49 protein-coding genes, 1 tRNA gene and 1 pseudogene (2 of these 51 cut by a window edge) are annotated in these 57,671 nt (G+C 63.0%); 34 read left to right on the plus strand and 17 right to left on the minus strand.

Going from position 1 to position 57,671, the window contains the following annotated elements; all coding sequences use genetic code 11:
• From frc (C266_RS11305) to C266_RS11320, 4 genes are all read left to right on the plus strand, one after another.
• Positions 1-241 carry the 3' end of a formyl-CoA transferase gene (gene frc / locus C266_RS11305; protein ID WP_010806388.1) on the plus strand. The gene continues 1,010 nt to the left of window position 1, outside the view, so 241 of the gene's 1,251 nt are visible here — the last part of the coding sequence; the start codon falls outside the window, past its left edge; the stop codon is at positions 239-241.
• Between the two features lie 213 nt (positions 242-454).
• Positions 455-895 carry a PAS domain S-box protein gene (locus C266_RS11310; RefSeq protein WP_010806389.1) on the plus strand — a complete coding sequence of 147 codons (441 nt, stop codon included), beginning with the start codon at positions 455-457 and terminating at the stop codon, positions 893-895.
• 663 nt (positions 896-1,558) lie between these two features.
• A complete protein-coding gene (frc, locus tag C266_RS11315; RefSeq protein WP_010806390.1) occupies positions 1,559-2,806 on the plus strand; it encodes a formyl-CoA transferase in 1,248 nt (415 codons plus the stop codon).
• A 121-nt stretch (positions 2,807-2,927) separates the two neighbouring features.
• A complete protein-coding gene (locus C266_RS11320) occupies positions 2,928-3,701 on the plus strand; it encodes a fumarylacetoacetate hydrolase family protein (protein ID WP_010806391.1) in 774 nt (257 codons plus the stop codon).
• A gap of 62 nt (positions 3,702-3,763) precedes the next feature.
• Here the strand turns inward: C266_RS11320 and C266_RS11325 are convergent, their stop codons facing one another.
• The gene (locus C266_RS11325; RefSeq protein WP_010806392.1) at positions 3,764-4,789 is read right to left on the minus strand and encodes a LysR family transcriptional regulator; all 1,026 of its coding nucleotides are present in this window, start codon (positions 4,787-4,789) and stop codon (positions 3,764-3,766) included.
• A 252-nt stretch (positions 4,790-5,041) separates the two neighbouring features.
• Here C266_RS11325 and C266_RS11330 point away from each other — a divergent pair, with 252 nt between their 5' ends.
• From C266_RS11330 to C266_RS11350, 5 genes are all read left to right on the plus strand, one after another.
• Entirely contained in the window at positions 5,042-5,416 is a 375-nt protein-coding gene (locus C266_RS11330; RefSeq protein ID WP_010806393.1) for a hypothetical protein, read from the plus strand.
• Between the two features lie 42 nt (positions 5,417-5,458).
• Positions 5,459-6,589 (plus strand): Re/Si-specific NAD(P)(+) transhydrogenase subunit alpha, encoded by a 1,131-nt coding sequence (locus tag C266_RS11335; protein ID WP_010806394.1) that lies wholly within the window; start codon positions 5,459-5,461, stop codon positions 6,587-6,589.
• 16 nt (positions 6,590-6,605) lie between these two features.
• Positions 6,606-6,944, plus strand: coding sequence for an NAD(P) transhydrogenase subunit alpha (locus C266_RS11340; RefSeq protein ID WP_010806395.1), 339 nt, complete (start codon positions 6,606-6,608; stop codon positions 6,942-6,944).
• 1 nt (position 6,945) lies between these two features.
• Positions 6,946-8,385: an NAD(P)(+) transhydrogenase (Re/Si-specific) subunit beta gene (locus C266_RS11345; RefSeq protein ID WP_010806396.1), complete on the plus strand. Its 1,440-nt coding sequence runs from the start codon at positions 6,946-6,948 to the stop codon at positions 8,383-8,385.
• Between the two features lie 108 nt (positions 8,386-8,493).
• Positions 8,494-9,444 (plus strand): LysR family transcriptional regulator, encoded by a 951-nt coding sequence (locus C266_RS11350; protein ID WP_010806397.1) that lies wholly within the window; start codon positions 8,494-8,496, stop codon positions 9,442-9,444.
• 35 nt (positions 9,445-9,479) lie between these two features.
• Here C266_RS11350 and C266_RS27435 read toward each other — a convergent pair whose 3' ends face one another.
• Complete coding sequence (locus C266_RS27435; protein ID WP_144265790.1) at positions 9,480-9,893, minus strand: hypothetical protein; 414 nt, start codon at positions 9,891-9,893, stop codon at positions 9,480-9,482.
• Here C266_RS27435 and C266_RS11355 point away from each other — a divergent pair.
• Entirely contained in the window at positions 9,892-10,092 is a 201-nt protein-coding gene (locus tag C266_RS11355; RefSeq protein WP_144265791.1) for a hypothetical protein, read from the plus strand. The two genes, C266_RS27435 and C266_RS11355, sit on opposite strands and share 2 nt — an antisense overlap.
• A gap of 25 nt (positions 10,093-10,117) precedes the next feature.
• Here the strand turns inward: C266_RS11355 and C266_RS11360 are convergent, their stop codons facing one another.
• Positions 10,118-10,876, minus strand: a complete 759-nt coding sequence (locus tag C266_RS11360; protein WP_010806399.1) for a 2-keto-4-pentenoate hydratase — start codon at positions 10,874-10,876, stop codon at positions 10,118-10,120.
• Between the two features lie 287 nt (positions 10,877-11,163).
• Between C266_RS11360 and C266_RS11365 the strand changes: the two genes are divergently transcribed.
• Entirely contained in the window at positions 11,164-11,883 is a 720-nt protein-coding gene (locus C266_RS11365) for a GntR family transcriptional regulator (RefSeq protein WP_010806400.1), read from the plus strand.
• A gap of 68 nt (positions 11,884-11,951) precedes the next feature.
• On the opposite strand, the gene C266_RS11370 is transcribed toward C266_RS11365, so the two are convergent.
• Positions 11,952-12,626: a GntR family transcriptional regulator gene (locus C266_RS11370; protein WP_010806401.1), complete on the minus strand. Its 675-nt coding sequence runs from the start codon at positions 12,624-12,626 to the stop codon at positions 11,952-11,954.
• 210 nt (positions 12,627-12,836) lie between these two features.
• Between C266_RS11370 and C266_RS11375 the strand changes: the two genes are divergently transcribed.
• The 5 genes from C266_RS11375 (at position 12,837) to mdtD (ending at position 18,746) form a co-directional block, all read left to right on the plus strand.
• Positions 12,837-13,616: an enoyl-CoA hydratase/isomerase family protein gene (locus C266_RS11375; protein WP_036662718.1), complete on the plus strand. Its 780-nt coding sequence runs from the start codon at positions 12,837-12,839 to the stop codon at positions 13,614-13,616.
• A 1-nt stretch (position 13,617) separates the two neighbouring features.
• The gene (locus C266_RS11380) at positions 13,618-14,856 is read left to right on the plus strand and encodes a CaiB/BaiF CoA-transferase family protein (RefSeq protein WP_010806403.1); all 1,239 of its coding nucleotides are present in this window, start codon (positions 13,618-13,620) and stop codon (positions 14,854-14,856) included.
• 166 nt (positions 14,857-15,022) lie between these two features.
• Complete coding sequence (locus C266_RS11385) at positions 15,023-16,894, plus strand: glycoside hydrolase family 15 protein (RefSeq protein WP_036662660.1); 1,872 nt, start codon at positions 15,023-15,025, stop codon at positions 16,892-16,894.
• Between the two features lie 35 nt (positions 16,895-16,929).
• The gene (locus C266_RS11390; protein WP_010806405.1) at positions 16,930-17,181 is read left to right on the plus strand and encodes a FlxA-like family protein; all 252 of its coding nucleotides are present in this window, start codon (positions 16,930-16,932) and stop codon (positions 17,179-17,181) included.
• Positions 17,182-17,306: 125 nt separating this feature from the next.
• Entirely contained in the window at positions 17,307-18,746 is a 1,440-nt protein-coding gene (mdtD, locus tag C266_RS11395; RefSeq protein WP_010806406.1) for a multidrug transporter subunit MdtD, read from the plus strand.
• A 9-nt stretch (positions 18,747-18,755) separates the two neighbouring features.
• Here the strand turns inward: mdtD and C266_RS11400 are convergent, their stop codons facing one another.
• On the minus strand, positions 18,756-20,015 hold the full coding sequence (locus C266_RS11400) for an ABC transporter substrate-binding protein (RefSeq protein ID WP_010806407.1): 1,260 nt from the start codon (positions 20,013-20,015) through the stop codon (positions 18,756-18,758).
• A gap of 413 nt (positions 20,016-20,428) precedes the next feature.
• Positions 20,429-23,977, minus strand: coding sequence for an autotransporter domain-containing protein (locus C266_RS11405; RefSeq protein WP_036662661.1), 3,549 nt, complete (start codon positions 23,975-23,977; stop codon positions 20,429-20,431).
• Positions 23,978-24,146: 169 nt separating this feature from the next.
• Here C266_RS11405 and C266_RS11410 point away from each other — a divergent pair, with 169 nt between their 5' ends.
• Positions 24,147-24,980 (plus strand): helix-turn-helix transcriptional regulator, encoded by an 834-nt coding sequence (locus tag C266_RS11410; RefSeq protein ID WP_010806409.1) that lies wholly within the window; start codon positions 24,147-24,149, stop codon positions 24,978-24,980.
• A 245-nt stretch (positions 24,981-25,225) separates the two neighbouring features.
• Here C266_RS11410 and C266_RS11415 read toward each other — a convergent pair whose 3' ends face one another.
• From C266_RS11415 to C266_RS11430, 4 genes are read right to left on the minus strand one after another with little or no spacing between them, the layout of a single operon-like run.
• Positions 25,226-25,879, minus strand: a complete 654-nt coding sequence (locus tag C266_RS11415) for a membrane integrity-associated transporter subunit PqiC (protein WP_010806410.1) — start codon at positions 25,877-25,879, stop codon at positions 25,226-25,228.
• Positions 25,876-27,540, minus strand: coding sequence for an intermembrane transport protein PqiB (locus C266_RS11420; RefSeq protein ID WP_010806411.1), 1,665 nt, complete (start codon positions 27,538-27,540; stop codon positions 25,876-25,878). Before C266_RS11420 ends, C266_RS11415 begins: the two co-directional genes overlap by 4 nt.
• Positions 27,533-28,177, minus strand: coding sequence for a paraquat-inducible protein A (locus C266_RS11425; RefSeq protein ID WP_010806412.1), 645 nt, complete (start codon positions 28,175-28,177; stop codon positions 27,533-27,535). The genes C266_RS11420 and C266_RS11425 overlap by 8 nt, the downstream gene beginning before the upstream one ends.
• The gene (locus C266_RS11430; RefSeq protein ID WP_010806413.1) at positions 28,174-28,818 is read right to left on the minus strand and encodes a paraquat-inducible protein A; all 645 of its coding nucleotides are present in this window, start codon (positions 28,816-28,818) and stop codon (positions 28,174-28,176) included. Before C266_RS11430 ends, C266_RS11425 begins: the two co-directional genes overlap by 4 nt.
• Positions 28,819-29,023: 205 nt before the next feature.
• Between C266_RS11430 and fdnG the strand changes: the two genes are divergently transcribed.
• The 7 genes from fdnG to C266_RS11470 all read left to right on the plus strand — a co-directional run bounded on the left by fdnG (position 29,024) and on the right by C266_RS11470 (position 38,311).
• The gene (fdnG, locus tag C266_RS11440; RefSeq protein WP_144265792.1) at positions 29,024-32,092 is read left to right on the plus strand and encodes a formate dehydrogenase-N subunit alpha; all 3,069 of its coding nucleotides are present in this window, start codon (positions 29,024-29,026) and stop codon (positions 32,090-32,092) included.
• A 9-nt stretch (positions 32,093-32,101) separates the two neighbouring features.
• Positions 32,102-33,052 (plus strand): formate dehydrogenase subunit beta, encoded by a 951-nt coding sequence (gene fdxH / locus C266_RS11445; RefSeq protein ID WP_010806416.1) that lies wholly within the window; start codon positions 32,102-32,104, stop codon positions 33,050-33,052.
• A gap of 2 nt (positions 33,053-33,054) precedes the next feature.
• Complete coding sequence (locus C266_RS11450; protein ID WP_010806417.1) at positions 33,055-33,693, plus strand: formate dehydrogenase subunit gamma; 639 nt, start codon at positions 33,055-33,057, stop codon at positions 33,691-33,693.
• Between the two features lie 51 nt (positions 33,694-33,744).
• Positions 33,745-34,776 (plus strand): formate dehydrogenase accessory protein FdhE, encoded by a 1,032-nt coding sequence (fdhE, locus tag C266_RS11455; RefSeq protein ID WP_144265805.1) that lies wholly within the window; start codon positions 33,745-33,747, stop codon positions 34,774-34,776.
• A 10-nt stretch (positions 34,777-34,786) separates the two neighbouring features.
• Complete coding sequence (selA, locus tag C266_RS11460; protein ID WP_010806419.1) at positions 34,787-36,217, plus strand: L-seryl-tRNA(Sec) selenium transferase; 1,431 nt, start codon at positions 34,787-34,789, stop codon at positions 36,215-36,217.
• Positions 36,214-38,124 (plus strand): selenocysteine-specific translation elongation factor, encoded by a 1,911-nt coding sequence (gene selB, locus C266_RS11465; protein ID WP_010806420.1) that lies wholly within the window; start codon positions 36,214-36,216, stop codon positions 38,122-38,124. Before selA ends, selB begins: the two co-directional genes overlap by 4 nt.
• Positions 38,125-38,215: 91 nt before the next feature.
• A tRNA-Sec gene (locus tag C266_RS11470) sits at positions 38,216-38,311 on the plus strand.
• Positions 38,312-39,125: 814 nt separating this feature from the next.
• On the opposite strand, the pseudogene C266_RS28055 reads toward C266_RS11470, so the two are convergent.
• A pseudogene (locus C266_RS28055) lies at positions 39,126-39,339 on the minus strand (carboxymuconolactone decarboxylase family protein); the annotation flags it as partial.
• A gap of 151 nt (positions 39,340-39,490) precedes the next feature.
• On the opposite strand from C266_RS28055, the gene C266_RS11475 reads away from it, so the two are divergent.
• Positions 39,491-40,372 carry a MurR/RpiR family transcriptional regulator gene (locus C266_RS11475; RefSeq protein WP_010806421.1) on the plus strand — a complete coding sequence of 294 codons (882 nt, stop codon included), beginning with the start codon at positions 39,491-39,493 and terminating at the stop codon, positions 40,370-40,372.
• A gap of 121 nt (positions 40,373-40,493) precedes the next feature.
• Here the strand turns inward: C266_RS11475 and C266_RS11480 are convergent, their stop codons facing one another.
• The 5 genes from C266_RS11480 to C266_RS11500 all read right to left on the minus strand — a co-directional run bounded on the left by C266_RS11480 (position 40,494) and on the right by C266_RS11500 (position 46,085).
• Positions 40,494-41,885: an amino acid permease gene (locus C266_RS11480; RefSeq protein ID WP_010806422.1), complete on the minus strand. Its 1,392-nt coding sequence runs from the start codon at positions 41,883-41,885 to the stop codon at positions 40,494-40,496.
• A 100-nt stretch (positions 41,886-41,985) separates the two neighbouring features.
• Positions 41,986-43,341 carry an aspartate aminotransferase family protein gene (locus C266_RS11485; RefSeq protein ID WP_010806423.1) on the minus strand — a complete coding sequence of 452 codons (1,356 nt, stop codon included), beginning with the start codon at positions 43,339-43,341 and terminating at the stop codon, positions 41,986-41,988.
• Between the two features lie 222 nt (positions 43,342-43,563).
• Entirely contained in the window at positions 43,564-44,205 is a 642-nt protein-coding gene (locus C266_RS11490) for a LysE family translocator (protein ID WP_010806424.1), read from the minus strand.
• 96 nt (positions 44,206-44,301) lie between these two features.
• On the minus strand, positions 44,302-45,030 hold the full coding sequence (locus C266_RS11495) for a site-2 protease family protein (RefSeq protein WP_010806425.1): 729 nt from the start codon (positions 45,028-45,030) through the stop codon (positions 44,302-44,304).
• 8 nt (positions 45,031-45,038) lie between these two features.
• Positions 45,039-46,085, minus strand: a complete 1,047-nt coding sequence (locus C266_RS11500) for a DUF2167 domain-containing protein (protein WP_010806426.1) — start codon at positions 46,083-46,085, stop codon at positions 45,039-45,041.
• 436 nt (positions 46,086-46,521) lie between these two features.
• On the opposite strand from C266_RS11500, the gene C266_RS11505 reads away from it, so the two are divergent.
• The 8 genes from C266_RS11505 (at position 46,522) to C266_RS11540 (ending at position 55,959) form a co-directional block, all read left to right on the plus strand.
• On the plus strand, positions 46,522-47,214 hold the full coding sequence (locus C266_RS11505; protein ID WP_010806427.1) for a GntR family transcriptional regulator: 693 nt from the start codon (positions 46,522-46,524) through the stop codon (positions 47,212-47,214).
• Between the two features lie 54 nt (positions 47,215-47,268).
• Entirely contained in the window at positions 47,269-48,570 is a 1,302-nt protein-coding gene (locus tag C266_RS11510; RefSeq protein WP_010806428.1) for a dicarboxylate/amino acid:cation symporter, read from the plus strand.
• Positions 48,567-49,658: a low specificity L-threonine aldolase gene (locus C266_RS11515; protein WP_010806429.1), complete on the plus strand. Its 1,092-nt coding sequence runs from the start codon at positions 48,567-48,569 to the stop codon at positions 49,656-49,658. Before C266_RS11510 ends, C266_RS11515 begins: the two co-directional genes overlap by 4 nt.
• Positions 49,659-49,830: 172 nt before the next feature.
• Positions 49,831-50,478 carry a GTP cyclohydrolase II gene (gene ribA / locus C266_RS11520; RefSeq protein ID WP_010806430.1) on the plus strand — a complete coding sequence of 216 codons (648 nt, stop codon included), beginning with the start codon at positions 49,831-49,833 and terminating at the stop codon, positions 50,476-50,478.
• Between the two features lie 505 nt (positions 50,479-50,983).
• On the plus strand, positions 50,984-51,331 hold the full coding sequence (locus tag C266_RS11525; protein WP_010806431.1) for a hypothetical protein: 348 nt from the start codon (positions 50,984-50,986) through the stop codon (positions 51,329-51,331).
• A gap of 318 nt (positions 51,332-51,649) precedes the next feature.
• Positions 51,650-54,403 (plus strand): magnesium-translocating P-type ATPase, encoded by a 2,754-nt coding sequence (gene mgtA, locus C266_RS11530; RefSeq protein ID WP_010806432.1) that lies wholly within the window; start codon positions 51,650-51,652, stop codon positions 54,401-54,403.
• Between the two features lie 133 nt (positions 54,404-54,536).
• Positions 54,537-55,271 carry a transporter gene (locus C266_RS11535; RefSeq protein WP_010806433.1) on the plus strand — a complete coding sequence of 245 codons (735 nt, stop codon included), beginning with the start codon at positions 54,537-54,539 and terminating at the stop codon, positions 55,269-55,271.
• A 145-nt stretch (positions 55,272-55,416) separates the two neighbouring features.
• Positions 55,417-55,959: a MarR family winged helix-turn-helix transcriptional regulator gene (locus C266_RS11540; protein WP_010806434.1), complete on the plus strand. Its 543-nt coding sequence runs from the start codon at positions 55,417-55,419 to the stop codon at positions 55,957-55,959.
• Between the two features lie 33 nt (positions 55,960-55,992).
• Here C266_RS11540 and C266_RS11545 read toward each other — a convergent pair whose 3' ends face one another.
• Positions 55,993-57,225: an IscS subfamily cysteine desulfurase gene (locus C266_RS11545; RefSeq protein WP_010806435.1), complete on the minus strand. Its 1,233-nt coding sequence runs from the start codon at positions 57,223-57,225 to the stop codon at positions 55,993-55,995.
• Positions 57,226-57,639: 414 nt separating this feature from the next.
• Between C266_RS11545 and C266_RS11550 the strand changes: the two genes are divergently transcribed.
• Positions 57,640-57,671, plus strand: the beginning of a protein-coding gene (locus C266_RS11550) for a flavin reductase family protein (protein ID WP_010806436.1). Its footprint extends 487 nt past the window's final position; the window shows 32 of its 519 coding nt (coding positions 1-32); its start codon is at positions 57,640-57,642; its stop codon lies beyond the right edge, outside the window.

The raw sequence follows: 57,671 nt of genomic DNA on the forward strand, positions 1-57,671 counted from the left end.
GGTGCTGTCGATGAAGGAAATCGCGAACGACCCGTCGCTGCGCGCCTCGGGCACGATCGTGGAAGTGCCGCACAAGGAACGTGGTACGTACCTGACCGTTGGCAGCCCGATCAAGTTCTCGGGCCTGAAGCCGGAAATCACGGGCTCGCCGCTGCTGGGTGAACACACCGACGAGATCCTGTCCGAGCTGGGTTACAGCAAGGATCAGATCGCGAACCTGCATACGTCGCGCTCGGTGTAAATTCCGCTCGCAGACGGTGCGTCGCATGCGCCAAAGCCGCCCTCGGGCGGTGGCGGTGCCTGCGCGCCCGCGAAGGGGTTCATGGGTGCGGCTCTGCTCGGAGCGGGCACCCATTTTTATTTTCGGGACGGTGCTGTCCTCTAATTGATGTAATTTATTGGCATGTTTGGCAGCCATGTCAGGCGCATTCCCCACAAGAGCATTGGAGACATCATGAGTGCATCCGTCGACGTCAGTCAGTTGGTACAGGTGGTGGGCGACGCCATCGTCGTGGCCGACCCGCAGAACATCATCACGCTCTGGAATTCCGGTGCACAGAAGATGTTCGGCTTCTCGGCGGCCGAGGCGGTAGGGCAGCCGCTGGACATCATCATTCCCGAGCGGCTGCGCGCACGTCACAACGAAGGCTATGCCAAGACGATGGACACGGGCCAGACCAAGTACGGCAGCGACCTGTTGAAAGTGCCCGCTGCGCATAAGGACGGCCGTGCCATGTCGATTGCGTTCACGGTGGCGCTGCTGCATGGCGCCGGCGGCGAAGTGACCGGCATCGTCGCTGTGATTCGCGACGAGACGGCGCGCTTCCAGGAGGACCGGCAATTGCGCAAGCGCGTGGCGGAACTGGAGGCGAAGTTGGCGGCAACGGCAGGCTGATCGCCCGGACGCACCCGGCAGCGACCGAGCGTCACCCGGAAGTCAATGAAGCACCGATTTGCGACCCTCCATGGAGAGGCGAGCGAATCGGTGCTTTTTTGTTTCTCGGGCGATGACAGTGCGCTGGTCAGGACTTTTTGAGTATTTTGTATTCAATATATTAAAAGTAGCTTTAGTGAATACTTCCCGCCGACGGTTGAATCTGGGGGCCGCGGCGCATGCCTGTAAACCCGTAGGCGGGGTGCTTCACGCATGCGGTGTTGCACCGCATTTTCCCTTTATTCATGCGGGTTTTGACCATTTCTGACGCCTCGACATCGCGAAACGGCCAATGGCATAGGCAACAAAAAGCCGTTGATAAAATATCGTGTATGAAATACCGTATATCACAATAATGGATCAGCGACAGGCGGGGCGCCCGAAGCGGCGACGGCCTTCGTGAGATCCCGCGAGGCCCGCGTACCGATTCGTTTCGCATACCAATTACATAAACGCCGTCGCATCAGGAGGAGACAAACCATGTTCACCGTCGCCAGCTTCCGGCACGAAGCCAGCCCCACGTGTGGCGCACACGCACAGCAGACACCGGCGTGTGCCGCGAGCCAATTTTCGGTGTACGTCCCGGGCGCAAGTGCCCAGGCTGCCTGCTGAACGGAGACGACCATGGGCAAGGCACTCGAAGGTGTGCGCATTCTCGACTTCACGCACGTGCAGTCCGGTCCGACCTGCACGCAGTTGCTGGCTTGGTTCGGCGCCGACGTGATCAAGATCGAACGCGCCGGACATGGCGACGTCACGCGCGATCAACTGCGTGACATTCCCGACGCGGACAGCCTCTACTTCACGATGCTCAACAGCAACAAGCGTTCGATCACGCTCGATACCAAGCACCCCGAAGGCAAGGCGGTGCTCGAGCGCATGATTCGCGACTGCGACGTGCTCGTGGAGAACTTCGCACCCGGTGCGCTCGATCGCATGGGCTTCACGTGGGAGCACATCCACGCGCTGAACCCGCGCATGATCGTGGCGTCGGTCAAGGGCTTCGGCCCCGGTCCGTATCAGGACTGCAAGGTCTACGAAAACGTGGCGCAGTGCGTGGGCGGTGCGGCATCGACGACCGGCTTCGACGATGGCCCGCCCATGGTGACGGGAGCGCAGATCGGCGACTCCGGCACGGGCTTGCACCTGGCGCTGGGTATCGTCACGGCGCTGTATCAGCGCACGATGACGGGGCAGGGGCAGCGCGTGCTGACCGCGATGCAGGACGGCGTGCTGAATCTGTGTCGTGTGAAGCTGCGCGATCAACAGCGTTTGGAGCGTGCGCGAGTGATGGAAGAGTATCCGCAGTTCCCGAACGGTCAGTTCGGCGATGCGGTGCCGCGTGCCGGCAACGCGTCGGGCGGTGGTCAGCCGGGTTGGATTCTCAAGTGCCAGGGCTGGGAGACGGACCCGAACGCGTACATCTACTTCATCACGCAGGCGCCCGTGTGGGGTTCGATCTGCAAGGTGATCGGCAAGCCCGAATGGGTCGAGCATCCGGAGTACGCCACACCTCGTGCGCGTCTGCCGCGGCTGCGCGAAATCTTCGACACGATCGAGCAGTGGACCATGACGAAGACGAAGTTCGAAGTCATGGCCATTCTCAACGAGTACGACATTCCGTGTGGCCCGATTCTCTCGATGAAGGAAATCGCAGAAGACATGTCGCTGCGCGAGACCGGGACCATTGTCGAAGTCGATCACCCGAAGCGCGGCAAGTACCTCACCGTCGGCAACCCGATCAAGCTCTCGGACAGTCCCACGCATGTGGAGCGTTCGCCGTTGCTCGGCGAGCACACGGACGACGTGCTCTCCGAATTCGGCTTCAGCGCGCAACAGATCGCCGCCTTGCGCGAAGTCGGCGCAGTGTAAGCGGCGCCGGACGGGCGCAAGTGTCTGCACGAGGCAGATGTGAACGACTCAAGACATCGAGCCCGGCGCGCGCGCGGCGAATCCTGCCGTGCTGCCGGGCCGTTACAGGAATGGCAAACGCATGAAGCTCTGGACCCGTTTCAAGACCGCACATGGCCGCATCGGCTTCGGCCTGCTGCAGGGCGATCACATTCTCGAACATCGCGGCAGTCTTTTCGATCAGCCGATTGCCACGGGCGCGACGATTGCCCGCGACGCCGTCGATCTGCTGTGCCCCTGCGAGCCCTCGAAAATCGTGGCGCTGTGGAACAACTTTCACGCGCTCGGCGCGAAGCTCGGCAAGGCCGCGCCGTCGCATCCGCTCTTCCTCATCAAACCTGCGACGTCGCTCTCCGGACCCGACGCCGTGATTCGTCGTCCGGCGTCGTATGCCGGCAAGATCGTTTTCGAGGGCGAGCTTGGCGTGGTGATCGGCAAGCGCGCGAGCAACGTGAGCGAGGAAGCCGCCCGCGATTACATCCTCGGCTACACGTTGGTCAACGACGTCACCGCCGCTGAAATCATCGAGCAAGACGGCAACTTCGCACAGTGGACGCGGGCCAAGGGCTTCGACACGTTCGGCTGTATCGGCCCGGTCATTGCGCAGGATTTCGACTGGCGCGAGGCGGAACTGGTCACGCGCCTCGACGGCACGGAGCGTCAGCGCTACGCGCTCGCCGACATGATCTTCAACCCGTGGCAACTCGTCGCGCGTCTCTCACAGGACATGACGCTGCTGCCGGGCGACGTGATCGCGGTGGGCACATCGCTCGGCGTCGGCTCGATGAAAGAGGGCGCGCTGGTGGAAGTGAGCATCGACGGACTGGGGACGTTGGCCAATCGTATGGGCGGCTGACGAAGCAACCGATTTCACGGTGGTCGGCCGGGGTGGCAATGGCCTGAGTCGATCGCCCTTTTTCATTCGGCAGATTCGGCACGCCCCGGATCTGCCCGGCGCGGGGCGGCCCGATCGGCACCGGAGGCAGCGTGGCTTTTCCCCCTGCCTTCGGGCGGCGGCACGGGGCTCTTGTACGCCATCATGCCGTCGATGCGTTCGGCGCCTTCGGCCAGCAGGAATTCCCGGAAGGCCTGCGCAACCGGTGGCAGCCGCTTGCTGCGGCGATGCACGACGTACCAGCTTTGCCACGCGGGAAAGCCCTGCACGTCGAGCACCGTCAACTGGCCGGTCTGCAGTTCCATGCCGACGGTATGCGCCGACAGGAAGCTGATGCCCATACCTGCCACGACCGCTTGCTTGATGGTTTCCGTGCTGGCGATTTCCATCGTGATCTTCAGTTGCTGGGTGCGATGACCGAACGCGTCTTGCAGGGAATTCCAGGTGTCGGATCCGCGCTCGCGGCTGATGAACGGTTCTTGCGCGAGTCGCGAAAACGGAATCTGGCGTTCACCGGCGAGCGGATGATCGGGCGGCGCCACGATGACATAGGGGTGGGGCGCGAAGGCTTCGTTGATCGTGTCGATCTCGTGGGGCGGACGTACCATCACGGCCAGATCCGTGAGGTTTTCGCTGAGCTGGTGCAACAGTTCCTCGCGGTTGTGCACCGTAAGACCCAACGTCACGCCGGGATATCGCACGGTAAACGCGGCGAGCAGCCGAGGGAAGAAATAGTCGCCCGCGCTGATGACGGCCACGTTGAGTTTGCCGCCCGTAATGCCCTTGAGGTGATCCATTGCCTCTTCGGTTTCGCGAAAGAGCGCAATGATCGCGCGGCTGTAGTGAAGCATTTCGCTGCCCGCCGGGGTCAGGAAGATTTTCTTGCCCAGTTGCTCGAAGAGCGGGAGTCCGGCGTGTGTCTCAAGTTGCTTGACCTGTGTCGAGACGGCCGGTTGTGTGAGGTGCAATTCTTCGGCGGCGCGCGAAAAGCTCAGATGGCGCGCGACGGCTTCGAAGACCTTCAACTGACGGAGCGTGGCGTGTTTCATGCGGCGGGCTTTCGGAGTTCGAGGCGTGCGGCGGAACGGTTTCCGCTCGCGAAGTGCGATTGAGGAAGTATAAGTAATCGTTGATGGTTTGCATAATTAACTTTAACTGTCTTTTATGGGTTGGGCTGCGTAATCTGCAATGGCAGGCCCGCATGAAAGTGATGTGACAGCAAAGCGCCGGTGACATGTCGCGTCAGGCGAGAGCGGGTTCGCGTGTTCTGGAGACGATCACTGTTTTGGGAGAGCGCCATCATGTCTGTCATCGAAACGCATATCAAACCCGCCGCCCTGGCACCGGTTGCCAACGCCCATCTGCATGCGTTCAACAACGCATTCGTCGAGTTGGGGCTGGACTGGTATTGGGATCACCACACGTACACCCGTTTGTTGCATACGACCGGGAATCAAGATTTGCCGCTGGCGTACCTTGAAGGCGCTTCGGCGCAGGCGTTGCGCATGGCTGAACTGGTGCTGATCGGGGCCTATCTCGACGGACACCAGCCGCATCTGCTGCGCGCCTACGAGCCGGAGTTCCTGTGCGACCTGATTCATTGCACGAAGGTGCGTTGCTTCGAAGCGGCCAATGACGGGCGTTCGATGCAGCCCGCGCGAGCCGCAGTGGCCTGAGTTTCACAACACGACAGGGGCTCAGACCCCGAGACAATAACTATGCATATTGGCATTCCAAAGGAGACGGCCGGCGGCGAATCCCGCGTCGCGGCCACACCGGAAACGGTGAAGAAGCTGGTGAGCGCAGGGCATCGCGTCACCGTGGAGCGTGGCGCCGGCGATGCCGCGAGCGTGCCCGATGCGGCGTATGTCGCCGCGGGCGCGTCGAGCGGCAGCGCGGCCGAGACGCTTGGCGCCGAACTGGTGCTCAAGGTCCGCGCGCCGTCGGTTGCGGAAGTTGCCCAGATCCCGCGCGGCAGCGTGGTCGTCGGCATGCTCAATCCGTTCGATGCCGAGAACAACGCTCGCATGGCGGCGGCCGGCATCGTCGGCTTCGCTTTGGAAGCCGCGCCGCGGACCACGCGTGCGCAAAGCATGGACGTGCTGTCCTCACAGGCCAACATCGCCGGCTACAAAGCCGTGATGCTCGCCGCCAATCTCTATCAACGCTTCATGCCCATGCTCATGACGGCGGCCGGCACGGTCAAGGCCGCACGGCTGGTCGTGCTGGGCGCGGGTGTTGCGGGCTTGCAGGCCATTGCCACGGCCAAGCGTCTGGGTGCGGTGATCGAAGCGTCGGACGTGCGTCCCGCCGTGCGCGAGCAGATCGAATCGCTCGGCGCCAAGTTCATCGACGTCCCCTTTGAAACCGACGAAGAACGCGAGATCGCCAAGGGCGTGGGCGGCTATGCCCGCCCGATGCCCGCCGCGTGGCTCGCGCGTCAGGCGCAACTGGTGCACACCCGTCTCACGCAGGCCGACATCGTGATCTCCACCGCGCTGATTCCGGGGCGCGCCGCGCCAACGCTCATCAGTGAAGACACCGTCAAGGCGATGAAGCCGGGCTCGGTCATCATCGATCTGGCGGCCGGACGCGGCGCGAACGGGGGCGGCAACTGCCCGCTGTCGGTCGCCGACGAGGTCGTCAAAGTCCACGGCGTGACGATTGCCGGGTACACCAACCTCGCTGGCATGGTCGCGGCAGACGCTTCTGCACTGTACGCACGTAACGTGCTCGACTTCCTGAAGCTGGTGATCGACAAGGAAGGCAAGCTCGTCATCGATACCAACGACGACATCGTTGCCGCGTGCCTGATGTGCCGCGACGGTGAAGTGCTGCGTGCAGCTTAAGGGGGGAGTCACAACCATGGAAATGATCAATCACACGGTGATCAATCTGATCATCTTCGTGCTGGCGGTGTACGTCGGCTATCACGTGGTGTGGAACGTCACGCCTGCGCTGCACACGCCGCTCATGGCGGTGACGAACGCGATCTCGGCCATCGTGATCGTGGGGGCGATGCTCGCGGCGGGCCTGACCGAAGGCAGTCTCGGCAAGACGATGGGGGTGGTTGCGGTGGCACTTGCTGCGGTGAACGTGTTCGGGGGCTTCCTCGTCACGCAGCGCATGCTCGAAATGTTCAAGAAGAAAGACAAGCCGGCAAAGGCTGCGGCTAATGACGAAGCAGCAAAGGGAGCGCACTGACATGAGCATGAATCTTGTGACGCTGTTGTATCTGGTCGCGTCGATCTGTTTCATTCAGGCGCTCAAGGGCTTGTCGAATCCGAAAATGGCGCGTCGCGGCAACGCGTTCGGCATGATCGGCATGACGATTGCCGCGCTCACGACCCTCGCGCTGATCTTCGAACTGCGCAAGCTCTCGAACGGCAATTTTTCGGGCCTCGGGCTGATTCTCGCGGGCCTCGTCGTCGGCGGCGGTATTGGCGCGTATGTCGCGCGCAAGGTCGAGATGACCAAGATGCCGGAGCTGGTCGCGGCGATGCACTCGCTGATCGGTCTGGCGGCCGTGTGTATCGCGGTGGCCGCCGTCGCCGAACCGGCTGCGTTCGGCATCGTTGCGGCGGGTCAACCGCTGCCGCCGGGCAACCGCATCGAGCTGTTCATCGGCACGTTCGTCGGCGCGATCACGTTCTCGGGCTCGGTCATTGCCTTCGGCAAACTCTCGGGCAAGTACAAGTTCCGCCTGTTCCAGGGCGCACCGGTGGTCTTCAAAGGCCAGCATATGGTGAACCTGGCGCTCGCGATTGCGATGCTCGGCTTCGGCGGCGCGTTCTTCGTCTCGCAGAGCTGGACGCCGTTCGTCATCATGACGGCCATTGCTTTCGTGCTGGGTGTGCTCATCATCATCCCGATTGGCGGGGCCGACATGCCGGTCGTGGTGTCGATGCTGAACTCGTACTCCGGCTGGGCCGCCGCAGGCATCGGCTTCTCGCTGAACAACCCGATGCTCATCATCGCGGGTTCGCTGGTTGGCTCGTCAGGCGCGATTCTCTCGTACATCATGTGCCGCGCCATGAATCGCTCGTTCTTCAACGTGATTCTCGGCGGCTTCGGGGCAACGCCCGGCGCAAGCGCAGCGGGCGGCGAGCAACAGCAGCGCCCGGTGAAATCGGGCTCGCCGGATGACGCCGCGTTCCTCATGAGCAACGCCGAATCGCTGGTGATCGTGCCGGGTTACGGTCTGGCGGTGGCTCGTGCGCAGCACGCGCTCAAGGAACTGACCGACAAGCTGATCGAGAAGGGCGTGAGCGTGCGTTATGCGATCCACCCGGTGGCGGGCCGTATGCCGGGCCACATGAACGTGCTGCTCGCCGAAGCCGAAGTGCCATACGATCAAGTGCTGGAAATGGACGAGATCAACGGCGAATTCGGCCAGACGGACGTGGTGCTGGTGCTCGGTGCGAACGACGTGGTGAACCCGGCGGCAAAGAACGATCCGCAATCGCCGATTGCCGGGATGCCGATTCTTGAGGCGTACAAGGCCAAGACGATCATCGTCAACAAGCGTTCGATGGCGGCGGGTTACGCCGGGCTGGATAACGACCTGTTCTATCTCGACAAGACCATGATGGTCTTCGGCGATGCGAAGAAGGTGGTGGAGGAGATGGTCAAAGCGGCGGCTTGACCCGATCGATCGGCTTGATCGGGGTATCACCGGGGCGCGCCGCCGGATGCGGCGCGCCAACGTCATTTCAATGACTCGTTTGCTCACTTTCTGGCAGGGCACAAGCACATGAACGTATCGCTGAGACAACTCAAGGTCTTCATGGTCGTGGCGCGCAGCAAGAACTTCAGCCGCGCGGGCGCCGAGATCGGCCTGACACAACCGGCCATCAGCCGCTGCATCAACGAACTGGAAGGGCAACTTGGCCTGCGCCTTGTCGACCGCACCACGCGCGAGGTCGCGCTGACCGATGCGGGGATCACGCTCGCAGGCAGTCTCGACCGTGTGCTCGACGAACTCGAGATCGCGCTGTTGCAGACGCACGGTGCCGAAGCACGCACGACCGGTCGCGTACGCATCGGCGCCGCACCGACGATCTCCGCGACGCTGCTGCCGCGCGTGCTGCTGGCATCGCAGGCGACGTACCCGGATATCGCACTTGCGCTCGTCGACCAGATGCAACGGGCAGTGCTCGATAGCGTGCGCGCCGGCGACGTGGACTTCGGCATCGTGGTCGCCCCGCAAGGCGCGGACGATCTCACGACCGAGCATCTGATGAGCGAGCCGTTCTGTCTGGTGTGCCGCAGCGATCATCCGCTCGCCTCACAGGCGGCTGTGCACTGGTCCGAACTCTCGGGCGAAAACCTGGTGCTGCTCAATCAGAGTTCGGGCAGCCGTCCGTTGATCGACCGCGCGCTGACGACCCAGAAGGTGCAGGGCACGATCACACAGGAACTGGGCCATGTGAGCACCATCTTCCGCATGGTGCAGGAAGGACTGGGGATAAGCGTGCTGCCGCCGCTGGCGTTGCCGCTGCCGGAGAATTCGACACTGGCCGTGCGTCCGCTGTTGCCTGCCTTCGAGCGCAATATCGTGCTCGTGCGCCGCAAGAACCGCTCGCTCTCGCCGGTGGCGCACACGGTGTGGGAACTGATTCACCGCGTTGTTCGGGAACGCAACAAGGGGTTCGCAATAGGGGCGGAGCGTCACGTTGCTGCTGCGGCCCCTTCGGGGAATTGAATCTCCGATTCGAATCAATGACTTGCGTCCTGTCATCAAGGACTTTTCCACAGACTTGAACACAAAATCTGTGGATAAATCGGCAGCGCTTGCGGGCCATTTGCCTGCGGGGACGCCCGTCTGATCGCTTCTGCCGAAAACGCCATACCGATCAATCGCTTGGCGATTTTCCCGCGCTCGTTGTCCACAGCCTTGTGAACAAAAACGGTGGATAACTCGCGCCTCATCGCGTGCGGGGGTGACGTCGACTCCCGACAGGTTCGTGTCGGATTGCCAAGATGCTCCGGCGCGCGGATGCACAGCACTGCCACACGGCGTGCGTTAGAATTCCTGACCTGAACGGCTCCGCATCGCGCCGGGGCTTCGCCAGTCTTTTCTTCAAACGACAACGCAGTTTTCTCTGTCGCCATGTTCGCCGCGTCGGGCGAGGTGGCGCGCGGTGCTGGCATGGCAAGCGCCGAAGCCATTGCGGTCATGGCGCGGCTTGCCTATCTGGGACTGCTTGCCGGACCGGTGCTGATCGGGGCGATTGCCCACGGTATCAGCTTGCCGGTGGCGCTGGGCGCGGGGCTGCTGTGCATCGTACCGATCGCCTTGCTCGCGCCGAAAATGCTGGCAGGGGCGGACGGGCGCGCAACGCAGCACTGAAACGCCGCGTGCGCACCGAACCCATTTACTTCAGTGTGACGGACACTTCGCCGATGCCGTCGATCGTGCCGCTCAGTTTGCCTTTGCCACTCGCGGGGATCATGCCGACGTACGAGCCGCAGGTGATGATGGCGCCTGCGCGCATGGTGATGCCGCGCTTGCCGTTGTGATTGACTAGCCACGTGAGCAGGGTGCGCGGGTCGCCACCGGTGTTGCCGGTGTGCGCCGGGGTGAGGTCGGTGCCGTCGAGCGAGAACCTGAGTTTCGGCGTCAGGTAGTTGAGCGATGCATCGTAGTCACGGCCGCTGCCGATCACCAGCGCACCGTTGTTCTGCAAATCGGCGAGCGTGAATCGGCTGTCAAGTCCTTTCGATGCGAAGCGACTGTCAGTGATTTCAATCGTAGCCAGCGTTTCGCCGACAAACATCATGGCCGCTCGCTCGTCGTAGTTGCCCGGCTTGATGTCGCGTGCCAGACGGAACGCGATTTCCAGTTCCAGTCCCGGGCGGAAGAAGTCGTCGAGGGCCAGCGTACCGCCTGCATCGCTCACGACGGATGCCGGAATCGGCGCGCAATTCGGAAGGTCCGACGGCTTTTTGGCACCCACTTTCCACGCAGCAATCGTCTCGCCGAGCAGGTCGAGCGTGCGCAACTGCACGGCATAGGCAGCGCCAGCGTCGGCCGGGAGCAGCGCCGGCGCGGGCGCGTCGATCGGCGTGTCGCCGCGACGGGTATCGGCCAGCAGTTGGGCCAGCGATTCGACAGCGGCTTGATTCTCGAACATGTTGCAGGTCTCCTGAGGGAAGGGCGATGCGCCAGGCATTTGCCGGCAGCACGTAGCCCCACATCGTATACAAAATTCATGCGCCATTGCGCAGTGCAGCGAACGTGACGGCTACTTAGTGAAAACACCACCTAACGTAGTCAAAGTCGCGTTGATCTGCGAGAATCGGACTTCGAAATAATTCGTAATATTTCGTGCGGCCTGGCAGCGGTGGTGAACGCCGTCGCCCACGAAAGTGCAGTGCGTGCAGTCGATGACCTTCTTCTCAAAGTGAACGACCCGAACCTATGCACTCCGTGACCCTGAATGCCGTGCGCGATACCCTTATCCATCCGCCGGACAGCAGCGCGGCGCAGCCGATCAGCCGTCAGGCGCTGCATCATGCCGTGATGGATCGTTTGCGCAAGATGATTACCGAAGGAGCGTTGTTGCCGGGGGCTCATCTGAACGAGCGCGCTTTGTGCGAGCAGCTCGGTGTATCGCGTACGCCGCTGCGCGAGGCGCTCAAGATGCTCGCCGTCGAACGGCTGATCGAATTGTTGCCGAATCGCGGCGCGCGCGTTGTGACGCTGTCGGTCAGCGATATCGCCGACGCGTTCGAATTGCTCAGCGGTCTCGAAGCGCTGGCGGGCGAATTGGCCTGCGAGCGTATCACCCAAGCCGAAATCGACGAGATTCAGGCGTTGCATTGCGCGATGGACGCGTGTCACGCGAACGGCGATCTGTCCGGCTATTTCGACTGCAATCAGCGAATTCACGACCATATCAATGCGGCCGCCCGCAACCCCGCGCTCACACACATGTACCAATCGGTCAATCAGCGCCTGCAAGCTCTGCGATTCCGATCGAATCTGCACGCGGGCAAATGGGAGCAGGCCGTCGACGAGCATGTGGCGATGCTGCGCGCTTTGCATCGGCGCGACGGTGCCGCATTGGGACGACTGCTGCGCGCTCACCTGATGGTCAAGTGCGCGACGGTACTCGCCAGCATGCGAGCCGCCGCGTAACCCACAAGCGGCACAAGCGGTACAAGTGCGCCCCCGATACGCGCGCGCGGACGTTGCACGCCACCCGTTCAGGCCGCGCGGCTCATACTCACCAGCCCTTCGTTGAGCATCGCCGCCACGTAGGCGTCGGTCTTGCTGCGCAGGTGCGCCTCCATCAGCGAGCGCAATCGCTTGCCATCGCGTCGACGCAGTAGCGCAAGCATTTCCGCGTGTTCGTCGACCGCCTGACGCCAGCGCTCGGGGGTGGGCGTGAGCCGTTCGCGTACATACCGCAGACGGGCATTGAGATTGTGGAAGTACTCGGCCAGCGGGCCGTTGTCCGCCATGCGAAGAATGCTCAGGTGGATCTGCTGGTTCAGCGCAAAGTAGGCCGCGTGATCGGCACGCGCGTATGCCGATTCCATCTCATTCTGTAGCCGCGCCAATGCGTCGAGATCGGCGTCCGACGCTTTCTCGCACGCCTGCTCTCCCGAGAGTCCTTCGAGCACCGCCATCACGGCGAGCAGATTCACCACTTCATCGACGCTCACGCGTGCCACGCGCGCCCGGCGCGTGTCCGAAATCTCCACCAGCCCTTCGTTCGCCAGCCGCTTGAGCGCTTCGCGCAACGGTGTGCGAGAGACGGCCAGTGCTTCGCAGAGGGCGCGTTCCGAGAGCGGCGCGCCGGGGCGCAAGTCACCGCGCACGATGCGTGCCTTGAGGGCTTCGTATGCGGTGGCGTTCAGCGAGGCGGACGTGCTCATGCGTTATGGGCCATAAATTGGAATGCCAATTGTGATGAGGATGTGCTAGATCGTCAATCGGAAATCTCCATTTTTTGCATGTTAACCCTGATTATTTGCTTTTCCGCTTGCCAACTATCCGACGAGGAATCTATCGTTTACCAAAAATTGGTATACCAAAAATCGAAGCCGGCCGACATTGGGTACGTGCCGGTATGTGAAGGAGGCAATGTGACATCGACCGTTCTGACCGAGCGACACGGCGCAGTTGCGCGGGTCACGCTCAATCGTCCAGAGAAGCTCAATGCGTTGACCAAGCCGATGTGGCAGGCATTGGGCGATACGATTCTGACCTTGTCCGAGACACCCGGCGTGCGCTGCATCGTGCTGCGCGGCGCGGGGGAGAAATCGTTTGCGCCGGGAAACGACATTGCGGAGTTCGAAACGGATCGGGCCAACGTCGAGCAGGCGCGCGCGTATGGCGCGCTCATGCATCGCACGCTCGACGCGCTGGTCAATTGCCCGGTGCCGCTTGTCGCGATGATTCATGGCATTTGCGTTGGCGGCGGTATGGAAATTGCCGCTGCCTGCGATGTGCGTATTTGCGGGGAGTCGAGCCGTTTCGGCGCACCGATCAATAAGTTGGGGCTGGTGATGGCGCACGCGGAACTCTCGGGGTTGGTGCGGCTGCTCGGCCCGGCACGCGCGCTGGAGATCCTGCTCGAAGGCCGGATCTTCGATGCGCAAGAGGCGTTGCGTATCGGTCTCGTCAGCCGTGTGGCGGCGGACGCCGAGGTGACACGCGAAGCGCTAGCAAGTGCGCAGCGCATCGCTGCCGGAGCGCCTCTGGTCGCGCGCTGGCACAAGCGTTTCGTGCGTGAACTGGCGAGCGGTCAGCCGCTCACGCCGGCGCAGATCGATGAGGGTTTCGCGTGCTTCGGCACGGCCGACTTCCAGACGGGCTATCGTGCTTTTCTCGCGAAGACGGCCCCCGTGTTCGAGGGGCGCTGAGATGACCTGTTCCGAGCAGCGGGCCGGCGGGCCGTTACAGGGCGTCAAGGTCATTGAACTGTCGCACATCATGTCGGGCCCGGTGTGCGGCATGATGCTCGCGGACATGGGCGCGGACGTCATCAAGGTCGAGAAGATGGAAGGCGACGACGCGCGTCGATTCGCACCGATCTTGCCGCACGGCGAGTCGGCCTCGTTCATGATGCTCAATCGCAACAAGCGCGGCATTGCGCTCAATCTCAAGACGGAGGGCGGTAAGGCGGTACTGCGCAAGATGCTCGCCAGCGCCGATGTCGTCACCGAAAACTACCGTAAAGGGACGATGGAAAAGCTCGGCCTTGGCTATGAGACGCTGCGCGAGGCCAACCCGGGCCTCATCTATTGCGCCATTTCCGGCTATGGCCGCACTGGCCCGTATGCGGACAAGGGCGGCTTCGATCTGATTGCGCAGGGGCTCTCCGGCCTGATGAGTGTGACAGGCGAACCGGGGCAGGCGCCGATCAAGGCGGGCTCGCCGATTGCCGACATCAACGCGGGCATTCTGGCGGCGCTCGGCATCTCGGCAGCCTACGCGCATCGACTGCGCACCGGGCAAGGGCAGATCGTCGATACGTCGTTGCTAGAGGCCGGTTTTCAGCAAATGTACTGGGCTGCGGCCAACTTTTTCGCGAGCGGTGAGAATCCGCCGAAGCTCGGTTCTGCGAATCCCACGAGCACGCCTTATCAGGCCTTTCGTACGCAAGACGGCTGGATCAACATCGGTGCGGCCAATCAGGCGAACTACGAGCGTCTCCTACTGGTGCTCGACGCCCCCGAGATCGCTAGCGACCCGCGCTTTGCCACCAATGCAGGCCGCACTGCCCACCGCGCGGAACTTGTCGAGCGGCTCACGGGTTATCTGGTGCGCGACACCACGCAGCACTGGGTCGAGCGTCTTGATGCGGTCGGCTTGCCGGTGGGGCCTGTGCTGCCGATCTCCGAGGCGGTGACGCACCCGCAGATTCTGGCGCGTGAGATGGTGGTGGAGACGGTGCATCCGCTTGACGGCCCGACGCGCAGTATCGGTTTGCCGATTCGCTTTTCCGAAACGCCCAAGTGCACGGGCGGTCCCGCGCCCCGGCTTGGCGAACACACTTGCGAGGTGTTGGGCGAGTACGGTTTCGATGCGCAACAGGTTCACGACCTGATCACACAGGGGGCGGTGCATGCGTTGGAGGAGGTGGCACGAGCGGGCGCATGACGTATGGGGTGCGCTTGCGATGCGGATTCTCCGCGTCTTCGCAAATTGTGTAGAACTTCCCTCCCGGTGGCCGCATGCCGACGAGGCGCGTACCATAGGGCTTCACGCGCTCGCGTTCCCCGGCGCAAGCCGGGGGCACCGTTCCTCCCCTGTTCGCGAGGTGAGCATGCCGGCACGTATTGAAGATTACGCAATGATTGGCGACTGCCGCAGCGCCGCGCTGGTTGCGCGCGACGGCTCGATAGACTGGCTTTGCTGGCCATATTTCGATTCCCCTGCCTGCTTCGCTGCGCTCCTGGGCGGCCCCGAGCACGGCCGATGGAAGCTCGCTCCCGATGATCCCCACGCCACGTGTACACGGCGCTATCACGACGACACGCTGATTCTCGAGACCCGTTTCGAGACGGTGGAAGGTTGCGTTGCCGTGATCGACTTCATGCCGTTGCGCGACGGCGCCGCCGATCTGGTGCGGCTGGTCAAGGGCATACACGGCACCGTTTCGATGTCGATGGAACTGATCCTGCGTTTTGACTATGGTGCGTCGGTGCCGTGGGCGCGAGCGCTCGATGCCGACGATTCGACCGGGCCGGGCATGCGGCTCATTGCGGGCCCCGACAAGGTGGTCGTGCGCACGCCGGTGGCGATTCAGGATGTGCCGGGCAGTCTGCGCGCGCGATTCGACGTGAAGGCGGGCGACACCGTGCCGTTCGTGCTCTCCCGCGTGCCGTCGCATCATGCCGACCCGCGCGAGATCGATCCGCTCGTGGCGCTGGCCGATACCGAGCGCTATTGGCGCACGTGGGCCAACCGCTGTCAGCTTGACGGCCGCTGGACCGAAGCGATTCGCCGGTCGCTCATCGTGCTCAAGGCCCTCACGTTCGTACCGACGGGCGGCGTGGTCGCAGCGCCCACCACATCGCTTCCCGAGCAACTCGGGGGCGAACGTAACTGGGACTATCGCTATTGCTGGTTGCGAGACGCTACGCTCACCCTGCAAGCGCTCATGCTCGGTGGCTATTACACCGAGGCGAGCGACTGGAGTCACTGGCTGGTGCGCGCCGTGGCAGGCGCGCCATCGCAGGTGCAGATCATGTATGGCCTCTCGGGCGAGCGACGGCTTCCCGAATGGGAAATCGACTGGCTGCCGGGCTACGAAGGGGCGAAGCCCGTGCGCGTGGGCAATGGGGCGGTCGGACAATTGCAACTCGACGTTTATGGCGAGGTGATGGATGCCTTGCATCAGGCGCGTCTGGGCGGCCTGGAGCCGGACGATGCCACGTGGGAGGTGCAGACGAAGCTGGTCGCCCATCTCGAGACCGTCTGGCGCAAGCCGGACGAGGGCATCTGGGAGGTGCGCGGTGGACGTCAGCACTTCACGTATTCGAAGGTGATGGCCTGGGTGGCGTTCGATCGCGCGATCAAGTCGGCCGAGCGCTTCGGATTGCCGGGGCCGGTCGATCACTGGCGGCACCTGTGCAGGGAGATTCATGCGGACGTCTGCGCGCACGGCTTCGACAAGGTGCGTAATGCGTTCATGCAGGCCTACGGTTCGACGGAGATGGATGCGAGCGCGCTGATGATTCCGCTGTCGGGTTTCCTGCCGGCGGACGACCCTCGCGTCATCGGCACGATCGAAGCGGTCGAGCGCGAACTCATGCATGACGGACTGGTGCAGCGCTATCGTACGAACCGCGTCGCCGATGGCTTGCCGGCGGGCGAGGGCGCATTCCTCGCATGCAGCTTCTGGATGGTCGATTGTCTGGTGATGATCGGCCGTCACGCCGACGCCCGGAAGTTGTTCGAGCGATTGCTGTCGTTGCGCAACGACGTTGGCCTGCTGGCCGAAGAGTACGACACGCATCACGGGCGTCAGGTCGGCAACTTCCCGCAGGCGTTTTCGCACATCGCGCTCGTGCACGCGGCGATCCGTCTGGAAGCGCTTGCCGACGACGATCGGGCAGACGATGCGACGGACGAAGGTGCCGACGAAGACGAGGCACGCTTCGAGCATGTGGGGTATCGGGCGATCAGGGCCTGACGGGCGAGGAGAGCGCCACGCAGACTGGCAACGCGGTGAGCAGCGGTGCAGACGCGGGCGGCAGTGGCAACCCCATCGTCGCCGGGACGATCAAGAACCTCAAGGCGATGCTGGCGAAAGTCATGGCGCAGCTCGACGCCGTGCGCAACAACAATCGGCTCCCGCCGGAAGAGAAACTCCAGCAGACGACGGCGTTGTCCGCGAAGGCGATGTCGATTCAGGCGCAGATTATCTCGCTGATGAACCCGACCAAGACGAGCGGCACGCGCGTCAATACGACGGCCTGAGACGCTCTGCCGTGACCGCTGATGCAAGATTCGCATCAGTCGGCGAGGCCAGGCGCGCTAGAATTCGGCTTTCGTTTGATTCTTCATCGCGGCATGCCCAGCCGTCATGCCTCGTCAAGGCGCGCATGAAGCAAGACAAGACTCTCACCGCCCTGCTATGGATCGTCGCGGCGGGCTTTTTCATGCAGGCGCTGGACACGACCATCGTCAACACGGCGCTGCCCGCGATGGCGGCGAGCCTTGGCGAGAACCCGTTGCGCATGCAGCCGGTGGTGGTCTCCTACTCGCTGACGATGGCCCTGCTGACCCCCGCGTCCGGTTGGCTGGCGGACCGGTTCGGCACGCGCCGTGTCTATTTCGTTGCGATTGTGCTGTTCGTCCTCGGCTCGATTTGCTGTGCGATGGCGCACACGCTGCCGCAGTTGGTGGTCGCGCGCGTGCTGCAGGGCGCGGGCGGCTCGATGCTGTTGCCGATCGGGCGTCTCGCCGTGCTGCGCACTTTTCCGGCCGGCGAATATCTGGCGGCGCTGGCCTTCGTGTCGATTGCGGGGCAGGTGGGGCCGATGATCGGCCCGGTGCTGGGCGGCTGGTTGGTGCAAGTCGCTTCATGGCACTGGATATTTCTCATCAACGTGCCGATCGGCGTCGTCGGCAGTCTGGCGGTACGGCGTTACCTGCCACATCCCACGCAAGACGAAGTGATCGACACGGGTTTCGACTGGATCGGATTCGTTTTGCTCTCGGTCTCGATGGTGTCGTTCACGCTGGCGCTCGATCATCCGTTCTCCGATACGGGGTGGGGGGTGTCGTTAGGGCTGGCACTGCTTTGCATCGTCACCACGCTGGGGTACTGGCCGTATGCCCGGCGTCGTGCCGCTCCGCTATTCCCGCTTGAACTCTTCGAGACGCGCAGTTTCAGTCTGGGCCTGCTGGGCAATCTCGTCGCCCGTATCGGCAGCAGCGCGGTGCCGTTCCTGTTGCCGCTGCTGCTTCAGGTGGCCATGGGCTACAGCCCGCTCGCCTCGGGGCTGATGCTGCTGCCGATCGCGCTTGCCGGGGTGGTGGTCAAGCGCATGGTGACGCCGCTGGTGTTGCGCCACGGCTACACGCGCTTTCTGATGGTCAATACGGCCGTCGTCGGGGGCTCGATCGCCAGTTTTGCGCTGTTCGGCCCGGGCTGGCCGATGTGGATTGGATTGCTGCAGTTGGCGGTATTCGGCGGCGCGAACTCGATGCAGTTCGCCGCGATGAACAGCGTTACGCTCAAGGATCTCGGCACACGTCGTGCCAGTGCAGGTAACGGTTTGTTCTCGATGGCGCAGATGCTGGCGCTGGGGTTGGGGGTGACCATTGGTGGTCAGTTGCTGGCGCTGTTCGGTCATCTGGCCGGGCAGGCGGGCGAGGTGGGCATGGGCGGCACGGTGACGGGCTTTCGCCTGACGTTCGTGTGCGTCGGCCTGATTACGCTTGCTTCGGCGCTAGTGTTCCGCCGCGTGGCAGATCCGGCCGCAGTCGCTGGCGGTGGCGAGACGCAACCCGCGTCTGCCACCGATCTCAAACGCTAAGCGCGCGGCTTACTTCTTCACCAACGCACACTTCGACTCGGCCAACGGGGCAAACGCCTTGTCGGCCGGAATTGTCTCCAGAATCTTGTACAGATCCCATTCCGACTTCGATTCGGCCGGCGTTTTGACCTGCACCAACAGCATGTCGTGCACCAGTTTGCCGTCTGCGCGAATCTGACCGTTGCGGATCACCGGGTCGTCGATCTTCATCGACTTGAGCTTGGCCATGACGGCATCAGCCTCGTCTGTGCCCGCCGCCTGCACCGCCTTCAGATAGTTCAGCACCGCCGAATAGACGGCCGCCTGCATCATCGTGGGCATCTTCTTGTGCTGTGCGTAGAAGCGCTGGGCGAACGCCCGTGAGCGGTCGTCCTGATCCCAATAGAAGCCGTTGGTGAGAATCATGCCCTGCGCATTCTTCAGACCCATGCCATGGACTTCCGTAATCAACGACAGCAACGGCGTGAAGACCTGTTTGCCACCCTGAATGATGTTGAACTGCGAGGCCTGCTTGACAGTGTTGAGCGTGTCGGTGCCCGAGTTCGCCAACGCAATGACCTGTGCGCCGGATGTTTGCGCTCGCAGCAGATACGACGACAGATCGGGCGAGTTCACCGGGTGTTTCACCGAGCCCACAACCTTGCCGCCCTGACGCGTGAGAATCTCGCTGGCGTCTTTCTCCAACGCCTGACCGAAAGCATAGTCGGCAGTGATGAAGTACCACGACTTGAGGCCGCGACGCAGCAGCGCCTGCGAGGTCGAATTCGCGAGCGCATAGGTGTCGTACATCCATTGCACACTGTGCGCCGTGCATTGCTCGTTGCTGATGGCGGACGAACCCGCTCCGGTCACAAGCGCGATCTTCTTCTTCTCGTCAGCGATGCGATCGACCGCAAGGGCGACGTTCGAGAACGTCAGGTCGGTAATCATGTCGACTTTGCCCCGGTCGTACCACTCGCGCGCAATGGTGGCGCCAGTGTCAGTCTTGCCCTGCGAATCCGCAGAGACCAACTCGATCGGCGCACCAAGCACCTTGTGATCCCGCGAGAAGTCGTCGATTGCCATGGTGGCAGCAAGCACACTGCCTTTGCCCGCGTTGTCGCTCGACACGCCGGACAGATCAGTCAGTACACCGATCTTCACTACACCATCCGAAATGCCGCCGGTCGGCGCGGCATGGGCGGTGGTGACGGCGTAGCCAAGCGCCGTGAGGGCGACGGATGCGGCGACGGCTATCGTGCGGCGCAAGTGGCCGGTGAGGCTGGGCATGTCTTTGTCTCCAATGTTCAAGTGATGACGCCTCGTCGGCCGCCCTCTCTTTTGGATGACTGACGCCGCAAGGCCTCGAACATATTAAACATTTCGTAATCGATTGCGCAATCCGTAATGCTGGCCGGGCGTATCGGGATTTTCCTGACCTTTCGCATTTCTGCTAGACGGCGTATGCGCCGACGTTATGCGCGGTTCACGACGCGTCGTCACGCCCCAACGACGGACCGGAGCCCCTTTCCGCCTCTCAGACATAAACCCAACTCGCTGCAGAAAGGGGCCCCGATCCGTCTCTCCCGATTCCCTTCGCTCCTCGTCCTCCCCGCTGCCTGCCGCAGCGGTGAGGACTCGCTCGACAGTTCGTCGCTGCAACTGGCCACGCACGTTCAATGGCAGCGAACAATAGCAGAGCGTCAAAACCGATGGTTCACCCGTACGTAGGCAGATATTGCCGACGCATGGCTCGTGTTGATCAGCGCGTCTACACCCAGCGACACCGCGGTCGCCTTCGAGGCCTGCAGACTCACGCTGGCTCCCGTGGTCAGGAATGAACGTGGCAGATCGGTGCCCGGCGCAATAAACACGGTGCCATCCTGGCTCTGCACCTGCACGACGCGACCTCCGCCCAGCACTTCGCGCGCATACCCGAGGCGCAATTGCATATTGACGGGGCGCGCCGTATCGCCAAACGCTTTGTCAAGGGTTATACCCACGTACGGCTGCAAGCTGCGGACGTTGTCCGCACCCACTTGCAGATTCTGGCCGCTGGCTCCGTCTTCTGTGAAGCGATTGCCGTGTACGTAGGAGTAGCGCAGCCCGATATGCGGCGCAAGCGTGAAGCCGGCCACCTGCATCGGCAGGCTGGCCTGCGTGGCAGCCGTAAATTCCTGGCCGATGTGGTCACCCTCTGCGGTACCGATGCCAACGAACGAACGCTTCTGCGAGAGGAAGTTGAGCCCGTAGCCCAGCGTGCCCGATACGTTGACCGCGCCCATCGGCTGGCTACCGTAGAGTGCCAGGCGCAGCGTGTCGATGGCGCCCGACGCGCCCGTGCCATCTTCGCCGAGCGTGGTGTGAGTGTAGCCGCTGGCCGCACCCACCATGGCGGTGCCAAGCTGACGGTCCGCACCAGCCAGGAAGCCGTATTCGTGCGTCAGGAAGCCCGGTGCGCTGCCCGTGCCTCCTACCTTCGTGCTGGTGCCTGTGGCGGTGATCCACGCATCGGTCGATGTGGCCAGGTCCGATTGCAGGTTGCCCAATCGTCCCAGCAGTGCCGCGTTGGCCCCCTGGGCCTGCAGGAGAGCTGTCGTGCCGACGGCGGTGTAGATCGACGTGTTGGTCGGCGCCACCACCAACGGATCAGCCGCCGAGCCGGCTGCCGCCGCCAGCGTCAGGTCCACCGCATTGGCGCCGTAGTTGACGGACGACTGCAGCGTACCCAGATTGGCGCCCGCCGTGGTGGTGTTGGTGACGGCGCTAAAACGGCCCGTCACGCCATTGGTGGCGGTGAGCAGCGTGTACTGGCGTGCCGTATACGTGCCCGGATCGTACACGATGGCCAGCGTACCACCGAGCGTCGCCGAGCCACCCACATGCAGTTGCGAACCTTGTGTCGGGCTGACCTCGATCGACAGCGTGCCGGTGGCCGCCTGCACGTAATTGCCGTTCACGGTCAGCGTGCCGATGGAGCCGCCGGGCGCCACCGTCCCGCTGTTGTTCACGTTGCCCAACACCGTGCCATGGCCGCGCAGCGTTCCTCGCGTGCTCACCTGCACGTTGCCGCCCAGCACTGCGCCGGCGCTGGCCGCATCGCCCACGGCGACGGTTCCGCCCGATACCGTCGTGGTGCCGGTGAACGCGCTGCTGATGCCGTTGAGCGTGAGTGTGCCAGTGCCCTGTTTCACCAGGCCGCCGCTGCCGGTCAGGCTGCCGCCGAAAGTCTGCGACGTGTTGTCCGTCAGCGTAAGCGTGTTGGCCCCGAGCGCCAGTTGACTGCCCGATACACCGGAGAGGTGCGCCAGCGACTGGTTGCCGCCGGCCGACAACGCCAGTACCGCGTTCGACCCGGCCAATGCCACCGTCGCTGCCTGGGAGAGGCTGCCCACGCCGGACAAGACCAGGGTGCCCGCATTGACCGTCGTGGCGCCAGTGTAGACGTTCGCCCCCGACAGTGTTTGTGTCCCGCCGTTGAGCGTGAGCCCGCCCGTGCCGGCCATGCTACCGCTGAACGTGCCGCTGGCGTTGGTGAGCGTTAACGTTTGGCCCCCTAGCCTGACGGTGCCGGTGCCGGACAACGTCGTCACTGTCGTGCCTCCCTCGGTGCCGGAAATATCGAACGTGCCGTTGTTGATTAGGCCGCCGGAATTGGCAATGCTGCCCGAACCGCTCAACGCCAGCGTGCCGCCGCTGATCGTGGTGCTGCCGGTATAGCCACTTGCGCCGGCCAGCGTCTGGGTGCCGGTTCCCGCTAGCGTCACGCCACCCGTGCCGTTGATCGCGCCGCTGAATGTGGCGTTGCCAGTGTTATTGACGGTGAGCGTATGGCTGCCGAGGTTCACATTCGAGCCTGCCGCACCGGCTAGCGCGCCGATGGTTTGCGCGCCGGCCGCGCTGATATCGAACTGTGTGCCCGCGTTCGCAAGGTTGATCCTGCCGGTCGAGGCCAGGCTGCCGCCCGCGCCGAGCGCCAGCGTGCCATTGCTGATGGTCGTGTCGCCGGTGTAGGTGCTGGTGCCCGTCAACGTGAGCGTACCGGCCCCCGCTTTTGTCAGGCCGCCCACCCCGCCAATGCCGCTGGCCAGTGCGATGTTGTTGCCGTTGGTGTCGAGCGTGCCGCCGTTTATGCCCAGCGCACTGAGGCGGCTGGAAATATCCGTGGTATTTCCCACGGCCCATTGCAGGCCGCCGCCGTTCAATGTGACGCTGCCCGTGCCGAGATTGCCGCCGTTGCTGAAATTGATCAGGCCGGCGTTGACGGCCGTGCCGCCTGAGTACGAATTTGCACCGGTCAGAAAGGTCGTGCCGCTGCCGTTCTGTACCACCTTGCCTGTGCCAGCGATGGCAGTGGAAAACGTGTACGAGGTGTCGGACTGATTGAAATTGATGGCGCCGAGATTACTGATACTGCCCGCCAGCCCGGTGACCGTGCCCGCGCTCGTGCCGTTGGCCGTGGCGTTGCCGATGTTGAGCGCGCCGTTACTTCCGATGGTGAAGGTGGCGCCGCTCAGGTTCAGCGAGCTGCCATTGCCCAGATTGAGCACACCGGCACCGCCAGCACCGCCGTTGCCAGAGCACCCGCAGTTGCCGCCCGTGCCACCCAGGCCGCCAATGAAGAGCTGACTACCCACCGTGACGACCGCCCCGCCGGTGAGTGTGAGCGTTCCGCTGCCGCCATCGCCACCGTTGCCGCCCCGCGTGCTGCCGGCTCCGCCCGAACCGCCGCCACCGCCGGCTCCCCCGACCAGCAGCGTGTTGACAACGTTCAGCGTCGCCCCGTTCAGGTCGAGAGTTCCCGCCCCTCCGGCGCCACCGTTGATGCCACCGAGATTGCCGCCGTCCCCGCCGCCCCCGGCACCCCCGATCCCCACGTAATCGTAAGTCGCCAGGAGTCCGCTGCTGCCGTTGGCCGGGCTGGCAATTACCTGTGTTGGGTCCGGAACCCCGCTGGCGCCGCCGCTACCGGGCAAGAAAAAGTCGGCGCCCCCGTTGCCGCCGCGCACGCGCCCCGCGCCGCCATCGCCACCGCCCACGCCCTCTGTGCCGATGAGGAGCACTTCGGCCGCACGCGCAAGCGGCGCCGTCAATCCTAGCGACAGGGCCATCGCAGCACTTACCGCAACGTGCCGGCCGCGCTGGCGGGGCCCTCCCGTGCGGGTACCCTTTGCATGTGACACCGCCAATTCCGATACGGCCTGCCACACCCTCGCCGTCGCATTCCAGACCACCCGGTAAGTGCGATTCATCCCGTCAACCCTCATGATTTTTTGTGGATCGAGTCTACATAGCCGTAGCCGCGATGCTTGGCATGCTGATCGCGGCGTCCGCACAGGGCGGCCATATGACGTTCAGCACTCGAAAACAAGCAAATGTAAAATTTGTCGCAGCGATATTCCATTACCCGGAAGAGTAGTCATGCACACCGACCCGACCTTGTTGCAGGAAATCGTCCGCCTTTACGAAGCTGAGGCTGACTTGCTGACGCTGCCTGCCATCCTGTTTGAGGGGGTGGTGCGGCTGACCAACGCTGACGTGGTCACCTTGACAGAGGTTCACCATCGCACCGGCGAACTGCGTGCGCTGGTGTCGGTGGAAGACGATCCGGCCCGGCGCCAGGCGGCGTTCCAGGCTTACGCACGGCACGCGCCCAGTCACCCGTTCTGGCAGAAAGACCCGGCGTTCTTTGGCGAGCGCGCGGTGCGTGAGTCGGATGTCTTTACGGATGACGAATTCATGACGCTTCCGATGGCGCAGGAAGTGTTTTTGCCGTCCAACGCGCGCCGCATCATGGGCTTGGTGATGCTGCAGGAGGAGTACTTTTTGGAGCTCAGCGCGCACCGCTTCGTCGGCCGGCCCGCCTATAGCGATGCCGAACGCGATCGGCTCCAGGCCTTTCGCCCGCACGTGCTGCGGACATATCGCCAGGCCCAGCAGCGCACGATTGACAAGCTCCCGCCGGCGGATCGGCTGGGCTATGCGTTTCCCGAGTTGACACAGCGACAGGTGGAAGTGGCGGTGTGGGTGGCGCAAGGCAACTCGAACGAAGCCATTGCCGCCGCCATGAACATCAGCCTGGATACGGTCAAGGCGCACCTGAAAGCCATCTTCAGCAAGATCGGCACAGACAGCCGCCTCGCGCTGGCCAAACTCGTGCATACCGTGCCGCCGTTCTCGCAGATGCCGCCGCTGTGGAAACTTCCGTTGGAAACTTGGGGCACACAAACGTCGCCCGTTAGCCAATCCGTTTGATTCGGGCGCCAAGAAAAAGCGAGAAACACGGAAGGTCGACCCGGCGCCGATTCCTACATCGTGACCGTGGTGTCCTGCGGCCTCGAACAACTGGATCTGGGGGCGCTGTTTGGCATCGTTGGTCGGCATGGCGCCAACCTTGCCGGGCCATCGTCAGGTTGCGCGCGACATACGTCCCGGCTTGGTCGGGCCGGTCTTGCTCAGGGGCAGGACCGGCCGTTTTTTGAGAAAGCGGGTGAGCGCGCTCAGCCCTGGCAGCGAGGCGTTGCGCCCTGCGCGCTGGTGGCAATGGCGTTGCCGATGCCTTCCACCAGACGGTCGACCAGCCGGCGTTGTGCGGCAACCACTTCGGCAACCCCACCCGAGGCAGGCTCCGTGCCCGCAAAGCGGCAGGTCAGCATCATGTCGCCCGGCACCCGGCGAACGCTCCAGACCGCGGTGAGCGCAGCCTGTTCACCCGGCGTGGACTCAAAACGCTGGACCGACGTCGACACCCGATACACGGCGAGCGCATCGGCACGGGGCAACCCATATACGTCCATGGCACCGAGACGCTGCGTGAGGCCGCGTGAGATCGTCGACGTCAACTCGTTCTTGAGCGGCGCGGCCCAGCGAGATTCCTCGAGAATATCGACGCGGCCACCACCGCGGGTAACGACGATTTGCGGCCGGTCAACCTGGTCGGGCACGGCTACCGGAGAGATTTCGATGGCGTAAGGCGTTGCCGGCGCGTTGGCGCTGGCCGCGGCGGCGGGGCCGGTGGCATCGGTCAGCGTGTAGAAGCTCGACGGCGGTGATGCACAACTGGCGAGCATCAACGTGAGGGCGGCTAGTGCGGCACCGGCCATCGGCGTCGCACGGCGGCGCGGGCTGCGGTTCATCTCAATGGGCCTCGTCATGGTTGCGGATCCTTCGGTTTGCCGCGCAGCAACGCCTCGGGGTGCTGCTGCAGATAGTCGGCGAGCGTGTTGAGCGAACGCAGGGTCTTGGTGAGTTCCTGCATGGCCTGACGAACGTCTTGTTGCACCGGGGCGTCTTCGGAGAGCGTGCGCTCGGCAGCGCCGAAGCTCTTCTTCGCCTCGCCGAGCGTCGCCTTTGCCTCGGGCGCGATCTCGCCGTCGAGCTGGCGGAACAGGCCCTGCGCACTGTCGAGTGTCTTGTCGAGCTTGCGCAGCGACGAGTCGAGGCTCTGCCCGATGCTGTCGAACGGAATCTTGTCGAGCTTGCTCGCAATATCGGCGATCTGCAGCTGCAACTGGTCGAGCGTGTTGGGCACGGTCGGCATGATCACCACGTCGTCGACATGTTCGGCTTTCGCGGGTTTCGCGTTCGGGAAGAAGTCGAGCGCCACATACAACTGACCGGTCAGCAGATTGCCGGTGCGCAACTGGCCACGCAGGCCACGCGCCACGAGCGCATCCAGAATCTGATGGCGGACGGCTTCAGTAGGCTCTTCGTTGTTTTTCGGGTCGCGGCGGCGCAGACGGTCGGGATAGACCTGCACCGTCACCGGCATACTGATCCGCTTGCTCACCCGGTCGAATTCCACGCCGATCGACGTCACTTCACCCAATGCAATGCCCCGGAAGTCCACCGGCGCACCGACGGACAGACCGCGCAACGACTGCTGGAAACGGAACACGACCGTGACCGGATGTGTGTCCGGCGCCTTCATCGCCGTGGTTTCATCCGGCGCCAAACGGAATTCCTGACCCGGCTTGGCCATCACCCCGGCACCCGAGTCGGCCGGTGCCTGGAAGGCAATGCCGCCAATAACCACGGACGTCAGCGACTGCGTGTTGACCTGGAAACCGCTCGAGTCGAGCCGAAGGTCGATGCCGCTTGCGTGCCAGAAGCGAGTGTTGGAGCCGACGTACTGATCGTAGGGGGCTTGTACGAAGGCGCGCAGTGTCACGCCCTTGCCGTCCTGATCGAGCGAGTAGGCTTCGATCTGTCCGACCTGAATCCGGCGGTAATAGACGGGCGAGCCGATGTCGAGCGAGCCGATGTCTGCGGCATGCAGGATGAACGGCTTGCCAGGCTGGCCGGTGGAGACGACCGGCGGCACTTCGAGACCGGTGAAGTGATTTGAGGTGTCCGCCGATTTGCCCGCGTCGGCGCCAATGTAGGCGCCCGAGAGCAGTGTCGAGAGACCGGAGACGCTGCCCCCCGCCACACGCGGGCGCACGATCCACCAGCGTGAATCCTTGACGGCGAATTTCTTGGCGTTCTTGGTGAGGTCTACGGTGACGCGCACGTGAGACAGATCGTCCGACAGTTCGATGTTCTTGACCGTGCCGATGTCGACGTCTTTGTATTTGACCTTCGTCTTCCCGGCTTCGATGCCTTCGGCCGATTTGAAGTTGATAACGACACTCGGTCCGCGCTCGATGAGTACCTTGGCAACGAGCGACAGGCCAATCAGGGCGGCCACCAGCGGAATCAGCCAGACGAGCGACGGCGCCCAGCGTTTGCGTGGTTCGATGACCGGCATGGGCAGGTCGTTGGCCCCGGACGGCGGCACCGCCTTCGGGTCTTGCGAGTCTTTCGGTTCAGTCATGATCGTCCTGTTCGGAATCGTCGTCTCGGATCTGATCCCAGATCAGGCGAGGGTCGAACTGCATGGAGGCCAGCATCGTGAGCACGACCACCGAGCCGAAGGCCAGGATGCCCGGCCCGGCCTGAATGACAGCCAGCGATTGAATATTCACGAGTGCCACCATCAGTGCGACGACGAAGACATCGAGCATCGACCAGCGGCCGATGAACTCGATCATGTGGTACAGCTTGGTGCGTTGATGCGGATTCCAGCCGGCGCCCCGCTGCGCGGTGAAGCACAGCAGCGAGAGCGCAATGAGCTTGAGCATGGGGACGAGAATGCTCGCGGTGAAGACGACGATGGCCAGATCGTATTCGCCGCTGCTCCAGAAGTAGATCACCCCGCTCATGATGGTGTCACTGGAGTTTCCCAGCAGCGAGCGCGTCTGCATCATGGGCAGTACGTTGGCGGGTATGTACAGGATCGCGGCGGCGATCAGCAAGGCCCAGGTGCGGGCAAGACTGTCGACTTTGCGCTGGTGCAGGACGGCGCCGCAACGCGGGCAGCGCGCCTTCCCGGTCGTTTTGACGGCGCGCGAGAGCTGCCCGCACGCGTCGCATGCCACGAGTCCGGCGTCTTTGGCGGAACGGAATTTCATCGTTGCACCGCCCGCGATTGTGCGGTGCCGGCCGCGTCCGGGGCCGGCGTGTGGTCGATCACGATCCAGAGATTGCGCAGGTCGTACGACAGCACCAGTGCCAGCAGCACGGTGAGCGCCCCGAACGCCCACAGCGCCACGCCAGGCAGCACGCTCGCCATGGCCGAGAGTTTGACCAGTGAAACCAGTACCCCCAGCATGAAGACTTCGATCATGCCCCACGGGCGGCAGAATTCGATGGCACGCATCACATGGAAGACGCCATATGGCTGCCGGCCCAGCGAGAGCGGGGTAAACAGATGCACCAGTGCGAGCAGTTGTAACAAGGGAAACAGCACGGTCGTGGCGAAGACCAGCAGGGCGACGAGCCACATGCCTTCGCGATACAGCGCCCAGGCGGCGCCCACGAGAGTGGTCTCCATATAGATGCCTTGCACCTCGATCTCGACAATGGGGAAGGCGTTCGCGATGGCGAACACGATCAGGCAAGTCAGGGTGAGCGCGAGCACGCGCGACAGGCGCAAATCCGGCGCGCGGTAGAGAACCGAATGGCACCGCGCGCAGCGAGCAGTCTCCTGCGGCGGCAGGTCCAGGCGACGGTGCAGCGTGTCGCAGTTCGGACATGCGATCAGGTTCGTCACGTCGTCTTCTGGGGGCAACGTATCCATTACCGGGGGGCGTGACCAAAGTGACGCACAGAATACCAAATTGGCAAGGAAGTTCCCTCGTAGTCAGGCTCAACGCATGATGCGGCACGATTTGTGCTAAGTCACGGAAAACATGCTGTCTTTGCTCTATACTCGACAAACTCCCGCATAGATTCAAAAGATTTGAGGAGAAATCCCCATGCTAAACATGTCGAGGCGCCAGTTTCTCAAAGTGAGTGGCGCAACGCTTGCCGGGTCCAGCCTGGCAATGCTCGGGTTCGCGCCCGACGCGGCACTGGCGGAAGTCCGTCAGTTCAAGCTGGCGCGAGCGACCGAAACCCGGAATACCTGCCCGTACTGTTCTGTCGCTTGCGGCATTCTCATGTACAGCTACGGCGACGGTGCGAAGAACGCGAAGAAGAGCGTTTTCCACATCGAAGGCGATCCAGATCACCCGGTCAATCGCGGTACGCTGTGCCCGAAGGGCGCCAGCCTGATCGACTTCATTCACAGCCCGAATCGCCTCATGTATCCGGAATACCGCAAGCCGGGTTCGGACAAGTGGGAACGCATTTCCTGGGACGATGCGCTCGACCGCATCGCCAAACTGATGAAGGCCGACCGCGACGCCAACTTCGTTGAAAAGACGGACGACGGCATGACGGTCAACCGCTGGTTGACGACGGGCATGCTCGCCGCATCGGCATCGAGCAACGAAGTCGGTTACCTCACGCACAAAGTCATCCGCAGTACCGGGATGCTGGGATTCGATAATCAGGCGCGTGTCTGACATGGCCCGACGGTGGCAGGTCTTGCCCCGACGTTTGGCCGTGGAGCGATGACGAACCATTGGGTCGACATCAAGAACGCGGATCTGGTACTCATCATGGGCGGCAACGCAGCCGAGGCGCACCCGTGCGGTTTCAAATGGGTGACCGAGGCGAAGGCGCACAACAAGGCGCGCCTGATCGTCGTCGACCCGCGCTTCAACCGTTCGGCATCTGTCGCGGATTACTACGCCCCGATTCGTACCGGCACGGATATCGTCTTCCTCGGCGGGTTGATCAACTACCTGCTCACGAACGACAAGATTCAGCACGAATACGTCAAGAACTACACCGATTTCACCTTCCTGGTGAAAGACGAGTTCGCGTTCGAAGACGGCATTTACTCGGGTTATAACGCCGAGAAGCGTACTTATGACCGCAGCTCCTGGGATTACCAGAAGGGCGCCGACGGCTACGTGCTTACCGACCCGACGCTGCAACACCCGCGCACGGTGTTCCAGTTGATGAAGCAGCACTACTCGCGCTACACCATCGAGATGGTGGAGCGTGTGTGCGGCACGCCGGCCGACAAGGTCGAGTACATCTTCAAGCAGATCGCCGAGTGTTCGACGCCGACGCGCACCATGACCATCATGTATGCGCTGGGCTGGACGCAGCATTCCATCGGTTCGCAGATGATTCGAACCGGCGCGATGGTGCAACTGCTGCTGGGCAACATCGGTGTGGCGGGCGGCGGCATGAACGCGCTGCGCGGGCACTCGAACATCCAGGGTCTGACCGACCTCGGATTGATGACCGACTTGCTGCCGGGCTACATGTCGTTGCCGAAGCAGGCCGAGCAGAGTGTCGACCAATATCTGACGGCGCGTACGCAAAAGCCGTTGCGTCCGAACCAGCTCAGCTACTGGCAGAACTATCCGAAGTTCTACGTGAGCCTGATGAAGGCGTGGTGGGGCGACGCGGCCACGGCCGAAAACAACTGGGCGTACGACTATCTGCCCAAGCTCGACAAGCCGTACGACCTGCTGCAGGTGCTCGAGTTGATGAATCAGGGGAAGATGACCGGCTACATCGCGCAGGGCTTCAACCCGCTCGCGGCCGCGCCGGGCAAGTTCAAGTGGGATCAGGCGCTCGCCAAGCTCAAGTTCCTGGTCGTCATGGACCCGCTGGCCACCGAGACGTCGGAGTTCTGGAAGAACTTTGGCGAGCACAACGACGTCGACTCCAGCAAGATCCAGACGGAGGTGTTCCGCCTGCCGACGACCTGCTTCGCCGAAGAAGACGGCGCGCTGGTCAACTCGGGCCGCTGGCTGCAATGGCACTGGAAGGGCGCCGAGCCGCCGGGCGAAGCACGCACCGACATCGAGATCATGACGGGGCTGTTCTTGCGCCTGCGCGAGATGTACAAGACGCAGGGCGGTAAATTCCCCGACCCGATCGTCAATTTGTCGTGGCCGTATGCCCAGGCGGAGAGCCCGTCGCCCGAGGAAATCGCCAAGGAATACAACGGCCGTGCGCTCAAGGACATCGTCGATCCGAAGGACCCGACCAAGGTCACACGCAAGGCCGGCGAGCAATTGGCCGGCTTCGCGGAACTCAAGGACGACGGCAGTACCTCGTCGGGTTGCTGGATCTTTGCCGGTGCCTGGACACAGGCGGGTAACCAGATGGCGCGCCGCGACAACAGCGATCCGACCGGTATCGGTCAGACGTTGAACTGGGCGTGGGCGTGGCCGGCGAACCGTCGCATTCTGTACAACCGTGCCTCGGCCGACCTCGCGGGCAAACCGTTCAATCCGAAGCACAAGCTGGTGTGGTGGAACGGCAAGGCCTGGACGGGGGCGGACGTGCCCGACTTCAAGGTCGACGAGGACCCGGCGGGCGGCATGAGCCCGTTCATCATGAACCCCGAGGGCGTGGCGCGCTTTTTCGCGAAGGCGGGTATGGCCGAAGGGCCGTTCCCCGAGCACTACGAGCCGTTCGAGACGCCGCTGGGCTACAACCCGCTGCATCCGAAGCAACCCAAGGCCACCAGCAATCCGGGCGCACGCGTGTTCCCGGACGATCTGGCGACGATGGGTACCGTGGATAAATTCCCGTATGTGGCGACGACCTATCGTCTGACCGAGCATTTCCACTACTGGACCAAGCACGCGTTGCTCAATTCGATCATCCAGCCGGAGCAGTTCGTCGAGATCGGCGAAGCGCTGGCGAAGGAGATCGGCATTGTGGCGGGCGACACGGTCAAGGTGTCGTCCAACCGGGGCTTCATCAAGGCCCGCGCGGTCGTCACCAAGCGCATTCGTGCGCTCAAGGTGGACGGCAAGACGATTCACCACGTCGGCATTCCGATTCACTGGGGCTTCAAGGGGGTGGCCAAACCCGGGTTCCTCGCGAACACGCTTACGCCGATCGTCGGCGACGGCAATTCGCAGACCCCCGAGTTCAAGTCGTTCCTGGTGAAGGTCGAGAAGGCATAGGGAGGCGCCATGGCACTGCAATCACTTGATATCAAACGGCGCTCGGCAACGACCTTGCCGTCGCCCTCTGTGCGCGAGGCGCACACGGGCGACGTCGCCAAACTCATCGACGTCTCGAAGTGCATTGGCTGTAAGGCTTGCCAGACGGCGTGCATGGAATGGAACGATCTGCGCGACGAAGTCGGCGAGAACGTGGGCGTGTACGACAATCCGCGCGACCTGTCGGCGGACTCGTGGACGCTCATGCGCTTCACCGAGTACGAAAACCCGAAGGGCGACCTCGAGTGGCTCATCCGCAAGGATGGCTGCATGCATTGCGAGGACCCGGGCTGCCTGAAGGCCTGCCCGTCGCCGGGGGCGATCGTGCAATACGCCAACGGCATTGTCGATTTTCACGAAGAGAACTGCATCGGCTGCGGGTACTGCATTACCGGGTGCCCGTTCAACATCCCGCGTATCTCGCAGAAGGACCACAAGGCCTACAAGTGCACGTTGTGTTCCGATCGCGTGTCGGTCGGGCTGGAGCCGGCGTGCGTGAAGACGTGTCCGACCGGCGCGATCATGTTCGGCACCAAGGACGCCATGAAAGATCAGGCGGCCGAGCGCATCGAAGACCTGAAGTCGCGGGGCTTCGATAACGCGGGGCTCTACGATCCGGCGGGGGTGGGTGGCACGCACGTGATGTACGTGCTGCATCATGCCGACAAGCCGTCGCTGTATCACGGCCTGCCGGATAACCCGCGCATCAGCCCGATGGTGACGTTCTGGAAGGGCATCGCCAAGCCGCTGGGCGTAGCCGCCATGGCGTTCACTGCGATTGCCGGCTTCTTCCACTACATCAAGACCGGTCCGAACGAGACGACCGAAGAGGATGAGGCGCAAGCCCGCCGGTACGATGCGTCCCGCAAGGGCGATGGTCCCGATGGCCAGAAGGGCGCCGTCACGCACGAGGAGGTCTGACCATGTCGCACGAACCAAGCGATCGCAAGGACGATCTGATCGAGCGTTACAACGCCGCGGAGCGCATCAACCACTGGATTGTCGCGGGCACGTTCATTCTGCTCGCGCTTTCCGGGCTGGCGCTGTTCCATCCGTCGATGTTCTGGCTCACCCATCTGTTCGGCGGCGGGCCGTGGACGCGGATTCTGCATCCGTTCGTCGGGCTGGTGATGTTCGTCGCCTTCGTGTGGCTCGCGCTGCGGCTTGCCCGCTACAACAAGTTCGAGTCGCGCGACACGGAGTGGATGAAGAAGATCGGTGACGTGCTCGACAATCGCGAAGAGAATCTGCCGGAGGTCGGGCGCTACAACGCCGGACAGAAGCTGCTTTTCTATGTGATGGTGTTGTGCATGATCGGACTGCTGCTCTCGGGTATCGTGATCTGGCGCGCATATTTCGCGTTCTACTTCCCGATCTGGGTTGTTCGTCTGGCATCCGATGTGCATGCGGTGTGTGCATTCGTGTTGATTTGCGGCATCATTACGCACATCTACGCGGCGATCTGGATCAAGGGTTCCGTGCGCGCCATGACGCGCGGAACCGTCACCCGTGGCTGGGCGTGGAAACACCATCGCGCCTGGTACAAGCAACTCAACAAATGAGTCCGGCCCAGGTGGCCGGACGCTCTTACGAGGCCGGCCACCTTGCAACGCATTCTTGAACCCGGACAGATCGAGTCGCTCGATCGCACTTCCATTCCCCGTTTGCGCATGCCGCAGCGTGCCGAGGTTTTCTCGGCACGGGCGGCGCGCTTGCGTCAACTTGCCGACGGCCATCCGCTGGGCGACTACCTGCGGCTAATGGCTGTACTTGTCGACGCGCAGCAACGCGTGCTCGACAACTTCCAGCCAGAACGCCCGTCCGTCGAATCCATCGAGCAGGCACAGCGGCACTGTATGCCGCTCGTGCCCGCCACCGGCGGATACGACGCGGGGCGCTGGCAGCCGCTGCTCACACCGCTGCTCGACGCTGTGGCGGCGCAGCCGGACTTGCCGGCTCCGGTTCGCGGGGTACTCGATCGGATTCGTGCAACCGATCCGGCCACGCTCGAAGCTGGGGCGCTATCGCTGCTCGCCGGGCACGGCAAAGGCGTCGATGCCGCGAGCGCACCGTTTCTGATGGCCGCGCTGCAAGTGCTCTGGACGGGCGTGGCAAGCACGTTCGACGCAAGCGAAGTGCCGATGCTCGACGTGCCCAACGTCTGCCCGCTGTGCGGCACGCTGCCGGTGGCGAGCGTCGTTCGTATCGGTGGCGCGCATGAAGGCTACCGCTATCTCGCCTGCGGACTGTGCTCGACCGAATGGCATATGGTTCGCGTGAAGTGCACCCATTGCGAAGCGAGCGAACATGTCGCGTACCACGTCGTCGACAAGTCGGGGGACGCAGCGGCATCGAACGCACAAGCTTTGGCGGCGGTCAATGCCGAGGCAGACGTCGCCAAGGCCGCCGATGGCCGTCCGAAGCTCGACGAAGCGGCCAAGCGCGTTGCGTCGTCACCCATCCGGGCAGAGTCGTGCGACGACTGCCACGGCTATCGCAAGATCTTCTATCAGGACAAAGACCCGTTCGTCGAGCCAGTTGCCGATGACCTCGCGAGCCTCGCCCTCGACGTATTGATGGGCGAAGCGGGATACGCGCGGGCCAACGGGAACCCGTTGCTCTGGCAGAACACTGAAGACGCTTAAGGGGATGGGGATGGCCGAGCACGATCACGGGCTGGCGGGGGCGGCGGATCTGCCGTCGCTTGACCGGCTGCTGGGGATGCCGGAGTTTCAGGCCGCGCTGGCCGACTTTGGACGCACACAAGTCACGGCTGCCTTGCGTCGTGATCTCGACGAATGCCGTGCGGCGGCGCTCACGGGCACGCTGACGCGTGACACGCTCACACCGGCTGCTTTCGGGGGGCGAGTGACGCACGCCCTGACCGAGCGCAACCGGGGGATGCTGCGTCCGGTCTTCAATCTCACGGGTACGGTGCTGCACACGAATCTCGGACGCGCGTTGCTGCCGGAGGCCGCCGTCGAGGCGGTCATGCAGGCGCTCACCGCCCCGGCCAACCTCGAATTCGATCTCGCTATTGGCGGACGCGGCGACCGCGACGATCTCGTCGCGCCCCTGCTGTGCGAGTTGACCGGTGGCGAGGCGGCAACTGTCGTGAACAACAACGCAGCGGCGGTGCTGCTGATGCTGGCGACGCTCGCCAAGCGTCGTGAGGTCGTCGTCTCGCGCGGCGAACTGGTGGAGATCGGCGGCGCGTTTCGCATCCCCGACATCATGACGCACGCGGGCGCGAAGCTCGTCGAGGTGGGCACGACCAATCGCACCCATGCCGCCGACTATCGCAACGCCATTGGCGACAAGACGGCGTTGCTGATGAAAGTGCATTGCAGCAACTACGAGGTTTCTGGCTTCACCAAGAGTGTCGACGTTGCCGAGGTCGTGCAGATTGCCCGGCCGCACGGTGTGCCGGTGGCGGTGGATCTCGGTAGCGGCACGCTCGCGCCGCTGGAGCGCTGGGGCCTGCCGCACGAGACGACCGTGCAGGAGACGATTGCGGCGGGTGCCGATCTCGTCACCTTTTCCGGCGACAAATTGCTGGGCGGGCCACAGGCGGGCATGATCGTCGGACGCAAGGATCTCATCGCCAAAATCAAGAAGCATCCGCTCAAGCGAGCACTGCGCGTCGGCAAGCTGACGCTTGCGGCGCTCGAGCCGGTGCTGCGCCTGTATCGCGATCCCGATCATCTGACCGAGCGGCTCACCACGTTGCGGCTGCTCACGCGTACACGTGCTGACATGGCGGTGCAGGCGGAGCGTCTCGCTCCCGTTCTTGCGCAGTCGCTGGGCGATGCCTATACCGTCACCGCCGCGCCGATGGTGAGTCAGATCGGCAGTGGCGCGTTGCCCGTCGAGCAGCTTCCGAGTTATGGACTGGCGATTGCGCCTGCCGGTGGTGGCAAACGTGGCAGCGGTCGTGCGCTCGCCAAACTCGAAGCGGCGTTGCGCGCGCTGCCGTATCCGGTGATCGGCCGCATTGCCGATCAGACGTTATGGCTCGATCTGCGTTGTCTCGAAACGGAGGAAGAGGCGCGGCTCGCGCTGCAATTTGCGGAGCTTCGTGCATGATCGTGGGCACCGCAGGTCATATCGACCACGGCAAGACGAGTCTCGTTCACGCGTTGACCGGTGTCGACACCGACCGGCTGAAGGAAGAAAAAGCGCGCGGCATTTCCATTGAATTGGGGTATGCCTACACACCGTTGCCGGATGGGGAGGTGTTGGGATTCATCGACGTTCCCGGACACGAGAAGTTGATTCACACGATGGCGGCCGGTGCGGTCGGCATCGACTTCGCGTTGCTGGTGATCGCGGCAGATGACGGCATCATGCCGCAGACGCGCGAGCATCTCGCCATTCTGACGATGCTGGGCGTGCGGCGTGGCATGGTGGCGCTGTCCAAGGCGGATCGTGTCGATGCGGCGCGTCTGGCGGCGGTGACGCAGGAGATCTCGCAATGGCTTGCGCACACCCCGCTGGCCCAGGCTGACGTGGTGCCCGTGTGCGCGACGACGCCGGGCGATGCTGGTGTGGCGCTGTTGCGCGAGTCGTTGACGCGTGCGGCGCAGGCGCTGAGCGAGTCCGGCAACGCATCGCGCCGCAACGACGCCGTGTTTCGACTGGCGGTGGACCGCGTCTTCACACTGGCGGGCCAAGGCACGGTCGTGACCGGCACGGCGTTCGCCGGCACCGTGCACGTGGGGGACTCCCTCACGGTGATGCCGCAGGGACTGCCGGTGCGAGTGCGTAGCATCCATGCACAGAACCGGCCGGTGGAAGCGGGCAAGGCAGGGCAGCGCTGTGCGTTGAATCTGGCGGGTGTCGAGCGCGACCAACTCGGGCGCGGCGACTGGATCGTCGCTGCGGGATTGTCGGCGCCGTCGACGCATGTGGACGTCGAGCTGCATTGGCTGGAAGGCAGTGCGCCGCTCACGCAATGGTTTCCGCTGCACGTTCATTTAGGCACGGCGCATCGGCAGGCCCATACGGTGCTTCTCGAAGGCGACACGCTGGCGCCGGGGAGTACGATGCGCGTGCAGTTGGTCTTCGATACGCCTGTTTGCGCAATGCCGGGCGACCGCTTCATCGTGCGCAATCCGCAGGCGACGGCAACCGTTGGCGGCGGACGCGTGCTCGACCCGGCGGCGCCCGAACGAAAGCGTCGTTCGGCTGCGCGTCTGGCGTGGCTCGATGCCGTTGCGCGTTATCTCGATGGTGACGGACTCGATGCGCTTCTCGCGCAGTCGGCATTCGGACTGACGAGTGCGCAGGTGGTCGCGCTGACGGGGTTGCCTGCGGGGCAATGGCAGTGGCCGGCGAACGCCGTGGTGCTTCCCGAGGCGGAAGGGGGGGCACTGGCGTTTGCGCCGCAGGCGTGGGACATCGTTCGCAGCCGGGTGCTCGATGCGCTGCGCGACTATCACGCACGCGTGCCGGACGAGCCGGGTCTCGATGCCGCGCGTCTGGGCCGCATGACGTGGCCGTCGCTGGACACCTCGTGCTGGCGCATTGTGGTGCGCGCGATGTTGGCCGAAGGTGCGCTGGCGCGCACGGGTGCGTGGTTGCACCTGCCGGCGCACCGCGTCGAAATGACGGATGAGGAGAATGCGCTGGCCGAAGTGTTGCTGCAGCGCGTGGCGCGGGGGCACTTCGATCCGCCTTGGGTCCGGGATATGGGACGCGAGTTGAACGTGCCCGAAGAGCGGGTACGCTCGGTGTTGCGCAAGCTCGCGCGGCAGGCACGTGTGCATCAGATCGTTAAGGACCTGTTCTACGACGACGCGTGCATGCAGACGCTGGCGGGCATGATCGCCGGCGCGGACGGCAAGGTCGAAGCCGGCGTGTTTCGGGATGCGACGGGATTGGGGCGCAAGCGTGCGATTCAGATTCTGGAGTTCTTCGATCGTGCGGGATATACTCGCCGCGTTGGCAATTTTCATGTGCGGCGCCCCGGAGTGGTGTGGGGGGCGGCGTAAGTCAATGTTGGGGTGACGTTATCGTTAGGTCGCCTGCGCAATGCAGGAGCACTTCCCTCGTCATTGAGCAAGTGAAATTGTTTTGAATTAAGGAAGGCATCCGTATCCGGTGATGCGGCCGGGCTTCAAACCCGGTTGGGGGCGTCAGCCGCTCCCAGGTCGGTTCGACTCCGGCTGCTTTCCGCCATAAGGCTTTCGGCGATTTTCCATTTTCTATTCTCTTGCCGAAGGTCATCGCCTCGAATCTCGTATCTCGTCGCGCAGGCTTCACGTTTCCACCCCGCCGGTATTGCGCAGAGTATTCGGCTATCGCCTCCGAGGTTAGTTGCGCGCTGCGGAACCCACGTCGTACCATGCATTCGCGCTGAAGCCAAGGCGAACTATGAGAAAAATCGTATTGAAGTCGACGATGCGTGGTGAAAGAATGCTTCGTTGTGCTGTGGGTGGCGAAGATAGCGTGGCCACCCTTCAGGGCGGTGGCCAGTGGCCCGATGCGAACACGAAATCGAAAACGTTGGGCGCACGCGGGCGATGATCGGAGTGAATTACCCAGAGCTAAATCAAAAGAATATGGGGGGTCTCGGGGGCACTAACGGGAGGTACTGGGAATGCGAGGAATGCTAATTTCTCGGTGTTGCGTGTGTTTCGACGATTGGCATTTCTCGGTGTTGCGTGTGTTTCGACGATTGGCCATGCAGGCCCGTCAACGGAAGAAGCCATATGTGGCGGCGCAAGCGCGATCGTGGCGACTTGGCCATGCGATAGCTCAAGCGATGGGTCTTGCACGCTGTGGGGTGTCGATTCCGCGCATTCGGGACGTTGGGAAGAACAGAGCATTTTTTCGTCGAAGGCGCCAAAAGCGTTGATCGCCTGGCATTCAAGGACGCCTGTTCAAACGGACGTTGCTCTCGCCCTGAATACTCGGTTTGCTCCACCCCGGTGTCCAGGGCAGTGACGAGAGCGTTGAGTGCGATGCCTTCGACGCGCTAGCCATTCGACGATCAAACGCCCAAAGCCGCCTGTGGCGTATTGCACAAGCGGATGAGCATCCGGTTGAATGCATTCGTGAGACTGATCGTAATCGTGAGATCGACTAGTCCGCGCTGCTCGAACGCAGCGCGGGCTTTCGCATACTGATCGTCGGGTGCGACCGTTTGTGGCTACCAGCGTGACCGACTCTGCCCAGGCGAGCGCCTCGCGGTCGCGTCCAACGAACCTCCTGCTCCCAGCCCAGAAGTCCGCATCAATGTCGCGGATAGCGATAGAATCGGAATTCCTTCTGCGTGCCGGCCGGACGACAGTGCGCAGCGGCGACGAAAGTCGTTCATTTTGTCCCCCTTTTGGTTTCCCACGCCGAGTCACAACGATGACGAAAGACGAACTGGAAAAGGTCATTTCGATGCGTTTCCAGGAGATGCCGCCGAAGCTGCGCCAGGCGGCGCGGTACGTGCTCGATTCCCCCAAGGAAGTGGCCCTGCAGTCCATGCGCACGGTGGCAGCGCGTGCGCAGTTGCAACCGGCGTCGATGCTGCGTCTGGCCCGTGATCTCGGGTTTTCCAGTTACGAAGATTTTCGCTCGGTCTATATCGACTGGCTCTCGGCCGGGCCGTCCGGACCTTCGGGGCTGCTCGAACGGGCAGAACAGGTTCGCGAACATTCCCGTGCCTCGGGCGACGACCAGTTGCTGGCCGAGTCGCTCGCGCATGAGTACGGCAATCTGGAAGCCACGCTGTCCAAGCGCAATGAAAAGAGCTTTCACGAGGCCGTCGATCTGCTGCGCAATGCCAGCCGAATCTATGTGCTCGGCCTGCGCAGTCTCTATCCGCCGGCGTTCTATCTGCATTACGTGCTGTCGACCTTTCAGGACAACGTGACGTTGATTTCCGGCGAAGGCGGTGCGTTGATCGACGACATGCGGCGTATCGGCAAGACCGACGTGCTGCTCTGTTTTACCGCGCGTCCCTACACGGTGGCGAGCGTCGAGACAACGCGCTTCGCCCGGCAGCGCGGGGCCACTGTTGTGGCAGTGAGCGACAGCACGCTGTCTCCCGTCGCGGCGCAGGCGCATACGTGTATCGTTGCGCCGAACGCGAGCCTGTCGCTGTTTCCGTCGATCCTACCCGCGCTGGCGGTGGCGCAGACGCTCGCACAATTGCTCATGGCCCACGGCGGCGAGGAGACGTTGGCGGAAGTGGCGAATAGCGCCGCACAACTCCACGAATTCAACATTTATACGACTGACGACTGAGCGTTGACCGGACACCGGATAACAAAATGCCCGTCGATGCCTTGCGGCCGTCGACGGGCATTTTGCATTGACGGGGCGGTCCGCTCGCGCCACCCACGTCGATTCAGACGATCGTTTCCCCTCAGTTCAGACGGGCGCTGACATTGACCAGCCCGAAGTTCGGACGGCGACGCAGCATGAAGTACAGACCCACGATCATGAGTGCCGTCCCCACCATGAACCAGAACTGAAAGCGCGAATCCGGGTTGAAGGCTTGCGAGATGAGCACGGCGACCAACGTCAGGAAGGCAATCGCGTTGGAGAACGGGAAGAACCACGCCTTGAAGCTCGACGCTTCCATTTCCTGCACCGGCTGGCGCGCCATCTTGAGACGCATGACGAAGTGCGCCACGATGATGAAGATCCACACCGTCATGACGAACGCGCCGCTGCTTTTGGCCAGCATGAGGAACAGATCGCCACCGCTCACGAAGTGCACCGCGAGAATGCCCAGGCAGATGGCGAAGCTCAAACCGAGCGCGTTGATCGGCACGCCACGCGAATTCGTGCGGGCGAACATCGGCGGTGCATAACCGCGCTGGCTCAGCGAGTACAGCATGCGTGAGTTCGAGAACAGGAACGAGTTCATCACCGACATGAACGACACGAACAACACGGCCTTCATGGCGAGCGCAGCGTTCGGGAAGCCGGCCATGCTGAACAGCGAGACATAGGGCGACGCGAGGTTGGCCTTATCGGTCCACGGCAGACAGAGAATGATGATCGACACGGAACCGATATAGAACACCAGCACGCGGAAGATCACACTGCGGATGGCGCGCACGACGTTCTTGCGCGGGTTCTCCGATTCCCCGGCCGCGACGGCGGCGATTTCGCTGCCACCCAACGAAAAAATCACGACCATGATGCCCGCGATGACCGGCGAGATGCCGTTGGGCATGAAACCGCCGTGTGAGGTGAGGTTGCCGAAGCCCGGTGCGGGGATCTTGGCTTGCAGGCCGAACAGGATCGAAAGGCCGAACAGCATGAAGATAACGATGGTCGCCACTTTGGCGAACGAGAGCCAGTACTCGGCTTCACCGAATGAGCGCACCGAGTAGGCGTTGCTCACGATCAGGGTGATGAGCATGACCACCGCGCCGCCCCAGACCGGCAGCCACGGCAGGAATTCGTTGAGAATCGAGCCGAGCAGGATGGCTTCGATGGTGATCGTCATCAACGATTTGAACCAGTACAGCCAGCCGACGGCAAACCCCGCCCACTCGCCGAGATAGGTGCTCGCATACGTGGAGAACGAGCCGCTGTCGGGATTGCGCGAGGCCATCTCGCCCAGCATGAACATCACGAACGTGACGATCAGGCCGCCCACGAGGTAGGACAAAATGGCCGCCGGGCCGGCGGTAGCGATGATGGCGCCGGAGCCGACGAAGAGGCCGGCGCCAATGACGCCGCCAAGGGCAATCATGGTGATATGCCGCTGTTTGAGGCTTTGACTCAGCGAGTTCTGCTGCATGGTCGAATTCCCTGTTGTGGAAGGTTTATGGGACGACGGTGCGAACGGCGACGTGTGTGCTGCACCGGTGTCTCAGCGGAGCAGCACACGTTGGAGGATGTCAGCCAATCGCGGGGCGCACTGCCGCCAGAATGGCGCCTTCGAGGCGGTCGACGACCTGATCGATCTCGGCCTCGCTGATGACGAACGGTGGGGCAAGCATGATGTGATCGCCATACTTGCCGTCAATGGTGCCCATCGCCGGATAGCAGGCGAGGCCACGCGCCATCGCTTCGCGCTTGACGCCTGCATGGACGGCGAAGCGCGGATCGAACGGCGCCTTCGTGGCCTTGTCGGCGACTAGTTCGACACCGACGAAAAGACCCCGGCCGCGCACGTCGCCGACAAACGGGGTGTTGGCGAAACGTTCATTGAGTTGCTGCATCAGGTACCGACCACGATCGCGGACCTGGGCGAGCAGACCGTCGCGCTCGATGACCTGCTGCACGGCTAGCGCTGCTGCGCACGCCGTCGGGTGTGCGAGATAGGTGTGGCCGTGGTGGAAAAAGCCGCTGCCGGCGTTCATCGCGTCGACAATGTGCTTGCCCGCGAGTACCGCGCCGATGGGCTGATAGCCGCCGCCCAGACCCTTCGCAATGGTCTGGATATCCGGCGCAACCCCTTCCTGTTCCCAGGCGTGGAGCGTGCCGGTACGGCCCATGCCGCACATCACTTCATCCAGAATCAGCAGGATGCCGTAACGGTCGCACACTTCGCGAATGGCCTTGAAGTAACCGGCAACAGGCGTAATGACGCCCGCCGTCGCGCCGCCAACCGTCTCGGCCACGAAGGCGATGATCGAGTCAGCACCGTGTTCGAGGATTGTGGCTTCGAGTTCCTGCGCCAGGCGCTGGCCGTATGCCTGTTCGCTCTCCTGGAGCTGTTGATCGCGATAGGCGTAGCAGGGCGAGACGTGCGTGACATCGATCAGCAGCGGCTCGAACTGCGCGCGGCGCCACTGGTTGCCACCGATGGCCAGCGCGCCGAGCGTGTTGCCGTGATAGCTCTGACGGCGCGCGATAAAACGGCGGCGCTGCGGCTGGCCGATCTCGACGAAGTACTGACGCGCCATCTTGAGTGCCGCTTCGATGGCTTCGGAGCCACCGCTTACGTAATACACGTGGCTCAGGCCCGACTCGGCAGGGGTGGTGCGAATCAGTTGCTCGGCGAGGGCTTCGGCCACTTCGGAACTGAAGAAACCGGTGTGCGCGTAGGCGAGCTTGTCGATCTGCGCGTGCATGGCGGCGATCACATCGGGATGGCCGTGACCGAGACACGATACGGCCGCGCCGCCGGAGGCGTCGATGTACTCACGGCCCTCGGTGTCGCGGAGATAGACGCCCTGGCCGCCAACGGCGATGGGCGGCTGGTTACGCAGGTGACGATGGAAGACTCGGCTGGAAGATGCTTGACTCATGGTGGACTGGGGGCATTGAGTGAAAGATGCAAATTGAACAATTGTTCAATTTTTGTAAATGTATAGCACATATGTTCATTTTATGATGCGTGAAAACCCTGACGCCGAGGCATGGCGATGGTGACGTTGCCGGATGACAGGGGGGGGGGGAGGCTGGTGGGGCTTGAGGTTCGACGGTGGTGCGCGGGGTCGTGAGTGCTGAGCTAATTCAGGTCGCCGCCATCACTCGGACGTACCGTTCGACGTTGCCAATGCGGCCACGCCGAGGCCCATGTATAGCAGGCCGGCCACATACTTCCCGATCCCCGGACGGCGGCTGCGGTTGGCGAGGGCGAGGCCGATGGCTCGGGCAAGGGCCGCGTAAATGATGTCGCTCACAGCGCCGACCAGCACAAGCAGCAGGCCGAGCGTGACGATCTGCAGCGGCACATGACCCAGCAACGGGGTCACGAACTGGGGCAGAAATGCGGCGATGAACAGCCCCGTCTTCGGATTGAGCAGGTTGACGAGGAATCCATTCTTCATCGATGCTCCCAGCGCGCCTGCGGGCGGCTGTGCAGCGGCGCTTGCCGGCGCAGCGCGGCTGCGAATGACCTTGATGCCGATGTAAATCAGATAGCCCGCACCGAGGGACTTGGTCACCGTGAACATCAGCGGCGACGCGAGCAGCAGGGCAGTGAGTCCGGCTGCGGCGAAGCTCACATGAACGAGCGTGGCGAGCATCACGCCAAAGCACGATGCGAGGCCGAAGCGAAATCCCTGGCTGGCGCTGGTCGTGGAAATGTAGATGGTGGTCGGCCCGGGGATGGCGACGAGCACCGCGACGGCAGTCAGAAAGAAGGGCAAAAGGGAAAGATCGATCATCACTGAAGTCTCTGCGGTGGCGGTGTTACGAAATGACCGGCGACCGGCGAGCGGTACGCCGGTTCGCGGTATCCTGACGTCGCGCGGCGACGGTGTTCAGTGTGCCGCGTGACGCACTGCCGAGAGCATGTCGTGCAGGTTGTAGGTCATGAGCGCGAGGAATGCGAGCAGGCCGAGGTAATAGGTCCCGTATGTCACCTTGGTTTCCGTCGTCACGCCATAGTAGCGCACGTTCTCGGGCGCTTGCGGGTCGTAGCGCCAGGCCTTGGCCAACTGCGGGAGTGCGAGCAGGGCGACCAGAATCAGAATCGGGCTCGGATGCCAGAGGAACAGTGCGACGAGCACCGGCACGCCCGCAAACCAGATGCGCGGGGACAGCACGGCAGTGATGCGCCCGCCATCGAACGGCGAGAGCGGAATCAGATTGAACAGGTTTAGGAAGCATCCCGCATAGGCGAGGGCGAGCAGCAGATTGCTGTCTTGCTCGCGCGCAGCGAAATAGCAGGTCATCGACGCGAGCGTGCCGACGAACGGCCCGCCCAACCCGACATAGGCCTCCGTCTCGGCGTTGAGTGGCATTTCCTTTAGCTCGATCCACGCACCGACGAACGGGATGAACGTGGGCAGGCCCACGTCCAGCCCGCGCTGGCGTGCCGCGACGTAGTGCCCGGCTTCATGCGCAAACAGCAGGACCACGAAGCCGAGCGCGAACTTCCATCCGTACACGAATGCATAGACGACGATGGACAGCAGCATCGTGCCGCCCGTCGTCAACACCTTGCCGAGCTTGAGCCCGCCGAATACCAGCAGCAAGAGTTTGGTCATTGCGTTTCTTAGGCACGCGGTGCGTTGCCGTCGTGGGGCGTGGAGGCCGTCTGCGGTTGCGGTGCCGCCACGATGGCGGTTTCGCTTGTGTCGAGGTCTGCGCCAGGCGTGGCTTGCGGCGTCACGGGCAGCGGCTTCGGCTTGCGCTTGAACAGCTTGGTGAACGCGGCACCCGCACCGAGCAAGGCCAGCAGACCGACCCTGGCGAACTTCGCGACGAACGCGGCGATTAGTGCAAACAGCCCAAGTTTCTTCGCGGCAACCCCCGCGACGAGTGCGGCGAGGCCGTACTCCGCGACGCGGTCGGTCTTCTCGTTGAAGTCGGCATAGCGCTTGCCGTCGACGAAGTTCAGCCCCGAGAGAATCTTGTCGGCGACGGGCTTGTCTGCGGCCAACAACGATTCGCTCGTGACCAGCGTAGTCGCCAGATAGCCCTCACGGCCAAGCGCCGTGGTGCGGTAGTTCACCGAAGGATCGTTGTCGACCCGAACCCCGGTCTGCTTGTTCGTCACACGGGCCGCCCACACCAGACGGTGCGTGCTGCTGTCGTATTGCGGCAATTGCGCCCACCCGGTGACTTCCAGTTCAGGTGCGCCAAGCTCGCGTCGTGTGGCGTTCGCGCTTTCCGTGCCTTTGCGCAAGGATTCGAGAATGTCATCGGCCTTCCAGTCGCGAGCATCGTCGTCGCGAACGTAACCGTCGTTGACATAGGTGATGACGTCGAGCCATTCGCCCTTGCCGTCTGTCGGCACGACGAGGCCGGCCAGCGACGTCTCGTCGATGGTGTTGCCCAGCGCACGCAGCAGGCGTGCGGCGGTGGCGCTCGGAATCCAGCCCATGCCGCCCGGCAGCGAAAACGTTGCCTGATCGTGGATATCGATGACCTTCGGGCCTTCGATCAGTGCCTCGGTAGCGGCTTTGACAGCGGCGCGAGTTTCGGCTTCCCGGGCTTCGGGCGTGGTCGCGGCAACGGGAGCGGGAGCCTGCGTCTGGGCGAAAGCGCTGGATGCGCTCAACGCGAGAGCAAGAAACAACGTGCGGAAGATGGAAGACATGATTTGACTTTCCCTGGTCGGCGTCGTTATAAAATTTCACATCTGAAGGATGAGTGCCGCAGCGGATTATGCCAGAAGGCAGATCGGATTCCGAAGTGTTGTGGGATCTGCGTACATTCACGACAACCGGGCTCATGCCGGCAATGTCCCCGCACTGCCGCTGGTGCCTTTTCACCTGCCACTGACCACCTGCCGCGACACGAACCACGGCGTCTTCCCCTGCGAAATGTCAGCAATCGCAAGGGCCACATCCGGCTTCGATGGCGCTCGCGCGAAACCGCATGCGGTGCTCTCGCCATCTCGCGACAAACGATCGCGCCCGCTGGCCAGGACATTCTCCAGACCGCCCTCAAAGCATCCTCGTTTACCCGTAATTCGCATTCCCGGACAGGTTTCCACGTTGACCGGCCAATTGTTTTTTGCTGGTATACCAGTTATGAACCAGACACAACGCACCCCAGCCCTGAGCGATTCGGCCTATAACGCCATTCGCGCCCTGATCGTCTCCGGTGAAATTCGCGCGGGCGAAGCGCTCTCCGAGCGTGCCCTGTCGGAGCGCTTCGGCGTGAGCCGCACGCCCGTGCGCGAGGCGATTCGCGCGCTCGCCAACGACGGCCTGCTGGAGATCGTGCCGATGCGCGGCACCTTCGTGCGGCAGTTGTCGGTGCGGGACCTGAGCGAGATTCACGAAGTCCGGCTCGCGCTCGAAGGCATGGCCGCGTGGCTCGCCGCGCAAAAGGGCGTGACGCCGGCGCTCCAGGAAGTCGCCGTTCGCTTGCGTGCACTGGATGCGCAGGGCGAGCAGGGCTTGCCTCTTGACGTCGACATCACGCAGCGCGTGGGCTGGCAGTTTCACGAGGCGATGTTTGCCGCGGCCGACAACGTGCGGCTCACCGAGACCTATCACGCGTTGCGCACCCAGAATGGTCTGGCGCTGCAACGCATCCCGCATTACGACGCCGAGCGCACGCGCGCCGCAGTTCGCGAACACCTCGCGATCTTCGATGCCATCGCCGCCGGGCGTCCCGAGGCGGCCCAGCGTCATGTCTGGGATCACCTCACGCACGCCATGCAAGCGCGCTTGCAGGCGCTCGTTCCTCCCACCGTGCCGCCCGGTACTCAGCGCTGATCGCCTCTGACAAGCGAAAACCGCGTCGCCACGCAATTTCCGGAGATTGTTGTCATGTCGTCACGTTCCGCCAGCAAGAAACGTCTCATCCCGTTGCCCGTCCAGATGCTCATCGGTCTGGCGCTCGGCATCGGCTGCGGTATGTTCGCCCCGGCGCTTGCCACGAAGCTCATGCCCGTCGGCACGGCCTTCGTACAGGCCGTGAAGATGATCGTCGTGCCACTCGTTTTCACCGCGATCACGCTGGGCATCTATCAGATGGGGCACAACGCCCGCGCGCTCGGAAGGGTCTCGGCCATCAGCCTCATCTACTTCTTCATCGCCACGCTGGTCTCGATCGTGATCGGACTGGGCCTGAACGCGATCTTCCATCCGGGACTCGGGGCGAATCTCGCGGCGGCACATGCGTCGGCCAAGCCGATTGCCGCCTCGGTCGACTGGACCAAATTCTTCCTGGAGATGATCCCGTCGAACATCTTCGCGGCGATGAGCGGCAGCAACCTGTTGCCGGTGCTGGTCTTCGCGGTGCTGCTCGGTCTGGCGCTCTCCACCATCGGTGAGCGTGCCAAGCCGCTCGTGGGGGTGCTCGATGCCCTCATGGGGGCCGTGTTCAAGCTGACGGACTGGATCATCTCGCTCTCGCCGCTCGCGATCTTCGCCATCATCTCCTGGCTGTTCGCAACGCAGGGTATCGGCACGATTCTCGCCCTCGTCAAACTCGTGGGCACGATGTACCTCGGTCTCGGGGTGCTGCTGGTGCTGTTCTGGATTCTGCTCAAGGCCATCGGCGAAAAGCCACTGGAGACAACGCGCGCCATCGGTGAGCCGGTGATTCTCGCTTTTGCCACGCGCTCATCGGAAGCCACGCTGCCGTTGCATATGGAGAAGCTCATCGCCATGGGGGTGCCCAAGGCCATCGCGTCGGTCGTGCTGCCGCTCGGTTACGCGTTCAACCGCGACGGCTCGATCATGTACTTTGCACTGGCCGTTGGTTTTCTGGCCGATGCGTATCACGTGCCGCTCGACATGCCGACGCTGCTCTCCATCGTGCTCGTCACCACGCTCGCCAGCAAAGGCAGCGCAAACGTGCCGTCTGGCGGGCTGGTGGCCATTGCAATGGTGCTCACGACCATCGGCGTGCCCATCGAAGCGCTCGCGATCATTGCCGGTGTCGATGCCTTCCTCGACATGGGCCGTACTGCCATCAACGTTTTCAGCAACACCGTGGCCATCAAGCTCGTCATGAAGCTGGCCGGCATTGCCTACGAGTCGCCCGAGGCTGTGCAGGCGGCGCTTGCCGCCGAGGCCTCGTCCGCGAGCACCGGCAGCCATGCCCACGGTCAGGAGTTCGCATGACCTCAGGTAACACGGAGCGCTTTGTCGATCTGCGAAGCGATACCGTCACCCGTCCCACGGCACTGATGTGGGAAGCGATGCAGGCCGCGTCGCTGGGTGACGACACCCTCGAGGGCGACCCCACGGTACGCGCACTCGAACATCTCGCGGCGGTCATGACCGGGAAAGAGGAGGCGATGTTCGTCGTCTCCGGCACGATGGGCAACCTGATCGCCTCGCTGTGTCATGCCACACGCGGCGGCGAGGCCGTGGTCGACGCGCAGTCGCACATGGCAAAGTCGGAGGCGGGCGGCATGTCGCGGCTCGCGCATCTGTATCCGGTGCTTATCCCGTCGGTGCGCGGCGAGATGGATCTCGATCAACTGGCCGGGGCGTTGCGTCCCGGCTTTTCGCGTTACGGGCAGCCCACGGCGATGGTCGGTGTGGAGTCGACCCATAACCATTCCGGCGGCTACGTGCCGTCGCTGGGGTATTTAGCCGACGTGCACGCGCTGGCGTCGCGTGCGCGGGTGCCGGTGCATATGGACGGTGCCCGCGTGTTCAACGCGGCCGCCGCGCTGGGCGTCGACGTCGGCCAGATCACCACCCATTGCGACAGTCTGACGTTCTGCCTGTCAAAGGGACTCTCCGCGCCGATGGGCGCCATGCTCGCCGGTTCGCACGCGATGATCGAGCAGGCGCGCACATTCCGGCGCATGACGGGCGGCGGCTTGCGTCAGGCGGGCATTATGGCTGCGGCGGGCAAGGTGGCGCTGGAGACGATGGTCACGCGCCTGTCCGACGACAATCGGCGCGCGCAGCGCCTGTGGGCAGGACTCGCACAGATCGATCCTCAACTGGTGGACGCCGTGCCGTCGAAAAGCAATATCGTGCGGTTGCGTGTGGCAGAGCAGCGAGAATGCAATCCCAGCGCATGGGAGGCGGCGCTCGCGGAGTGCGGCATTCTGGCACGCGCGAGCGGCACTTCCATGCTGCGGCTGGTCACGCACCGTCATATCGGCGACGACGACATCGATGACGCCATCGCCGCCATTGCATCGATTCGCGATAGGTTGGTGGCGAACGCCTCACCGTTTGGCACTGTTTGATTTCGTCCGAAGGAACGCACCGGGGGCCGAAGCCGCCGATTCGGCAGCGACTTGCAACAGTGTGTTGCACGCCGCTGCCGGCCGAAAATCGGAAATGGCGGTACACTCCGAGCACACGCCACCGCTGTCTGGTGGCACGCGACTCTCCATTTCGGCCCGTTTGAACGTCATCATGAAGTCCCCTGGTAATGCCTCTGCCACGCCCGCGTGCGACGCTGGCGAATGCGTCGAGCTTGTCGCTACCGCGACCCTGCCGACCCGCTATGGCACTTTCACCTCCCACGCATTCCGCGTCAAAGGCAGCAACAACGAGCATCTCGCGCTGGTCATGGGGGATGTGTCGACCGATGCGCCTACGCTGGTGCGTCTGCATTCGGAATGCCTGACGGGGGATGTCTTCGGTTCCTACCGCTGCGATTGCGGCGAACAACTCGACGCGGGTATGCGCAAGATCGCCGAAGCCGGCTGCGGCGTCATGCTGTATCTGCGAGGCCATGAAGGACGCGGCATCGGCCTGAGCAACAAGATTCGCGCGTATCTGCTGCAGGAGCAGGGCCGCGATACCGTTGAAGCGAACCTTGATCTGGGGTTGCCCGACGACGCTCGCGAATACGACTCCGCAGCCGCGATCCTGCGCATTCTGGGCGTGCGCTCGGTGCGTCTCATGAGTAACAATCCGAAGAAGTTCGATACGCTCACGAAGCACGGCATCCCGGTCTGCGAACGCGTGGCGCTCGACATTCCGATGCGCGAGGAAAACGAACGTTACATCCGCACCAAGCAGGTGAAGTTCGGGCACTACTTCGAAGAGAACGAATAAGGGCTGGCCGGCGAGTTCGGCCGGTGGCGCGCCGCCCCGCATTCATGCTCACAGAAATGCCGTTCGGCAGGCGCGCAAGCCCGGTCCTGTGGCTTTGGGCGGCGGTAGAGCGCCTCAATCGATAGGTAAATTCCCAACTAGGTTGCGGCGCAGCATTTTATGCTTGACGCTCCAATTTGGCCTCAGTTACCATCCGCCCTGTCTTCAATTTAAGGGGTTGTCCGTGAATTCCGATGCCAGTAGTAGTCGACCGTTGATCGACTGATTGCCTGAGGATCCACAGCCTTCCCTGTGCCGCGTCCTCATGCAGGATGCGGTGTCTAGCGCCGATAATCGCTCTTCCTGAGCGTCACCTCTTCGGCGCGATTCCCGCAGAAATTCCACTGTTGTGCCCGTGATGGGTGTTGTCGTCTTGCGCATGCCTCTGGCATCGAGACGGCACGCGCACGCGCCGACTGCCCTTGCCGCGTGCGGTAGGGGCGAATCGCAGCCATGCGAGGAAGTCATGCGAGTTTTTCAAACGTTTCCGGCTTATCAAAGCCAATCGACGCGCACCACGCCGGTGTCGCGCCTGACCATCGTCTGCCTGGCCGAAGCCCTGGGGGCATTGCGCAAGCAGATGTTCGTCGATCTCACCGCGCTCGGGCTTCGCGCGACGCACGTCAGCATTACGCGCTGGAACGACCGCGACGAAGCGTCAGCCACCGTCACGCTCGATTGTCCGCTCGCCTCGCGTGCGTCGCTCACGTCGCTCGTCATGCGCCTGTCCGGCGAGCGTAGCGTGCGTCGCGTGGTCTGGTCCGATGACGGCACCCGTCGCGTGCCCACCGACGCCATGCCCGCGCACGCATAGAGCGACACCGCCGATCGATGCGTCATTTCTTTGCCGCGCAGCGCGATAGCGTCTGCCGGTATGCCGAATAGCAAAACATAAGGAGTCCGATATGGAAGACGGAAGTAGCCGAATGAGGCCCGTCGGAACCGCGCGCTTGTCGCACGGACTTCCGGCGGGCGCTCCGATGCCAGATCCAAGAATTTTCGTTACTACCAACCGCGCGCCGCGCGGCGCGGCTGGGGGCGTTTGCGCGTTTTTCCGGAGACATGACATCCGGTAGCGCTTGACGAGACCGGCCGGCCGCCATGCCAGCGTAAGCCGTGCCAGGAAATCGTCATGAACAAGAACCTTCGCTCGCGCCATAAACAGCGCGGCTTTGTCGAACACTCGACAACCTCCGACCTGCCGCTCTCGGGCCCCGACGCCGTCGCCCGGCTGGCGACCGAACCACTGCAGGACGTCTTTCACACACTCGGCACCGACGAGAGCGGTCTCACGCTCGAGGATGTCGGCCAGCGCCAGACCCGCTTTGGCCCCAACGAGATCGCGCACGACAAGCCGCCCCACTGGACGGTGCAGTTGTTCAGCGCCTTCAAGAACCCGTTTGTCATGGTGCTGCTCGCGCTCGCCATCGTCAGCTTCTTCACCGACGTCTACTTCGCCGACCCGGACGACAAGGAGTACACGGGCATCATCATCCTGTTGACGATGGTGACGATCAGCGGCCTGCTGCGCTTTTTCTCGGAGTTCCGTTCGTTGCGCGCGGCAGAGAAGCTCAAGGCGATGGTGCGCACCACGGCGTCCGTTCGCCGCCGTGTCACCGTCTCGGGTGAGTCGGAACGTCACGAAGTCGCCATGCGTGAGCTGGTCGTGGGTGACATCGTGACGTTGCAGGCGGGCGACATGATTCCGGCCGACCTGCGTCTGATGGAATCTCGCGACCTGTTCATCAGTCAGGCGGTGCTCACCGGCGAGGCGTTGCCCGTCGAGAAGTACGACACGCTGGGCGCCGTTGCGCAAAAGTCGGCAGAGACGACCGGCGGGCAGGGCAATGCCAGCCTGCTCGACCTGTCGAACGTCTGCTTCATGGGCACCAACGTGGTGAGCGGTACGGCCACCGGTGTTGTCGTTGCAACGGCGGGCGACACCTATTTCGGTGCGCTTGCGAAGAACGTCGTGAGCCACAAGCGAGTCGAGACGAGCTTCGACCGTGGCGTGAACAGCGTGAGCTGGTTGCTCATCCGCTTCATGTTGGTGATGGTGCCGGTCGTCTTCATGATCAACGGACTGACCAAGGGCGACTGGGTGAGCGCCCTGACGTTCGCGCTTGCGGTGGCCGTCGGCCTGACGCCGGAAATGCTGCCCATGATCGTGAGCGCCAATCTGGCGCGCGGTGCACTGGCGATGGCGCGCCGCAAGGTGGTGGTCAAGCGTCTGAACTCCGTTCAGAACTTCGGCGCCATGGACGTGCTCTGCACCGACAAGACCGGCACGCTCACGCAAGACCGCATCATTCTCGAACGACATCTCGACGTGACGGGCGACGAGCAGGAGGACGTGTTGCGCCTTGGCTGGCTCAACAGCTATCACCAGAGCGGACAGCGCAATCTGATCGACGTGGCGATCATCCGTCGCGCCAACGAGATCGGCGACGCCGTGCAACCGCGCACGTTCGCCAAAATCGACGAGTTGCCGTTCGACTTCGTGCGCCGGCGTTTGTCGGTCGTGGTCGCCAACGACCGTGGCGAGCACCTGATGGTGACCAAGGGCGCCGTCGAAGAAATGTTGTCCGTCTCCACGCACGTGAAGACCCCGGCGGGCGTGCGCGCGCTAGACGACACGGCCCGCGCCATGCTGCTGGCCCGTGCCGAGGCATACAACGAAGAGGGCTTCCGTGTCCTTGTTGTCGCGACGCGCGACATTCCGGCGGGCGAGACCAAGACGCAGTACAAGACGACTGACGAAGCGGGCCTGACGGTCTGCGGTTTCCTGACCTTCCTCGATCCGCCCAAGGATTCGGCCGCGCCCGCCATTGCCGCACTGCGCGAGCACGGCGTGACGGTCAAGGTGCTCACGGGCGACAACCCCATCGTCACGATGAATGTGTGCCGTCAGGTGGGCATTGAGCCGGGTACCCCGTTGCTGGGATCGGACATCGAGCCGATGGACGACGCCAGGCTACGTGAGATCGTCGGGCACACCACGGTGTTCGCGAAACTCGCACCGCTGCACAAGGCGCGCGTGGTCAAGGCATTGCAGGCGAACGGCCACACCGTGGGTTTCCTGGGTGACGGCATCAACGACGCCCCCGCATTGCGCGATGCAGACGTTGGCATCTCGGTGGACACCGGTGCCGACATCGCCAAGGAGACCGCCGACATCATCCTGCTCGAAAAGAGCCTGATGGTGCTCGAAGAGGGCGTGATCAAGGGACGGGAGACGTTCGGCAACATTCTGAAGTACCTGAACATGACGGCCAGCTCGAACTTCGGCAACGTGTTCTCGGTGCTGGTGGCCAGCGCGTTTCTGCCGTGGCAGCCGATGCTCGCGATGCAACTGCTGGTGCAGAACCTCGTGTACGACATCTCGCAGATGTTCCTGCCGTGGGATCGCATGGACCCCGAGTTCCTCAAAAAGCCGCGCAAGTGGGATGCCGGCAATATCCGGCGCTTCATGTTGTGGCTCGGGCCGACCTCTTCGGTGTTCGACATCACGACTTACGTGCTGATGTGGACGGTCTTCGGTGCGGGCGCGCTGTATCACGCCCAGGGCGGCGACGCGGGGCAGGTCATCATGAACTCCGGCTGGTTTGTCGAAGGCCTGGTGTCGCAGACGCTGGTGGTGCACTTGCTGCGCACCCAGAAGATCCCATTCCTGCAAAGCACGCCGGCGCTGCCGATCATGCTGTCGACGTCGGTGGCCATCGCAATCGCCTGCTGGCTGCCGTACTCGCCGTTTGCCGAGGCACTGGGCTTCGTCGCACTGCCGGGCTCGTACTTCTACTGGCTCGTGGCGACCATGCTCGGTTACATCGCGCTGGCTCAGATGGTGAAGACGATCTACATCCGCCGCTTTGGCCGCTGGTTCTGATCGAGCCTCGACCCGGCACACCACTCACATTGAAATGACGCGACCCTCCCGCCCCTTTGGGCGGGGGCGGGCGACCCACATGCAAGCACCGCGCAGCGCGCGGTGCGACATAGGCTTACCAAGAGAACGAATCATGAAGAAGCAACTGATGTATCTGGCGCTGTTCTGCCCGCTCAGCGCTTTCGCCGCCCACCCGCTGGTCACCGACGACACCGGCACGCAGGGCGACGGCAACTGGCAATTCGAGACGAATAGCGAAGTCACGTCGAAGCAACCGGACATCGGGCACCAGAGCCTTTGGAACAGCACGCTGACGCGCGGCGTGGGCGAGGCGATCGACCTCTACGTCAACGTCCCCTACACGACCATCCAGCATCGCTCCGATATTGCGGGCAGCGGCATTGGCGATGTGGAGACGGGCGCCAAGTGGCGCATGTACGACGACGGGGCTTTCAGTGTCGGCCTCAAACCCTACCTGACGTTTCCGTCGGGCAACGATCGGCGCGGGCTCGGCACTGGCCGGGTGAATGCCGGTGCGACGTTGCTCACCCAGTATGCGATCGGTGACTGGACATTCTTGTTCAACGCCGGGGCAACCTATGAGCCGAACCGACAGTCGCAACGTCAGGCATTGTGGAAGGTCTCTGGGGCGGTGATGTACCGCGTGTTGCCGTCAACGCAACTGATCTTCGATGTCGGCACGTCGCAAAACCCCGACTTCGCACAGCGGACCCATCCGGCGTTCATGATTCTCGGCGCGATCTACAGCCCGAAGCCTTGGCTGGATCTCGATGTCGGCTACCGGCGCGGGCTCAATCCCCAGACCTATAGAGACTCCTGGATGGGCGGGATGACCGTCCGCTGGTAAAGACGTCGGCCGGCCAGGCGCGTTGGGCCGGGGCGCGGCAGGGCGGGGCATCGAACCTCGCTCGCCAGGACGCAGATAACTTTGCAGTATAATTTTTTTTCAAAGTGATTGTCCTGGCGCGCCGCGCCGCTTACCGAACGCTTCCATGCCAAAATTGCCGGCCCAGAAGGCCCTTACCGTCACCAATCCAGCCTGTCTCATCGACGGTTCCGACGCCGAATTCCGTCATCTGATCAATGGGTTGCTGCCATTCGCCGCACGGCTGTTGTCGGTGCGCGATGGTTTTGGCAGCCTGATCGGTCTGACCGGCATTCAATACTCGCTGCTCCAGTCAGTGGTGCATCTCTCGTCGCAGGGGGATGTCACCGTCAATCAATTGGCCGAGCACTTGCACCTGTCGGGTGCGTTCGTGACCATCGAGACGAACAAGCTCAAGGCGCTCAAGCTGATCGACAAGCGTCAGAATCCGGAAGACCGCCGCAAGATGAGCCTGACGGTCACGGCGGCCGGCGCAAAACTGCTCCACGAACTGACACCCTCACAGCAGCGTATCAACGACGTGCTGTTCGAGGGCGTAACGCGTACCGAATTCAAAGTGCTGTGTGCCGTCGTCGACAGACTCGTGACCAACGGCGACCGTGCCACGCTGGATCTGAGCCACCTGCTGGCGACCCGCGACAAGCGCTGAACCCGGCGCGGCACCAGCGTTCCCAGCATTCCCTCAGTGAGCCGCCCACTGAATCGAGTTCAGATCGACACCGTCCTGATACATATCCCATAGCGGACTCATTGCGCGCAGCTTGCCGACGGTGCCGCGCACCTGTTCGATCACGCTGTCGACTTCCGCCTCGGTCGAGAAGCGCCCCAACGTGAATCGGATCGAGCTGTGTGCGAGTTCGTCGCTGCGCCCGAGCGCGCGCAGCACGAACGACGGTTCGAGCGACGCCGATGTGCACGCCGAGCCTGACGACACCGCTACGCCCTTGATCCCCATGATGAGCGATTCGCCTTCCACGAAGTTGAAGCTCACGTTCAGATTGTGTGGCACGCGGTGGGTCATGTCGCCGTTGATATACACCTCGTCCATCGTCTGAAGGCCTGCGAGCAGGCGGTCGCGCAGCGTGCCGACGCGTGCGGCTTCCGACGCCAGTTCGAGCTTCGCCAACCGGAACGCCTCGCCCATCCCCACAATCTGATGCGTCGGCAACGTGCCCGAGCGCATGCCGCGCTCGTGGCCGCCGCCGTGAATCTGCGCTTCGATACGAATGCGGGGCTTGCGGCGCACATATAGGGCGCCGATGCCCTTCGGGCCATAGAGCTTGTGGGCCGTGACCGTCATCAGATCGACCTTGAGCGTTTGCAGATCGATCGGGATCTTGCCTGCGGCTTGCACGGCGTCGCAGTGAAACACGATGCCGCGCTCACGGCACAGTTCGCCGATCTCCGCGATCGGCTGAATCACGCCGATTTCATTGTTCACCATCATCACCGACACCAGGATGGTGTCCGGGCGCATGGCGCTGCGCACCGTATCGACCGTAATCAGGCCGTCTTCCTGCACGTCGAGATAAGTGACCTCGAACCCTTGCCGTTCCAGATCGCGCATGGTGTCGAGCACGGCCTTGTGCTCGGTCTTCACGGTAATCAGGTGCTTGCCCTTGCCGCTGTAGAAATTCGCCGCGCCTTTGATGGCGAGGTTGTTGCCTTCGGTCGCACCAGATGTCCAGACGATCTCGCGCGAATCGGCACCCAGCAGCGCGGCAACGTGTTCGCGGGCCGTCTCCACGGCCTCTTCGGCCGTCCAGCCGTAGCTATGACTGCGCGAAGCGGGATTGCCGAAATTGACGTTCAGGTACGGAACCATTGTCTCGACCACGCGCGGATCGACCGGGGTCGTTGCGCTGTAGTCCATGTAGATGGGGGCTTCGAAAAGCGACGGCGTAGTAGACGGCATAGGGAACTCCGAATCGTCCGGTGGACATCTTGAATTGCGGCCGAGTGTAGCACCGCATCTCTCACGAATCGCACTCTCCCACATTGAAAAAAGGGTTTCATGCGGCCCCTTTCACATGCCGTACGGCTCGGGTCGGCGAGATAAGTTGCACGCAATCAGGTTGTGTCTTGTGCAATGCGATCCCCATGAAACCCCATAACCAGTAAGGGTTTTGCCCGCTTAGGGTGCGGCGATGCACCAGCGAAAAGCACATGCACTTTCTTCGCGCTCAGGGTTTACCTTGCTTGATTAGCTATTTTTGTTAACGTTCAATAATCACTAACAAACAAAGCTAAATGCGAAAGACGGTTTGCTGGGTGAGACGACGGGAGGCGCGTCGTTTCGCAGCGAGGCCGCTTTGAGAAGGAGGTAATCATGAACGACGCATCGACCGCAGTACAGGCTTC

Source organism: Pandoraea sp. SD6-2, assembly GCF_000389825.1.
In the GTDB taxonomy this organism is placed as follows: Bacteria; Pseudomonadota; Gammaproteobacteria; order Burkholderiales; family Burkholderiaceae; genus Pandoraea; species Pandoraea communis.

Bases quoted from the DNA above. Each gene is read 5' to 3' on its own strand.
- C266_RS11310 (WP_010806389.1), top strand. From the start codon at position 455: ATGAGTGCATCCGTCGACGTCAGTCAGTTGGTACAGGTGGTGGGCGAC.
- C266_RS11380 (WP_010806403.1), top strand. From the start codon at position 13,618: ATGACCTGTTCCGAGCAGCGGGCCGGCGGGCCGTTACAGGGCGTCAAG.
- C266_RS11480 (WP_010806422.1), bottom strand. From the start codon at position 41,885: ATGCAGCAGAACTCGCTGAGTCAAAGCCTCAAACAGCGGCATATCACC.
- C266_RS11505 (WP_010806427.1), top strand. From the start codon at position 46,522: ATGAACCAGACACAACGCACCCCAGCCCTGAGCGATTCGGCCTATAAC.
- mdtD (WP_010806406.1), top strand. From the start codon at position 17,307: ATGAAGCAAGACAAGACTCTCACCGCCCTGCTATGGATCGTCGCGGCG.
- C266_RS11495 (WP_010806425.1), bottom strand. From the start codon at position 45,030: ATGACCAAACTCTTGCTGCTGGTATTCGGCGGGCTCAAGCTCGGCAAG.
- C266_RS11515 (WP_010806429.1), top strand. From the start codon at position 48,567: ATGACCTCAGGTAACACGGAGCGCTTTGTCGATCTGCGAAGCGATACC.
- C266_RS11320 (WP_010806391.1), top strand. From the start codon at position 2,928: ATGAAGCTCTGGACCCGTTTCAAGACCGCACATGGCCGCATCGGCTTC.
- C266_RS11370 (WP_010806401.1), bottom strand. From the start codon at position 12,626: ATGAGCACGTCCGCCTCGCTGAACGCCACCGCATACGAAGCCCTCAAG.
- fdxH (WP_010806416.1), top strand. From the start codon at position 32,102: ATGGCACTGCAATCACTTGATATCAAACGGCGCTCGGCAACGACCTTG.
- C266_RS11400 (WP_010806407.1), bottom strand. From the start codon at position 20,015: ATGCCCAGCCTCACCGGCCACTTGCGCCGCACGATAGCCGTCGCCGCA.
- C266_RS11420 (WP_010806411.1), bottom strand. From the start codon at position 27,540: ATGACTGAACCGAAAGACTCGCAAGACCCGAAGGCGGTGCCGCCGTCC.
- C266_RS11345 (WP_010806396.1), top strand. From the start codon at position 6,946: ATGAGCATGAATCTTGTGACGCTGTTGTATCTGGTCGCGTCGATCTGT.
- C266_RS11335 (WP_010806394.1), top strand. From the start codon at position 5,459: ATGCATATTGGCATTCCAAAGGAGACGGCCGGCGGCGAATCCCGCGTC.
- C266_RS11365 (WP_010806400.1), top strand. From the start codon at position 11,164: ATGCACTCCGTGACCCTGAATGCCGTGCGCGATACCCTTATCCATCCG.
- C266_RS11405 (WP_036662661.1), bottom strand. From the start codon at position 23,977: ATGAATCGCACTTACCGGGTGGTCTGGAATGCGACGGCGAGGGTGTGG.
- C266_RS11525 (WP_010806431.1), top strand. From the start codon at position 50,984: ATGCGAGTTTTTCAAACGTTTCCGGCTTATCAAAGCCAATCGACGCGC.
- C266_RS11490 (WP_010806424.1), bottom strand. From the start codon at position 44,205: ATGATCGATCTTTCCCTTTTGCCCTTCTTTCTGACTGCCGTCGCGGTG.
- mgtA (WP_010806432.1), top strand. From the start codon at position 51,650: ATGAACAAGAACCTTCGCTCGCGCCATAAACAGCGCGGCTTTGTCGAA.
- C266_RS11540 (WP_010806434.1), top strand. From the start codon at position 55,417: ATGCCAAAATTGCCGGCCCAGAAGGCCCTTACCGTCACCAATCCAGCC.
- C266_RS11325 (WP_010806392.1), bottom strand. From the start codon at position 4,789: ATGAAACACGCCACGCTCCGTCAGTTGAAGGTCTTCGAAGCCGTCGCG.
- C266_RS27435 (WP_144265790.1), bottom strand. From the start codon at position 9,893: ATGCCAGCACCGCGCGCCACCTCGCCCGACGCGGCGAACATGGCGACA.
- C266_RS11535 (WP_010806433.1), top strand. From the start codon at position 54,537: ATGAAGAAGCAACTGATGTATCTGGCGCTGTTCTGCCCGCTCAGCGCT.
- selA (WP_010806419.1), top strand. From the start codon at position 34,787: ATGGCCGAGCACGATCACGGGCTGGCGGGGGCGGCGGATCTGCCGTCG.
- C266_RS11415 (WP_010806410.1), bottom strand. From the start codon at position 25,879: ATGACGAGGCCCATTGAGATGAACCGCAGCCCGCGCCGCCGTGCGACG.
- C266_RS11510 (WP_010806428.1), top strand. From the start codon at position 47,269: ATGTCGTCACGTTCCGCCAGCAAGAAACGTCTCATCCCGTTGCCCGTC.
- frc (WP_010806390.1), top strand. From the start codon at position 1,559: ATGGGCAAGGCACTCGAAGGTGTGCGCATTCTCGACTTCACGCACGTG.
- ribA (WP_010806430.1), top strand. From the start codon at position 49,831: ATGAAGTCCCCTGGTAATGCCTCTGCCACGCCCGCGTGCGACGCTGGC.
- C266_RS11500 (WP_010806426.1), bottom strand. From the start codon at position 46,085: ATGTCTTCCATCTTCCGCACGTTGTTTCTTGCTCTCGCGTTGAGCGCA.
- C266_RS11410 (WP_010806409.1), top strand. From the start codon at position 24,147: ATGCACACCGACCCGACCTTGTTGCAGGAAATCGTCCGCCTTTACGAA.
- C266_RS11350 (WP_010806397.1), top strand. From the start codon at position 8,494: ATGAACGTATCGCTGAGACAACTCAAGGTCTTCATGGTCGTGGCGCGC.
- C266_RS11485 (WP_010806423.1), bottom strand. From the start codon at position 43,341: ATGAGTCAAGCATCTTCCAGCCGAGTCTTCCATCGTCACCTGCGTAAC.
- C266_RS11340 (WP_010806395.1), top strand. From the start codon at position 6,606: ATGGAAATGATCAATCACACGGTGATCAATCTGATCATCTTCGTGCTG.
- C266_RS11355 (WP_144265791.1), top strand. From the start codon at position 9,892: ATGGCAAGCGCCGAAGCCATTGCGGTCATGGCGCGGCTTGCCTATCTG.
- C266_RS11425 (WP_010806412.1), bottom strand. From the start codon at position 28,177: ATGAAATTCCGTTCCGCCAAAGACGCCGGACTCGTGGCATGCGACGCG.
- C266_RS11360 (WP_010806399.1), bottom strand. From the start codon at position 10,876: ATGTTCGAGAATCAAGCCGCTGTCGAATCGCTGGCCCAACTGCTGGCC.
- C266_RS11385 (WP_036662660.1), top strand. From the start codon at position 15,023: ATGCCGGCACGTATTGAAGATTACGCAATGATTGGCGACTGCCGCAGC.
- C266_RS11545 (WP_010806435.1), bottom strand. From the start codon at position 57,225: ATGCCGTCTACTACGCCGTCGCTTTTCGAAGCCCCCATCTACATGGAC.
- C266_RS11330 (WP_010806393.1), top strand. From the start codon at position 5,042: ATGTCTGTCATCGAAACGCATATCAAACCCGCCGCCCTGGCACCGGTT.
- C266_RS11475 (WP_010806421.1), top strand. From the start codon at position 39,491: ATGACGAAAGACGAACTGGAAAAGGTCATTTCGATGCGTTTCCAGGAG.
- selB (WP_010806420.1), top strand. From the start codon at position 36,214: ATGATCGTGGGCACCGCAGGTCATATCGACCACGGCAAGACGAGTCTC.
- C266_RS11450 (WP_010806417.1), top strand. From the start codon at position 33,055: ATGTCGCACGAACCAAGCGATCGCAAGGACGATCTGATCGAGCGTTAC.